The following is a 56,824-nucleotide window of genomic DNA, read 5'->3' as shown; positions in this document are numbered from 1 at the left end:
AGACCAGCAACGCGATAACTTTCAATCAACGCGTCATAGAGAGAAATATCCGAGCGACTCCTGGCAATGAGCTGAGCGCCAGCAACGGCGGCGTAGATGGCGCGGGCACGCCGTTCGCTATCCTCGGAGCTGACAACGGCCGCGGCGGACAGCACCTTGCTCAGCCACGCAACATTCACATCAGCAAAAGTCTGGACCTCTTTCGTCACCGTTTCCGGCAGGTCATCGGATTCGGCAGCCATGAAGCTACACAGACATATGCGATTACCACTCTCAAGCGCCTTGCGAAACGTTTCGGGATAGTGGTGCAGGCAGTCGATCGGATCCGCGGATTCGGCCAAAAGCGCATCCAGAGTAGCTGCTGAGTCCTCCCAATAACGCCTCGCCACCGCTGCGCCAAGATCGGCCTTGCTTTCGAAGTGGTGGTAGATGCTCGCAGCCTTGATGCCTACAGCTTCAGCGAGATCACGAAAATTCAAGCCGCTATAACCGTGCGCCTGCGCAATCTTTGTGGCAGCCACCAGGATTCGCTCCCTGGAGCTTAGGCCTGAATCGTTCTTCACTGCTACCGCCTTTCCGCGACTGTTGACAGGGAGAATTATACCATCTACTGTAAACCTACCTAACGTTAGGTAGATTGGTGGGGAATAGCTCCCCGTCGCGTCCGACCCCGTGTAACAGACCGCATAGAGAGGCAAGATGATTTCCAGCACCATCAATTTCGACGTAACCAAACTCCCGATCATGACGATTTACGATTTCCCCGAAGGACCTTATCCGACACGCGTCCGTATCGCCTTGGCCGAGAAAGATCTGCAATCGCGCGTCGAGTTCGTGATGGTCGACCTCTACAAAGGGGAGCACAAAAGTCCCAAGTTCATCTCCGAGAAAAACTACTCGGGAACGCTGCCGGTCCTCGAACTCAACGATGGAACCTGCATCGCCGAATGCACCGCCATTACCGAATACCTCGATACGCTCGATGGCGCACCCAAGCTGACCGGCAGGACACCACTCGAAAAGGGCGTGATCCACATGATGAGCAAGCGCGCCGAGCTGGAGTTGCTCGACGCAATCAGTGTCTATTTCCACCATGCCACGCCAGGGCTCGGGCCCACCGTCGAGCTCTATCAGAACTCCGAATGGGGGTTTCGTCAGCGCGACAAAGCCCTGAGAGGCATGCACTACTTCAATGACGTTCTGAAAAAGCAGCCGTTTGTCGCCGGGGATGCCTTCTCCATGGCCGACATCACCGTCATCGGCGGCCTGGTCTTTGCGTCGATCGTGAAGCTACCCGTGCCTGCGGAGTGCGAAGCACTTCTAGCTTGGTACGCGAGAATGCGGGAACGACCGAGTGTCCAGAACCAGCCGGCGTTCGCCTGAAATCCGCTGGTGATCATCGGCGTACCCGGATATCAGGGCCACGGGGATCTCCTCACAGCGCCGCGCTGAGCAGACCGTCGTCTATTGGGAGACGACGATACCGTTTCGCGCCGGCGGGCCTGGCCATCCTAAGCGCCCCGCGCCCAGCAATCACCCGCCTCTTGAATGTCAGAAAAATATAGGTTATTTTCTGACAGATGAGGGCGACCATCCCATCCGTTCCTGATCGAATCATGAGGCGCGCCCGCGCTACCGGGCGCGGCGGAGTCTTCACGTCGAGTGATTTCCTGGACATGGCAGCCCGTGCGGCGGTCGACCAGGCGCTTTCCAGGCTGGTCAAGAATGGCAAGCTGCGTCGTCTGGCCCGCGGCCTTTACGATTTCCCCAAGGTCCATCCGAAGCTCGGCCCGCTTTCGCCGACGCCAGACAACGTCGCGCAGGCGTTGGCGCGTGAGACCGGGTCGCAGGTTCAGATCTCTGGCGCTCGCGCCGCAAACGCCCTCGGGCTCACGACTCAGGTGCCGGCAAGAAGTACCTATCTGACCAATGGTCCATCGCGGCGCGTTGTGTTGGGAAAGCGCGTCGTCGATCTTCGCCACGCCTCGCCCAAGCACTTGATCGCGCCCGGCAGTGCCGCCGGTACGGTCGTGCAGGCTCTCCGCCATGTCGGCCCCGTGCGGGCGGCCGACGTCGTGAAGGTTGCAGCGCGTCGGCTTTCGGCCAACGATAAGAAGACCCTGGCCTCGACCGCCGTTCAGGCCCCTGCCTGGATGCGGCCGACACTCGTCTCGATCGCCAATGCAGCGGTAGCGGATATCGATGGATAAGGTTGCCCGTCTCCCCGCCGGTGATCGCGCCGCCTGTTCGGAGAGACGGGCGCCGGCCGGGGTGTCGCCGACACGATCGTTGAAAAGGACTTCTGGGTCTGTTGGAGCCTGAAGCGCCTTTTCGGTCTGCCGAAGGGAACCACTGCAACCCTGGTCTTCAAAGGCGGCACATCACTCTCCAAGGCGTTCGGTGCCATCCGCCGCTTCTCCGAGGACATTGACCTTTCGTTCGACCGCGCAGAACTCGGATATACCGGCGACCGCGATCCCGAGAAGGAAGCGATCAGCAAGAAGCAGGCGGCTCGCCTGATCGAGGAGCTGGTCGGCGACGTCACGCGCCACATCGCTGAGAAGCTTGTCCCGGCGCTGCGCGCCGCGATCGTCGAACAGCTTGGCGAGCCGGTCAGGCGAGTGGTCGCTGGAGATCGACGCTAGCGACGCCCAGACAGTCAACTTCCACTATCCCTCGGCGCTGCCCGCAGCCGAATATGAGGGCATGGCCTACATTACGCCGCGCGTGAAGCTCGAACTCGGCGCGCGGGGAGATCCCTGGCCAACCGAGGTGAAGATCATCCGCCCTTACTCGGCCGACGACTATTCCAACTTCTTCGAGGATCCCGACACCAGCGTGATCGTCCTGTCAGCGCGGCGCACCTTTTGGGAGAAGGCCACCGCGCTCCATGCGGAAGCGCATCGCCCGGCCGAGTCGCAAACGCCGCAATATTTCTGGCGACACTATTACGATCTCGCGATGCTGCTCGACACCGAAGAAGGCAACGCCGCGGCGACGGATTTTGATCTGCTCGCTCAGGTCGCCCAGCACAAGACGACATTCTTTCGCTCCGGTTGGGCGAGCTATGACACCGCGAAGCCGGGCAGCCTGCGGCTGATGCCGGACGAAGCTCGGATCAAGGACTTGCGCGCGGATTATCGGGCTATGGCGCCTATGATGTTCGACGAGAACCCGCCTTCGTTCGACAACCTACTTGCGAAGATCGCGGCGCTCCAAGAAGCCATCAATAGATAGATTGCGGTCCGTCGGGGAAGACAGATTATTAGCTCGATACGGTCTATCGACCTACGCCTTGTAGATGACCTCGGTGACGTCGTCCGAGGCCCTGGGTTCGTGCTCGACTTTTCCGACAGAGGAGCTTCGCGGATTTTTTCGCCTCGGAGCACGAACTTGGAGCCGCCCGCGCAGGTGTGCAGCGCCACCAAGTTGTCTACCGCCTCGCGCGACAGATAGACCACATGCGGATTGCGCCCCTTCATCCGCTGCTTCGGGATCGTCCAGGTCGCATTCTCGAAATCGACCTCATCCCAGGTGGCCTGGATCAACTCGCTTTTGCGCACCAGCGTCAGCAGGATCATGCGCAGCGCCAGCCGGATGGTCGGATAGGTCGCCACCGACTCCATCTGGCGGGACATCAGCCGGATCTCCAGCGGAGACAAGGCACGATCTAGTTCGGGTTACTTCGCTCCCAACCCCTCCCGGATCAATTTCGGAGCCGATGGCCTTACCGCTAAAGACAGCGAGATATCGATTGCGGTCATCCTTTGATAGTCTTTCCGGCTGGCGCTTCAGTGCTTGCGCACCACCACTTCCAGGTACTCGCTCGGCACCACCAGCGACTTGTCGCCGCCACGATTCAGGCCGTTCAGCAACGTGATGAGATCGGCCTCCAATGCCGACGCCCGGTCAGCCGGCAACGCACCGAACGCCTTGTGCACCGGCCCGTACCACGTACGGAAGACCTCGATGAAATGCGCGGCCGAGCGATAGCGGAAATTGAACTGCCGTGCCGTCACCGCGATGTCCACGCCGTGGGGGTCGAACATCGCATGGAGATGTTCTTCCACGCCCCAGCGCGACGGCGGCAAGACGCCGGCAGGCGGCGGCACGTACGCGCCGAGTGTCTTGAACAACTGCCCGATAAAACCTTGCGGCGTCCAGTTGGCCATGCCGATACGCCCGCCGGGGCGGCACACGCGCGCCATCTCCGCTGCCGCCTTCGCCTGGTCGGGTGCGAACATCACGCCGAAGGTGGACAGCACCGCGTCGAAGGTGGCATCGCCAAACGGCAGCGCCTCGGCATCGGCCTCCTGGAACGTTACGTTCAGGCCCTCGGCCTGTGCACGCTGCGCGCCGCGCTCCAGCAACGCGCCCACGTAGTCCGTCGACGTCACCATGCAGCCACGGCGCGCCGCCGCCAGCGTGGCATTGCCATTGCCGGCGGCCACGTCCAGCACGCGCTCGTCCCATCGCAAGTCGCAGGCCTCGGCCAGTTGTTCGCCAACGATCTGCAGCGTGGTGCCGATCACGGCATAGTCGCCGCTGGCCCATGCCGCTTGCTGGCGGCCCTTGAGGGCGACGAGGTCAACTGGGGTATCGCCGGCAGCAGGCGTTGCGGGGGTCGATGTCATGATGCGTGTCTCCTTTGGTGTTGTTGTTGGCCGGGCACCACGGCAGCGCGGACCGGCGTGTTGGCCGCTTGCGGGCCGGTGCTAGGCGCGCGGCCGGTCGAAGCCGGCCTCGCGCGCCAGCACGATGGCCTGCGAGCGGTTTTCCACTTCGAGCTTGGAAAAAATGCTGGTGATGTGGTTGCGCACCGTTTTCTCACACAGCCCGAGGTGCGCGGCGATCTGCGCGTTGTCGCGCCCCTGCGCAATCAGCAAAACGATGTCCCGCTCCCGGCGCGTGAGCGTGGTGAACGCCGGATCGGCGCTTGGCGCAGGCGCGGGCAGGAAGGCGCGGATCTCTTCCAGCCAGCGGTCCCAGGCCGGCTCCATCTCCAGGAGCAGGTGGTTGCCGCTCTCCAGCGGCACGAAGCGCGCATTTGGGATCATGCTGGCGATCAGGCGCCCCTCGTCGAACGGCACGCGTGCATCGCGCACGGCATGCAGCACCAGCGTCGGACAGGTGACCTGCGGCAGCAGGTCCACCACATCGATATTGTTGAAGATGCGCATGAAGCGCGCCGCATTGGCGGGCGACGTGGAGACGCGTTCAAGTTCGTTGAACCAGCGGTGCTGCTCCGCCGTGCCGCCGGGTATGAACTGCGTGGTGAAGAACTGGCGAAACGCGGGGTTCTCCTGCCCCCAGCCCAGTTCCGCAAGCCGCGCCATCAGTTCGGCCTCTTCGCGCATCTCCGGGCCGAGATTGCGCTTGAGCCGGCCGCGTGCGTAGCCGCCGTGCAGGATCAGGTGGCTGACGCGCTCGGGGTGCGCCACGGCATAGGCCACCGCGATCGAGGCGCCTTGCGAGATACCGAGCAACGGAAAATGATCGACACCGGTGGCATCGACGATGGTCTCCAGGTCGCGCAGCCATGCCTCGAAGGACAGGTCCTCGACATGGCGGTCGGACAGGCCGCAGCCGCGTTCGTCGTAGCGCACCAGCGTGTGGTTTTCCGACAGCGCGCACAGCATGTGGCTCCAGACCGGACTGCCGACGTCGAACTCCAGATGGCTCATCCAGTTGGCGGCTTTCACCAGCGGCGGCCCGCCACCCGTGACCGCGTACGCCAGGCGCACGCGGTCGCGGCTGGTACAAAGGCGAATCTGCTGCTTCAGCATCGGCATGGTGGGGTCGCGCGCGGGGCAGGGTACGGCCGATGCGGTGTGCCGGGGCATAGGCTCACCGCGTCCGGTCGAACCGGGCGACTCCCCTATCTTAGTCAACGAGCCCCGGCGCGATGGCAATACATAGGCCACCCGGCCCCGCAAAGTGCGGAAGGCCAGACGTGGCGCGTATCGCGCGCGCCGCATGAGGAACACCACCGAAGGCGCCTTTTTCGTGGAAGCGACGACGTGTCGCTGCGTGCCCGGCCCCAACCGCGGACCGGGCGTCCGATTCACCCCTTACGCATGCCGCGACGGACAGTTGCCGGCGCCGTGATAGCCATCGCTGTAGCCGTCTCGCGGACCGACGCGGTTGCCGCCGTCACTGAAGGCGTCACGCGAGCTGACGCGGTTGCCTCCATCGCTGAAGGCATCGCGCGGCCCCATGCGCGCACCGTCCGTATAGGGATCGACGCGCCCCGAGCGCAGCCCGTCCTGGTACGGATCAAAGCTGCCCTGCTTGCACACGACGCGTCCCGTCTGCACGGAGACTGCCAGCAGAGCGGCCTCTGACGGCATGGCACGGGCGCCGTCGGTAAAGGGGTCGCGCGAGCCGGTGTGCGCCGGTGCGACTTGGGAACTGTGTGCTGCGCTCCCGGTGCCGGCGACAGCCAGCTGGCACAGGCCGACGGCCAGTGCGGAAGCGGTAAGCAGGGTTTTGGCAAGATTCGTACGCATCTCAAACTCCAACTCCAGCAGAGGACGGGGCGGCTTGGCCGCCACAGCATGGCCTCGGTACAGGCGATCTCGTTCAAGGTGGAGGGCGGCACGGGATCGCCTTGGCCGTGCCCGGCCCGTCCGCGCTGCCCCGGCCATCCCATCCTTGGCCACGGCGTCGCGCACGACTTCCTGGATTCGTATCGATGTTGCCGGCCTGGCAGGACCGGTCCGCCTATCTGCGCTGGCCCGGACTGCCTGCGCTGGCCGGACTACCGGAGTTGCGCGAGCTGCCCGAACTACCCGGCTGCCGTCAGCGCAGCCAGTCGAGCAACACCGCCAGCGGCAGCAACGGCACCAGCTGGGTCGCCATGCTGGAATGCATGCGAGGCCGCAGGCTGGCGTGTCGGATGGCGTTCGCCAGACGGGTCAGCAAGTCCTGACACGCGAGCCGCAGGACGGCCAGCCAGCCGTCGGTGCTGATCTCGTGACGGCAGCGCAGTCCGCGCGCCAGCGACACCGCACGGCCGAGATCGCGCGCGGGGGCGCCGTCGTCGGGCTGCAGGTCACGCATGGCGGCAAGCCACGGATACCAGATGGCGTGCGTGCGACACAGCGCCAGGCACAGCAGCAGCGCCACGCCGGCATGCACCAGTCGGCGGCACAGCACGCGAACGTGCTGGCCATCGACGGTGATCGGCTGGGACGGTTGCTGCGGCTGGCACATGACACACGCTCCTCGTTGGTGGGCTCGTTGAATGAGCTCGTTGACTGTCTCGTTGATGAGCCCGTGGAGGCGCTCGTTGGCGAGGGGATCGCCGGAGCGATCCCATGACAAGATTGAGGGGTCCATTGTCGGCATCGCGAGCGGGCGCGACATGAGGCGTGTGTCCCGGTTCCGGACCGGGTGGCGGGTATGAGGGACTCGGAAACGTGGGACGACTGTCCCGGATGGGGGGCCCGTACGGGTTAGTACCGACGGGACTTTTGCGGGTGGGCGGCCGCCCTGCCGCGATGGCATTGGGCGTCGCGGCACGGGTCATCGCGCGGTCGCGAGGCCGCATCGCATGCGAGCGTCCCCAGTCACCACGATGCCGGATGCTCGTTCTCCGCACAACGGGACTGCTGTCCCGGCTATCGCCACGCCTGGGACGCCATAACGGGCGATTTCCGGGACTCCCGCCTCAGGCTTGCGCGCGCAATCGCTGGAATGATCCCGGCACGTCCCATCGACCTATCCAGACCTATCGATATATCGACGTTTCAAGGGACGCCATTCATCAGACAGGAGTTCCGCAATGCAAGCCGTATCCATGCACGCCGACACGCAACGCTATGCCCGCTGTATCGCCGCCTCCAAGCGGATCCGCTGGGATATTGACCGTGACGTCATCCGCGATCGCAGTTTCGATCTGGGTCACAAGTTCCTGCCGGACGGGTTGTCGCTAGTCGACGAGCTACCGTTCCTGACCCCGTCGGAGCAACGATTTCTTAGCCAGGTGCAGGGCCGCACCTACGCCAACATGTTCGGCCTGGTGGAGCGCTTCATTGGCGCCAAGGTGCTGGAGCTCAGCCGCGACCACTGGTTTGGCGACCAGGTGGCGCTGGAGGCGCTGGTGCGGTTTTCCGACGAGGAACTGAAGCACCAGGAACTGTTCCGCCGCATCGAACGCCTGGCCGCGTACGGCATGCCCGACGGCTATCACTTCGACGTGCAGCCCAACGACGTGGCCGCGTTCGTGCTGAGCAAGCGCACCTGGGCCGTGCTGGCGCTGACCTGCCATCTGGAGCTGTTCACGCAGGCGCACTATCGCGCGAGCATCGGCACGGCGCCGGACCTGTCCGAGCTATTCAAGGACGTGTTCCTGTTCCACTGGCGCGAGGAGTCGCAACACGCGATCGTCGACGAACTGGAATGGATCCGCGAGAACGCCAAGATCAGCGCGATGGAACGCGACGCCGCCGTGGACGACCTGATCGCCCTGGTGGGCGGTGTGGACGAGATCCTGCAGGGCCGGGCCAAGGCCGATACCGCCTACTTCATGCGCGTCATCCGTGGCACGCAGGATGCGCCGCGCGCCATGGAGGTGGAAGCCGCCGTGCTCAAGGCGTATCGCTGGACCTACATCGTGTCCGGCGTGCTGGAACCGCGCTTCCGCAAGTTGCTCGGGGAGATGGTCGACGCCACCCAGATGGCGCGTATCGAAGCCGCGATGGCGCCACTGCTGTACGCGATGCCCGCCAGCGGCGCGCCCGTGCCCGCCATGGCGGCCTGAGCCCGCGTCACAAAGCAGCCTGGCCGCCATGCCATGGGACTCCGTATCGGGCTTGGATGAAGGCGGCCAGACACCGGCATACGGCATCGACCGGTTGAACCTACAGTCGGCAGCTGCCGTTCGCGAAGGCCATGATGAGGCCGGTGGCGAACGTTGATCACCTGCGCTCGCCAGGCTTCACGCCATCCACTTCGGTCATGCCTGTCGGGCCGGCCGTGGCTGGATCGAGCTGTCCACTGCGCAGGTAAGCCGCGATCGGGGCCCAGAAACGGGCGGCCTGGTCGCCTTCGATGGCGGCGTTGTGAACCAGGCCGTTGTAGGCGACCAGCCGATGCGGCCCCGCGGCGGCGCCGGCAAGCCGCTCTGCATTGTCAAAGGGGATGAGTTCGTCGGAACGGCTGTGCACCAGCAGCAGCGGCAGCGTGAGCTTGCGCACCTGCGCTTCGTTGTCCCATGGCTCGGGCAGCAGAGGGGCAAGCCAGGAGGGCACGACGCCTGTGGCAACCGCGGCGGCGCGCGCCGTGGCGAAGCCGGCGCCGATCACGACACCGGACGGTGCTGGAGACAGGGAGCCGACGATATCGAGCAGTACCCCCGAACCGAGCGAATAACCGAGGACGTAGCGCCGTACCGCTAGCGGCGTATTTGCGACAAAGCGGCGGTAGGCTTCCAGGCTATCCCCGCGCAGATTGCTGATGCTGGGCCGGCCGCTGCTGGCGCCATAGCCGCTGTAGTCGAACACGAAGGAGGATATGCCCTCGTGGTAGAGCAGAGCCTGCACCATGGCCCAGTCCGAGAGGTTTTCCTCGTCGCCGTGGCAAATCATCAAGGCCGGCGCAGCCGGGTTGGCCGCCTGCACGTAAGAAGCGCGTAGCGTGCGTTGCGAACTGGCAAAGACGAATTGTCGTGACGGTGTGCCGAAACTCTCGGGCGTGAAGGTGCCGGCGGGCTTGGGCACGAACGCTTCGCGCTCTAGCGCGGCGAACAATGCAAGCCGGCCGAGTCCGACCATCACGGCCACGCAGACGGCCCCTGCCAGCCAGCGGCCGAGGGAATGATTGCGCTTGCGATCCATGCCTGCCATGACGAATCAACGTGTCTCGTTGGCGATCAATTGCCTGTCGCCAGCGCACGCAGGGCCGGACTCGACACGATCAGATGAGGCTTCGACTTGCGGCTGGCCAGGCGCTTGCCAATTCCCGCAGCGTCGTGCCGACCGCGATCATTCAGGGGGCGCTTCCGGTCGGGCAAGGACGGGTCATCGCGACTCGATTTGGCATGCAGAACGAGAAACAGGGTCTTCATAGTCCATCCTGGTCCGTGGGGATTTTCTCGATATCCGCGCGTCGGCGGGTCAGCGGACGGCGGCTGCCTTCAACCATGATATCCACTTCCAGCCAAACCAGAAAACCCTCAGTCCACGCCAAGCGCGCTTAGCGGAAGCGGTACGTCACGGCCGCCATCGTCGTCCACTGCTGACGTCGTTCGGTGATCGGGCTCGACGCCGCATCACCGCGCAACCGGGCAAAGGTCACCTGTGCCAATGCCTGCCAGTGCGACGAAATGTTGTACGTCACAAAGGCATTGGCGTGCCACTCGCGCAGGCCGGACCCTACCGCATGGACGGGCAGGCCCGACCGGCTGCTCTGGGCCTGCGTAACACCAAAGAACGTATCCATATAGCGCTGGTCCGTCCACGTGGTACCGGGCCCCATCGTGAACATCCAGCGCCCCACTGGCAGGCTGAAGAACAGATCGCCATTGGCCACCAGACCCTGGCCCTGCCCTGCGATATCCTGCGCGATGTCCGCCGACAGCGTCACGAAATACCATGTCGCCTGCGCAAACGCCCGTCCACGCAAGGTAGGATGCACATCGCCCAGCCCGTTCAGCCGCGCGTTGTCCTTGGCGCGGCGCCATGTGGGATCCAACTGGAAATCCGCGCCCACCTGCCACGTGTCGTCGTTGACCAGATAGGCGCCGAGCAGGTCGAACCCACGCGAGAAGAAACGGCGCTTGTACTCGATATCCTGGTACACGAGGGGATAGACCAGGGAAGAGCGCGCGCCGGGATAGTCGGGGGCAACGTAGAGCGCGGGACCCGCCGCAACCGACCAGTCCCCTTTCCGCGCACCGGCCTCGGCCGCCGGGGGGGTGTCGGACGGAGCGGGCTCCGCCAACGCATGGCCAATGCCGCTGCCGATGAACAGGCAGGCCAGGCACCGCCAGAGAATCGATGTACCCATGAGAGAATCTGGAAAATTGCGGCCGGACAGTCGGCGCGTACACAAAGTCGCCAATTCTACGCGTGGCGACTCCAACCGCCACCCTAGTCCGTGCCGTCGTCGTAAATACGAGCCAACGCGTTTGATACCTGCCGCCCCGGGTCCTGTCTGCCTCCGGGCCCGTCATTCCTCTTGCCGATCCCACCGAGATGCCCCGATCCACCCCCGGCCCGCGTCACTGGCTGCCGTTGATTTGCTTGTCGCTCCTGCTCCTCGCCCAACTCGCCCATGCGGAATGCGCCCCGGCCGAGACGGCTGGCGCACATCGACCCCGTATCGGTCTGGTGCTCTCGGGCGGCGGCGCACGCGGTTACGCCCATATCGGCGTGCTGCGGGCGCTGGAGGCCATGCACATCCCCATCGACTGCATCGCGGCCACCAGCATGGGGGCGGTCGTCGGAGGGCTCTATGCGAGCGGGCTGCCCGCCCGTGAGCTGGATGAGCGGTTATCGAACACAAACCTCAGCGACATCGTGTTCGACCGCAATGAACGTGCGCAACTGCCCCAGAGCCTGCGCGAGGACGACTTCCAGTACCCGATTGGCATTTCGGCCGGCATTGGGGATGGCAAGGTCAAACTGCCTGTGGGGCTAATACAAGGCAACAAGCTGCTCGCGCTGCTGCAGAACTGGACGTCGCAATGGTCCGGGCAAACCGATTTCGACAAGCTGCCGATCCCGTTTCGCACCGTTGCCACGGACCTCGGCACCGGTGCGCCTGTGATACAGAAGAGCGGATCGCTGCCGCGCGCCATCCGGGCCAGCGTAGCGGTGCCGGGTCTGTTCGCACCATTCAGGGTAGACGGCCGTACGCTGGTGGATGGCGGACTGGTCAGCAACCTCCCCGTGCAGATGGCGCGCGACATGGGCGCCGACATCATCATTGCGGTCAATGTGGCCTCGCCCCTCGACGATCCGGCCAGCCTGGACTCGCCCGCTGCCGTCACACAGCAGATGGTGACCATCCTCACCAACCAGAACATCGCCGCGCAGAAGGCCTTGCTGGGTCCGCGCGATATCCTGCTGGAGCCCGACCTCGGCACGCTCTCCTTCACCGACTTCTCGCACGCCAGAGGCGGGGTGCAGCGCGGCTTTGCGGCCACCGAGGCTGCCGCACCGAAACTGGCCGCACTGTCGCTGCCGCCCGAAGCGTGGGAGCAGTACCTGGCCTCGCGCGCCACGCGCGTTGCGTCCCCCAGCCCCACGCGCATCGACGCCCTCGAGATCCACACATCCGGGCGCATTCCGGCCGATTTCGTGCGCAAGTACCTGCGCACGCGCGAGGGCGGGCACTACGACACCGCCACGGTCAATCATGATCTTGCCCAGCTCGCCACCACGGGAGATTTCGAAAGCGTGACCCATGAGCTGGTCCGCGAGGACGACCGCGCCGTACTCAGGGTCGACGCCCAGGAGAAATCCTGGGGACCGCAGTTCCTCTTGTTTGGCTTTGGTATGTCCACCACTTTCGACGGCAAGGGCGCGTTCAACCTGCAGGTTGGCCACCGCTATCCCTGGCTGACACAGAGTGGACTGGAGTGGCGCAACGACATCGTGCTGGGCAGCAACCAGGCTCGCTGGCATACCGAGTTGCGCCAGCCCGTGTTCGATCGCCTCGGCTTCTACCTGGCACCCTATGCCGAATACGGCCGCAAGCACGTGGACGTGTTTCCCGATAACGCCCCCGATCGCACCACGGTGCCGCTCACGGCGGTACGTGTCGACACCGGCATTGTGGGCCTGGACCTCGGCATGCCGCTGGGCCGACTTGGCGAGTTCCGGCTGGGTACCAACTATCAGCAGGTCCGCTATCGGTCCGACTACACCATCACGGGCACCCGGCGCGGGCTGTTCGACAACGTGTATATCCGGCAACCGACCGTGCGCGCCCAGCTGACCATCGACCAGCTCGACGATCCCCTGTTCCCGCGCAAGGGCTACTACCTGTTCGCGCTGAACCAGCTGTCGCTGGGCAACCGGGACCAGAGCTATAACGACTTCCACGCCAAGGCCCTGTGGGCCAGCAGTCTGGGCCGCCATACGCTGAACCTGGCCGCCGAGGCGGCCGTCACGTACAACGACCACCGCAACGACCGCAGCGTCATTGGCGGGCTGGGCTTTACGCTGGGCGGCTTCCAGCACCTGTCGGCCTATGCGCCGGACCAGTTCTCCGGCAACTACCTGCTGTATAGCCGGCTTACCTACCTGAACGACCTGCGCGAGTTCATCCTGCCAGGGCTGCGGTCCACCGTGTTCGGGGCGAGCATGGAAGTGGGCGATGTATGGCTCACGCGCAGGAACTTCGGCAATGGACCGTACAAGACGAGCGCCAGCGTGTTCATCGGCGGCAACAGCGTGATCGGGCCGCTCTATCTTGGTCTTGCGGTGGCGCCACAGGGCACGTGGAATGTCTACCTGCAGCTGGGACGGGTGTTCTAGCCGGTCATCGCTTCGGGGGCCGCCACGGTGACCGCCGGGCGGTACTCCACGCTGTGGATGCGGCCGTTGCTCAATTGCAGGGCCTGGGTGCCGCGGCCCTCCATGGAAGGGCCGTCGGCCTGATGGTAGACCACCGCGATGTCAAGTTCCACGGACTGCCCGTCAATGCGCGGCGTGCCAACCACGTCGATTTGCAGCGAATCGCCCGCCATCTGTCCCAGGCGCTCGAACAGGCCAATCACCGCGTCGCGATCGTTGTAGCTGCCAGCCAGCGGATGCTCGCCGAGATGCCGCCACTGGATACCCGGCGCCAGCAGCGGGAACAGCGCTTCGTAGTGCCGGGTGGTCAGTGCCAGCAGATACTCGCCCACCAGCGTGGTCACGGCCTCGGCGGTCATCAGTCCTTCCACGGTCCGCCTGGCGCGCCCGCGCCCCGCCACGCCATCCAGTTCCAGGAAGTCCAGCACGCTGGCAATCACCTGCTCACGATCGTTGTCCACGCAGATCATGTGATAGCTGTTTTCCACCACAACGCTTTGCACCTGCGGGATCGCGGTCGTCAGGAAATCCAGGGAACGCAGCGTGGTGAGCTCATCCTCGCGCGCGTTGATCACCAGCGTGCGGCACGCAATGCGATGCACCCCGGCCAGGACCCAGCGCCGCAGGCGGTCCACCTGCCGGATGCAAGCCAGCGGTACCCAGCGATAGTGGAAATTGTCCCCGCGCTCGAACTTGGCCTTGACGATGGCGCGCACCAGATCGTTCTTGATGCCGAACGGCTCGTTCTCCTCGACCTTGATCCGCGCAGGCAATCCGGGCATGTGATAGACCAGATGCCGCAACCAGCGATAGGAAGGCGTGGACCAGCCGTCGATATAGACCGGCGCAGCCAGCGCCACCAGTTGGCCCTTGCGATGCTGGCGGCGCTCGCAAAGTACCAGCGCCAGCAGCGCACCCATGCACATGCCGACGACGTGGAACGTGTCATAGCGGTCCACCAGTTCGTCATAGGCCTTTGTCACGGTCGCCAGCCATTGCTCGGCGCGGACCGGCAGGAGGTCCTCCGGCACGCCACCGTGACCGGGCAACGTGACGGCGTGGGTCTCCACACCCGCACGCCGCAAGACCTTGTGCATCGGTCCCAGGTCGTACTGCGTACCGCCCAGCCCGTGGATCAGCAAAGCCCCGACACGCGGAGCCTGTTGCGTTGTCATGCCGCGCGCCGCCCCTCGGAATGCTCGCCCCTGCCTTCGGACAGGCGCCAGGCGCCGGCGATCAGCGCGACGGATTCGTCGCCGTCCAGCAGCGGACCGCTCATATCCACGACTGTCGTTGTGGCGCCGGCCGGCAACAGCAGGCGGAACGTCAGCTCGCCGCCAATTTCGCCATCACTTTCGCGCAGCCAGCGGCGGCGCACCTCGGCGCGGTCGTCGGGATGTACGCAGGCCAGGACTTCATCGAGCGTGGCGAAGGACGATTCCGGAATGCCCAGGACCCTCTCCAGGCTGCCACACCAGCGCAGCCTGCCGGTGTGCGGATCGAGGTTGTAGACCAACTGCATGCTGGCGGCCAGGGCCAGCTCCACATCGTTCTGGCGTCGGGCCGCCAGCTCGTGCAGTTGCTCGCGGCTGGTGCGTAGCGTGCTGATCAGCAACGTAAGCAGCGCGGCCACGGCCAGGTACAACTGCGCGACCAGCAGGGAATATCCGGGATGGAGGGCGGTTTGCGCGAACGGCCCGTCGCCCTGCGCCGTGTTGATCAGGACGAGTGCCGAAAGCAATGCCACGGCCACCGAACCACCGCGCCCGCCCAGCAGCAGGGCGACGATCGCGACAAAGAAGAGCGGGATATAGGTCAGCGCATAGGCCACACCGAGCGAGAGCAGCGAGAGCCGCGTGCCGTCGAACACCACGCCGGCCGTCAGCAGGACGCCCGCCAGTGCCGCCAGGCCAAAGAGGAGTTCGCCGCGCCGCCGGCCGCCGGAACGCACCGCACGGAACCGCGCCCAGCCAGCGAAAACCGGCGTCACGATCAGCACGCCCACGAAATCGGCCGCGGCCCAGATCTTTGCCGTCTGCCAGAACGGTACATCCAGAAACAGCCAGAACCAGCCGGCACCCAACAATGCGCCGCCAATACTGCTGATAGCCCCCGCCAGCAGCAGGCCGCGCAGGAACGCCAGGCCCTCCAGCGAGAACTGGGTCAAATGCACCAGCGCCACTGCCACGGCGGCAAAGCCGATTTCATCGAGCGAGAACAACAATGTTCGGAAGGCATCGCGGCCCTCCACCCAGCCCAGCAGCATCTGGACCGCCAGGAAAGCCAGGCCCAGGCTTAGCCAGCGCCGCACCGGAGCCAGCATGAAGGCAGCCACGGTCACGCCGGCCGGCAGCCAGATATAACCCGTGGCCGAGAACGGTCCGTTGATCTGGTGCGAGACGTACCCAAAACAAAAGTACAAGGCTGCCCAAAGCAGCAGGGTAACGACTCGGTTCGATGGGTTCACAATAACGGGTCCTTGTCTGGGCATGGCAGGCGCCCCTACTGAACGCGACGCCAGCTTCCGCCGTTGACTGCGAGCGCGCCGCGCCGGTGGGCCACTCGCCATTTTTGAGCCCAATAAAGCACTTTATGGATGTGGATCTCCGAATGACCGCAATGGGTCAAGAAGAGGGCGCGTTCTGGCTGAGGGACGAGCGGCAGCGTTGGGGTGTTCCGAGACGGTCCCTCAACCCGCAAATCGGCGAATCGTCGCTTTTGTCCGCCGCCCCCGCCGATGCAAGGGCACCGGGACGGGCCGATTCCCGCATTGGCCCGCATGCGCCCAACCCTGCGCAATCTGGCGTCAGGCCGGCCCAATCCTTACGCTCTCCACCGGCCCGCATCCTCCCGGCCCGAACGCCTCCCGCTTCAGCCCTCCTCCTCCCCCGCCCTTCCCCACTGATACCTGGCAGCTATCGCCAGGGAAAACACGCCATCTTTTGATGCTCGCCCCGAGCCAGTAGGCTTTCCCTCGGGGTGCCAGCACGGGTTGCGTTTTGCGCCGATTGCGCGCTGCAGCAACCTCGCCCGCAATGCCCCGGCCCATGGCCCCCCCGCCCTATACAAACAGAGAGACAGGAATTCCCAATGCGTTACGTCCGCTTTATCTTCGAAGGCAACAAATACCTGGGCGCCCGTGAAGGCGACAAGATCCGCATCCTCGGCGAGGCATCGATCGAGCACCTGCTGGGCGCCGGCGTGGACCTGGAAACCTACGCCAATACGCAGCCCGGCGATCAGTTGGTGGATGAGGCCGACATCACGTTCCTGCCGGTCGTCGAGCATCCCGCCAAGATCTTCTGCATTGGCCTGAACTACGCCGACCACACCCGGGAAAGCCAGTACGAGCAGCCCGCCTACCCCACCATCTTTCCGCGCTATGACACCAGCCTGGTGGGCCACGGCCAGCCGATCGTCCGCCCGCGCGTGTCGGACACGCTGGACTACGAGGGCGAACTGGCCGTGGTGCTGAAGAAGGGGGGCCGCCACATCCGCAAGGAAGATGCGCTGGATTGCATCGCGGGCTATGCGCTGTTCAACGACGGGTCCGTGCGTGAGTACCAGTTCATCACGCCGCAATGGACCGTGGGCAAGAACTTCGATGCCACCGGCGCCTTCGGCCCGGAACTGCTCACCGCCAGCGAAGTGCCGCGCGGCGCCCGGGGGCTGCGGCTGGAAACGCGCCTCAACGGCGAGGTCGTGCAATCGGCCAGCACTGACACGATGGTCTTCGACATCGCCACGCTGATCGCCGTGATCAGCGAAGCCATCACGCTGGAGCCCAGCGACATCATCGTGACCGGTACGCCGTCCGGCATCGGCTGGGCCCGCGAGCCCCGGCTGCTGATGCGCCCCGGCGATGTCTGTGAGGTATCGGTGACGGGCTTCGCCCCGCTGCGTAACACAATCGCCGACGAGGAGGTTGCCGCCAGCGCCGACGAGGCTAGCCCCGCCAAGCGCGCCGCCTGACCGCCATCGCCAGGGGGGAGACCGATGACAACACAAGCGGAGAATGGCGGCGCGGGGGATCGCCCGGCGTCGGGGCATTCAAATGGCGGCGCCGAAGCTCACCCGGCGTCAGTGCATTCGATTGGCCACTACGCGTTGACGGTGCCGGACATGGATCGCGCCGCGCACTTTCATCGCGCGTTTGGCCTGAGCGTGGTGCCCGATGGCGATGGCCTGGCGCTGCTGGCACAGGACGAACACATCTGCGCGCGGCTGTTGCCGGGCGAGCGCAAGGCGCTGGCGTGGCTCAGCTTCCACTGCTTCGCCGGCGATTTCGAGGCGATCCGCCAACAGCTCATTGCCGCCGGCGTCGTCTTTGCCGGTGACTCGCCCCACGCCACGCAGGAGGGCCTCTGGTTCTACGATATCGACGGCAACCTTGTGCAGGTGAAGGTCGGCCCTAAGACCGCGCCGAGTGCCAAGAGCCCGTTGCGCGATATCCATGCGCGCGCGGACCAGCGCGGCGCCCGCGTGCGCAGCCAGGTCACCACGGTGCGCCCGCGGCGGCTATCGCATGTGCTGCTGTTTACGCCCGACGTGTGGCGCGCGCTGGCGTTCTACGAGAGCGCGCTGGGGCTGCGCCTCTCCGATCGCTCGGGAGACGGCATCGCGTTCACGCACGCGCCGCACGGCTGCGATCACCACCTCGTGGCATTCGCCAGGAGCACCGCGCGGGGCTGGCATCACGCCGCCTGGGACGTGGCGAGCATCGACGAGGTGGGCCAGGGCGCCGCGCAGATGGCGGAGGCCGGCTATACGGAAGGCTGGGGCACGGGCCGGCACGTCCTGGGCTCAAACTTCTTCCACTACGTGCGCGACCCGTGGGGTTCGTTCTGCGAATATTCCGCCGACATCGACTACATCTCCGCCGGACAGCCCTGGCCCGCCGGCGACTACCCGGCAGAAGACGCGCTGTATCAGTGGGGCCCGGAAGTACCGCCCTACTTTGTTCACAACACGGAGGCGTGAACGACTGGATAGCGGCCGGGGGCGTTTGCAAGCTTACAAACCCAAAGAGTAAAGGCTCATCGCCGATTTCCGGGGAAGGTCGCCTGGATTGGGAGCATCGGACTGGGATCGGCCAATCTCTGCCATTGCTAAGTTGTCTCCGACCGTCCGTTGTCCAGTCGGAGACAGCCATTGGCTGTGGAGACGTATCATCGGTTTGGAATAGTCTTCGCGTAAGAACTTTCCGCTGCGAGCTTTGATATGGGAGCGCAATACTGGCCCACGAGCGAACTAAAAATCCATTCTGACTATGGAAGGTCGTGACATACCCCCTCGCAACGAAAGTAAAGCTCGGTCTGAGACTAGTCTTGCAAAACGGCTTCTTGGCTCTCTCCGCGCAACAGTGCTTTCATGTCTCTCACAAACCGTCCCAGAGCTTCATATGTTGTAGGAAATTGAGCTGCGGCTGATAAAAGTACTGGTCCACCTGTGGTGCCGTCAGGAACTGCAACACGTACCACGAAGCTGAGTTGACCAGTTGTTCCAACGGGACGAACGGAGAAAAACAGGTGTTCCTGTATTAAGCGACTCTCCTGGGCCGACGAATCCCAGAACCCTCCCCTTATCTCTGGTGCGCCCGCTGACGAAATTGGAAACTCGGCGAAATTCTCCAATTGGCGCAACAATTCATCGGCATTAAAGTAGGCACGTCCCCAGCCAGAGAACTTATCTACCTCGAAGCGCAGCCTCAACTCACCACTGCCATCACCTTCCGCAACGAAATTAAACTTAACATTGTTCACGATATCACCTTATCGGCTATTAAATTTAAGCTCAACATTTAAACCGCGTCGATTACTAAAATAGTGGATCTCTAAACGTCGCCCATCAAAACATTGGTGATTATGAGCCATTTTTACCCACGGACCTGGACCATAATGCGAAACCAAGCGGGGCTCATCTCCCAAGTTCTTCATAATTTCTATCCCTGCTCTGCGGCCTGAGATGGGCCAATGCAGAATATTAATTGCAGAAAAAATAGAAAAAGTACAAGACAATATCGTCGACCCACCTTCCCACTCCCCGAATTTGTTATTGCTAACCAAGCATTCTTCTCTAGCTGGTGCGGCGTACTGCCCGGCAGAAGTCTACGGCGAGGACGACTTCGACATGTACTGAGATGCTCACATCTGATATCAATATGGGTAACATCAGCCACGCTCTATAAGCGTCAGGCAATCTTCCCTCCGTCAGGATGGAAACGCTCGCGAGCGAGCCCCCGTACAGACCTAGGCGCCTGCGGCCAGTTTCGGTTCTGACTTAACCTGAAACGCGTCCGAATGGCCGGACGATATTGCATAACTGCCGTTGACATGGGTTGGCTGAACGGCTCAGAAGGGTCGGCAACCGACGATGACTGCGGTCTGGCCCTCAAACGGCCAGTCGACGGCAGAGTCCAATATCAGCTGTTCGCGAGCACTGCAGTGGCGACATCCAAATGACTCTGCGGGCCAACAAGCAGTCATTCGATTCAAGCGCAAAGACGTCACAGTGCAAGCATTGACATGAGGTAGCGTGTAATCCAAGAGCCGGGCAACGGACTATCGCGCCGGAAGGGAAGCATGGCGCGCTGACTGCCTTTAGGCTTTCCACAATGCGGTAATAAAGTGGTCAACTCAACGGCGTCGCGTCAAATACTCCGGGCAAAATGCGAAAATTTTGGACCACATTCGACCGATAGTCCAGAAACCAGCCTGTCGTTGGGTCGGCCCTTCTGGGGCGCCGCTTGTCACCTAAAATATTGTCAAAGTGCTACGTAAGCCGGCCACGCCGCCAACGCGAACTTTTGGAAGCCGTTAGAACCACGTCTCAATAACTGACGGGTGGTCTATAGTGCTATCTCTTCGCTATTTGGGAGTCTTGGGAATCTGCGCTTTGTTCACTGCTTGCGGACAGATTCCGTCCAAGCATGCTGCGTGCAGAGCTGATTCCTGTCGCCCTCGGCACGAGCACGAGATGTTGCAATCCGGCGAGGCGTCATGGTATTCGGCAACGCTCCAGGGGCATCTGACCGCAAACGGAGAACGCTACGATCGCGGCGCCTTGACTGCCGCCCATCGAACATTACCGCTCGGCAGCTATGTGCGCGTCAGATCGTTGGCTACCGGAAAGTCGGTTGTCGTTCGCATCAACGATCGCGGACCATACGTCAAAGGCCGGATTATCGATCTCTCTTACGCTGCGGCGGAAGCCTTGGGTTTGCCAGACGCGCGGTCGATGCGCGTGCAGATTGAACGTTGATCGCCTGCTTCGGGACGTCTTCTGCCCTACGCGGACCGGCCCAGGAAGAACGCTCGGTTGTGCTCGGCGTCGGGCCGCACCCGGTCATAAGCTGTCATCGCTCGCAAACTCTTCGTATGACCGCCATCCATGAGAGCGGTCATTCCTGGGGCTTCGTCTGAGATGAGTCGATAACGCTGCGCCACAGTGGGCGCAGAGCGCGGCCCGCTGACTATCGGAGCGTGATCCACACGCCGTACGCAACTGCGATCCATACACATACAACTGATATGTATTGACCCTGTCAAGTGCTCGGTGCCTGTTTATGCTGGTTGAACTTGCAGTGTGTTTGGGCCAGGGCCAGCGGTTCTTCGACGGTTGATCATTCTGATATGCGCGGGTTGGGTATCGCATGACAAACGATTCGTCGAGGAGCTGCCTCCGTCTAGTTCGAGGGTTATGCCGTTTCCGGTTGCCTCCTAGTTGTGCGCGAGGATTCTCCACCGCCGCCGGCCCTGGCCCAAACACATTGCGCTGCGTCTCGATCAATGCGGTCTGGCCTCTACCTGCTGGCCGATTGCCCAAATAAATCCCGTCAATTCGCGCGCTATCGCGGTGCAAACTTGCACTGGTAGCTTCCCATGCATTGTCAGGTGACGGAAGCGTTGACATAAGCGCTTCTGTGCACTCCATGCGATCTCCTGTGTCTGGGCAGTGGTGCGCTCGGCGCGCCGTTGCAGCGTTGCTGTCTTGCGGGCCGGGTGTCGATAGGTCCAGGCCGCCTCGACCAACACCCGCCGCACATGGCTGTTGCCAGCCTTGGTAATACCGCCGCGTCGTTCACGCTTGCCACTGGAATGCTCACTCGGCACCAGGCCCAGATACGCCATCAACTGTGGGGCATCAGCGAAGCGCTGCAGATCGCCAAGCTCGGCGACCACGGTCACCGCGGCGATCAGGCTAATCCCGCGTAGCGCCATCAACGCTTCGATTACCGGCCAGACCGGGCAGTCCTGCACCGCGCGTTCGATCTCCTGCTCCAGGCTAGCCACACGTTGGCTGCAAGCCCGGACGGTGTCGATGTATTCCTGCAGCACGATCTGCTGCACTGGGTAGGCAAACTTGATCCCGTCGAGCCAGCGCCAGTGCGCTTGGGTCCAGCGGGATTTACCGCTATAGCGGTGGCCATGGCGTGACAGAAACGACAACAATCTTTGCTTGGCCTGCCGCTGCAGATGCTTCATGTCCTCGCGTGCACGGGTGAGGTCGCGCACGGCCTCCTGGGCTTCGCCGGGGACCCAGACCGCGGTCAGTTCGCCGGCCCGGTGCAGCCGGGCCAGGCTCAGGCTGTCGCGGCGGTCGGTCTTGACGCGTTCGCCGGGCTTGCGTGGAATCAGCGAAGGGGCGACCACCTGACAGTCCTGCTTCAGATCACGCAGTTGCCGATACAGCACGTAGCCACCCGGGCCCGCTTCGTAGCAAAACGAGAGTCGGGCTCCGGCACGTTTGAGTTGCGTAACCAGCTTCCTGATCGCCTCCGGCGTATTCCCGATCTCGCCCATATACCTGACGTCGCCACCTGTGTCCGCGACCGCCACGGCAATGGTTTCTTGGTGGACATCCAGGCCCACATACTTGCTAAACTTGTCCATGACCTGCCCCCTCAATTGTGGCTCTGGGCCGTTGGTTTAACCCACCTCAAGCCTAATCCACGCCGCTTGAGGTGCGGCAGGTCAATACATTCTGTCTAGGGCTACTCCCCAGGAGCTCGTTGGTCGCTGCCCTCGAGTCCCTCAGGAAATTCATTTAGATCACCATGCATTCTCAGGAAAACAGCCTGGTTGTGGTTAATAGACGTGTTCGCTTATCAATCAACTGCGCACCGGTACGATGCTGAACCGGGAGACGCCCTCGGTTGCAGCCATCTCGGCCGCCAGCCCTGCCGGCGATAGCGCGCGCGCCTTGTCCGGTGCGACCAGGCCGACTCGCCACACGGCCTGGTTGTCGGCATACGTGATCATCAGGCTGTCGTGCAGCACGCAATAGCCGCGTGACTTTGCCCTGTCGATCAGCAAGTCGAAGTCCGGCGCTTCGCCGGGTTGGAACGTCAGCGACACATCAAGCGTCATGCGCCCCGGAAGCCTGGACTCCAGCCGATGCAATAGGGACATCGAGCCCACGCACAGCACGGCGAGCAGCAATGCGGCAGCATAAAAACCAACGCCGAGCAACACGCCTATGGCCGAGGCGGCCCAGATGGATGCGGCGGTCGTGAGGCCGCGGATGCTCATGCCGTCTTTCATGATGACCCCGGCGCAAAGGAAGCCGACGCCGGTGACCACGCCCTGGATGGTATGGGTCGGGTCTGCCTGGATGTTCGCTGTGGCACCTCCGTACCACAGCGTCGGGTAGCCGACGAACACAGTCAATGCCGTGGACGCCATGCAGACGAGCCCATAAGTGCGCATGCCGGCGGCGCGACCGTTGTATGAGCGCTCGTAGCCAACCAGCATGCCGAGCAGGAGCGCGCCGGCCATGTTCAGCCCGATGAACGCGTTGGCAGCGAGAAATGCGCCGCTCCAATAGTGCTGCAGATCTCCTGGCATAGGATCTCGCGATCAGGCTGCGAGCCAGGCATTCAGCGAGCGCAAGGATTCCTCGCTCAATTCCCCCGCCGCGGCAGCAAGCCGCAGGCGGCCAAGGAGGTAGTCCAGGCGTGCCTGAACCAGGTCGAGCTCAGCGGTGAATACGCGCTGCTGCGCGTCGAGCACGTCGGGTTGCGTACGGGTACCGACATCCCGGCCAAGCGTCGTTGCGGCGAGCGCGCTACGCGCTGAAGTCAACGACTGTTCGAGTGCGGCGACGCGCGATACACCAGTTTTCACCGAGAGGTATCCGTCCTGCACCTTCAGGCGCACGTCTCGCCGGGCGGCGGCAATCTCTTGCTCCGCCTGGCTCTTCCTCGCAACGGATTCCCGCTCGCGCGAATCCAGTCCGCCACCCGCGTACAGCGGAATATTGAGCTGCAAGCCGATCGTCGCGGTTCGGGAATTGCTGGCTGCAATCCAGGGAGCCAGGTTTCCGGTTTGCCCTTGTGCGCCATAACGCGCCACTAGCGCAACGGTCGGGCGACTGCCCACGCGGTATTTGTCGATCTCCGCACCGGCAACGTCGAGCTCCGACTGCCGGGTCTTGACGAGGTAGCTCTGCTCTTCACCCTTTGCCTGCCACGCCGTGAGATTGTCCGGTTCCGGTGGCCGCGGCGCGAAACCGGGCGCTAGCCCGTTGAGCTGATCGGGCGGCGTGCCGACGATTTCCAGGAAACGAGTGCGTCGTTGTTCGAGCGCAGACTGTGCCGCGACTTCGCGGCTCTCCACGCCATCCAGGCGCGCCTGGGCTTCATGGAGGTCGGTGATCTTGCCCTGCCCGATGTCGAAGCGTGCCTTCGCGCGGTCGCGTTGTAGTCGCAGGGCCGCCTTCTCAGCCTGCACCACCCGAAGCGTCTCCTCGCCCAACACCACGCCGAAGTATGCCTCGGCCACTCGCAAGGCCAAATCCTGGCGAGACTGTTCGAACTGCGTTTGCGCCAGGTTCGATTGCTCGTGCAACTGCTTCCTCGTCGCCACCGCGGACTTGTCGTAAAGGGGCTGCACGAGCATCACACCGGCCTGCCGCGCCGTGCCCGAACTATCGGCGGAGACCAACGGCGCGACCTCGGCAGGCGGGTTGGCGGACGATCGATTGTTGATCCGGTCCAAGGCCGCTTGCAGGCTTACGCGGGGACGCAGCAGCGCGTCGCCCTGCACAGCCTTCTCGCGCCCAGCCGTGAGCGCATCATTGGCAGCGAGGCTCGTTGGATCATGCGCCAATGCCTGCTGATACGCCCCCACGAGGTCGATAGCGCCCGACTCTCCGGCGTTCAGGAAAAGCATGCAGCCCAAGGCCACCTGCCCGGCCCGCAAGGCCATATTCATTCTCTTCATCGAAATTACTCTCAACGTCACATTTGCGATCAGACGACCGCAGGGCGCTTGGCCCGGTACCAGGTCGCATACAGAGCGGGGAGGAAGACGAGCGTCAGCACCGTGGCAACGGCGAGCCCCCCCATGATTGCCCATGCCATGGGGCCCCAGAACACGGAATGGGTCAGCGGCACCATCGCGAGAATTGCCGCCAGGGCAGTCAACACGATCGGACGCAGCCGCCGCACCGCCGCCTCGACGATGGCCGTCCACAGCGCGACGCCTGCGCCGACGTCCTGATCAATCTGCACGACCAGGATCACCGAGTTGCGAATAATCATTCCCGCGAGTGCGATGACGCCCAACATCGCAACAAAGCCGAACGGAATCTGGAACGCGGCCAGGATCGCGCTCACACCGATCAGCCCGAGCGGCGCGGTCAGCAGCACCATCGCCATCTTCTTCATGTCCTGCAGCTGAATCATCAGCAGCACGAGCACCGCGATGATCGTCAAAGGCATCACCGCGAAAACCGAACGCTGGGCCTTCGCACTCGATTCGGAAGCGCCACCGATCTCGATGCCATAGCCGAGCGGAAGGTCCTTCGTCAGCGCATCGATCTTCGGCTGCAGCGCGCGCGTGACGTCAGGGGCCTGGGCCCCCACAATATCGGCACGAACGGTCAGCGTAGGCACGCGGTTGCGCCGCCACAGCTCGCTGTCCTCGCTGTCCAGCGCGAGCCGGGCCACCTGCGACACCGGCACAAATTTGCCGTCGCGCACATAGATTTTTGCGTCCTTCAAGTTGTTCAGGTCCGTTCGTTCCGCAGCGACGAGGCGCGAAACCACGTCGATACCCTGGTCGTCCTCGCGGTACTGCGTGATGGGCGTGCCCGACAGCGATGCCTCAAGCGCCTCCTTGATTTGCCCCGAGCTCACTCCCAACACACGGGCCTTGTCCTGGTCGACGTCAACCTGCACGCGCTTGATGCGCTCACCCCAGTCCTGATTGACCTGGCGCACGTGCGTTTCTTGACGCATGATGTCCGCCACCTGCTGGCCGATTGCGCGAACCTTGGCGTTGTCCTGCCCAAATACGCGAAACTGCACCGGGTAACCGACAGGCGGGCCGTTCTCCAGGCGATTGACGCGGCCACGCACGTTCGGGAGCTTTTCATCGAACAGCTTCTCGAGCTTCTCCCTCACCCGCTCCCGCGCCTCGCCGCCCTTCGTCATCACCAGCATCTCCCCCAAGTTCAGATTGGGCGTCTGCACATCGAGCGGCAGGTAGAAACGCGGCGCGCCGTTACCGACAAAGCTGGTCACTGCCGCAATGTCCGGATCGCCCTTGAGCAGGCCTTCCAGCTTCTGGACTTCGCGCTGACTCGCCTCGAACGTCGAGGCCTTCGGCATCCACAGGTCCACAATTAGTTCGGCCCGGTCCGATGCGGGAAAAAATTGCTGGGGTACTGCCTTGAACAGCATCAGTGCGCCCACGAACGCGGCGAGCGTGACGCCTATCACCCACACGCGATGCCGCAGGCAAAAATCGATGAAACGGCGGAACTTGACATAGAAGCCACGCTGGTAGACGGCATCCTCGTCATGCGACGCGTGCGCATGCTCCTTCAACAGCTTGTAGCCGATGTATGGCGTGAAGAGCACGGCCACGATCCACGACAGCACCAGCGAAATTCCCACTACCTGGAACAGCGAGTACACATACTCGCCCGTACCCGACTTCGCGAAGCCGACTGGAAGGAATCCCGCCGCAGTGATCAGCGTGCCGGTGAGCATCGGGAAAGCGGTGGCCGTGTAGGCATATGTGGCGGCACGGAACTTGTCCCAGCCCTGCTCGAGCTTCAGCGCCATCATTTCGACAGCAATGATGGCGTCGTCCACCAACAGCCCGAGCGCGATGATCAGCGCACCAAGCGAGATGCGCTGCAAGTCGATGCCCATCACGTACATCGCGAGGAACGTCATGGCGAGCACGAGTGGGATGCTAAGCGCAACGACTAATCCCGTCCGGAAGCCCAGCGACAGGAAGCTTACGATGAGCACGATGATCACCGCCTCGGCGAGGCTTTTCTTGAACTCAAACACGGAATGCTCGACGATGCGTGGCTGGTCGCTGACCGCGTGGATCTGCACGCCGACCGGCAGAGTGGACTCGATGCGCTTGACCGTTTCGTCCAACCTTGTGCCGAGCCGAATCACGTCACCGCCTTTGCGCATGCTCACCGCCAGTCCAATCGCCTCATTGCCGTTGAAGCGCATCCTCGAGGTGGCGGGCTCCACAAAGCCCCGGCGGACGTCGGCGATATCGCCAAGACGGAAGGTACGCTGGCCGGCACGGATGCCGATGGCGCGAATTTTCTCGACCGAGTCAAACTCGCCACTGACAGCCAACCGGACTTGTTCCGCGGTGGTTTGCACCGTCCCGCCCGATGTCACGGCATTGGTTTGTGCGAGCGTCGACGCGATCAGTGCCGGGTCGATCCCCAGCGAGGCCAGCTTGGCGGTTGAGACTTCCACGTAGATTTTCTGTTCCTGCTTGCCTACCAGGTCGACCTTGTTGACGTCGTCGACACGAAGGAACTCATTACGCGCGTCATCTGCAATCCGTCTCAGGTCGTCATAGTCGAAGCCATCGCCCGTGATGGCATAGAGGTTACCGAACGTGTCTCCGAACTCGTCATTGAAGAATGGGCCCTGTGTGCCCTGTGGCAAGGTATGCCGGATGTCCCCCATCTTCTTGCGGACCTGGTACCACACATCGGGCACCGCGCCGGGTGGTACATCCTCGCGCAGGTTGACCTTGACCTGCGTTTCGCCCGGCTTCACATAGGTGGACGTATAGTCGATCTCTGCCACCTCTTGCAACTTGCGCTCGATCTTGTCGGTGACCTGGTCGGCCATCTGCTGCGCGGAGCTTCCGGGCCAGTAGGCTTGCACGACCATGGTCTTGATCGTGAACTCGGGGTCTTCCTTCTGGCCCAGACTGCTGTAGGCCAGCACGCCCGCCACGGACAACAGCAGCAGCAGGAACGCGACCATCTGCTGGTGCTTCAGTGCCCATTCGGACAGGTTGATACCTTTCACTTCACACCTCCCGCCTTGGCGACAGTTACCGCCTCGGCCACTTTCACCTGCTGGCCAGCCTGCAGCATGTGCACGCCGGCACTCACCACGGTCTCTCCGCCCGCCAGTCCCCCAACCACAATCACGCTGTCGTTCTGCGCTGCGCCCAGCTTGACTTCACGCGCGATAACCCGCGACGTCTTCGGGTCGACCACCCATACCTGGCGGCCACGTTCATGATCAACGATGGCAGTCAGGGGCACGCGAACTACGCCGCTGCCGTCCACGTCGGGTGTGATCACCGACGCTGTCATGCCTAGTCGAAGCAGTTCGGGATCTGCCTCCTGAATGGAGATGCGCGCCGAGTACGTTCGGGTGACGCTGTCCGCATCCGGCGCAAGCTCTCGGAGCTTGCCCGTCCAGGACTTTTCCGGCTGCGCCCACACCGAAATCGTCAGCGTCGGCGCTTTACGCAGTTCGTCGACTCGCGACTCCGGAATGCTGATCGAAACCTCGCGTTCGCCGTCAGCCGCGACGGTGGCGACAGTCTGCCCGGCTGAAACCACTTGGCCCGCTTCCGCGTTGATGGCGCTGACCACGCCATCGCGGTCCGCTAGGAGCGTGGTAAATCCGCGCATGTTGGCATTCAGCTGCTGGCGCGCCAGTGCCGAACGCAGTTGTGCTTCCGCCTGGTTAAGCGCTAGCCGCTGCTGGTCCAGCTCAGCTTGCGAGGCAAAGTTCTGGGCGAGCAGTTGCTCGGTACGCTTAACGTCCACCCGCGCCTGGGCTACCCGGCTTTTTGCCGCATCCGCTTCCGCACCCGCTGCGGCTACCTGCAATGTTTCCTGCGTGGGATCGAGTTGGAACAACTGCTGGCCGCGCTTGACATGGCTCCCAACTTCCACCATGCGCGCGACGATCTTGCCGGCTGTGCGGAAGCCCAACTGACTTTCGTAACGCGCACGAATCTCGCCCGAGTAGGTCCCACCGACCGACCCATCGGTACGTCCGGCGACCACTGTCCGCACCGGCCTCACGTCTTTGCGTTCGGGTTCTGGACCCGGGGTGCACGCGGCCAGCAGGTGCACCGCGGTGATGGTAAGAGCTGCCGCTCGAAGGTTCCTGTTCAATTTCTACGCTCCACTAAGGTCTGTCGCTCGCCTGCAAGTCATTAGCGATCCACGCCACCGAGCCGCTCCAATCGGACACGTGCTGGCGTCATTGACGGCAGGCCTGGTAGGGGATTCACCCTTCCCGAAGCCCGAAATATACATCATAATGACTTCATCGTCATGATGACGTATAGCTTATTTTGCGTGTGCGAGCGAGGCAACTATTTCGTCCCGGACCGCATGAGACGAAGAAAGCGCGCGCCTGCAGGATGTGGTGCGCAACGATAATCGCGGAGTGATGTGAACGACATAGGCCGCAGGAAGACCGGCGGCGCGCGGCGTTGTCGACGCATTAACTATGAGGAGAGAACAGATCAATGGCCCGGATGCAGACGCGATTCGCAGCTCAAACAGAACCGTGGAAGACTAGCGACCATCGTCAGCGAGTTGCGGCAAAGCGGCGGCAGCGTATGCGCTCGCTGTTGCTGAACAGTGCGATGCGCTTGATGCTGGAGAACAGCGCCTCGACGCCGTCCATCGACGACATCATCTCGGCAGCAGGGGTTTCACGCGGAACGTTCTACAAGTACTTTCCGTCGTCTGACGCGATCGTGCGAGAGCTTGTCGGGAAGATTGCTGAACAGTGGGTGCGAGCGGCCGCCCCCATCGTGCGCGACCATGACGACCCGGCCGAGCACATCGCCAGGGGAATACGGCTGGCGTCGCTACTGACAGTACACCAGCCGGCTGTGGCTGGCATCCTTGGCCGGCTCGGATGGGCGGGCTACCAGGCACCGAATATGCTGGAATTTGTCCGCAGGGACATAGAGGAAGGCGTTCGTCGCAATCGCTTCAAGCGCATGCCAATCGCCCTGGGCTTCAATATCGTTGCTGGAGCCGCAATGAGCGCCATGCAGAGCATGCTTGAAACGCAATGTCGCGAAGATTTTTCGGAACTCGCCGCTGCCGTGGCATTGCGCGCCTTGGGCGTGGAGGAATCCGCGGCCGATGCGATATCGAGGTCGCCGCTGCATGCGAGCGAAGCGCTATTCGACGGCTTGCTCGCGGAAACGATCAGCGATGCGCCCTAGCACTAGCTTTGCTCGCTAGTTGGAGGGCTCGGCCTTGGCGACGAGCTTCTCCTGGGCTTTTTCGAGCAAAGATTCTGGCGGAGCCACCAGCTTTGGTAAAGGCGCGGAGGTCAACCGTACCGCACTCGATGCAGGCACACCGAGCGACCGCAACACCGCCCGGACAATCCGTTCGGGATAATCCTTGGTTGTCCTTCCCTTGGCCATGCGGTGAACGGCGATTAGCCCGGCGCCGGCCACCATGTCCAATGCAACGTCGGCCGAAGCCTCGTCAAACGTGCCCCTCTTCAGGCCTTCCTTGACATCCGAGGGCAGGTATTCGTAGACGGCAGCACTCTTGTTGCCGACCAAAAGCAGGCCCGTACCGGAAAGAAATTGCGCCACGACGGGATAGGATCGCGCAAGGTGCAGGTATAAGCGAATACCCGTTGCAACACGTAACGCCGGGTCTTCGATATCGCCGACCACGCCCTCAATCATTTGCACCATGTCGTGACTGAGCGCGTCGCCGACAGCCGCCAGCAGATCCTCGTTAGTACGGAAGTAGTTGTAGAAGGAGCCTTGCGAGACGCCAGCTGACGCAATGACTTCCGGGATCACGCTGGCTCCGACACCCCTTTGCGCAAAAACGATCATCGCGCTTTCAATGAGACGCTGGCGCATCCGTGCACGCCGTTCTGCGGCAACGCGAGGGCGATGGTCTTTGGGATCAGGAACGGCAGGCATCTTCAATTAGAGGACCTTATGTGACGAGGCAATTATATCAATTTGCCGCTACAACGCCGCCAACATGGCGTATGCCATGAACGCCCTGGCTGCAGCGGCGTCAGTGCGCTTCTTATAACATACACAATGTCATGATGACAATAAAATCATTATGTGAAAGAATGCGGAACTCAGGAAGAGTTCCGGTGCGCTCACGCGCCGCTTGCCTCACGCAACGAGGCCGATAATTTCCCCCAAGGAGACGTCGTGTATCAGAACCACTCCTCGCTGCCAGTTCCCATGCAGGATCCGGACAGGCTGATGGCATGCGAGCATTGCGACGCACTCCATGCGCGCGTGGCGCTGAAACCGGACGAATGTGCCACGTGCCTGAGGTGCGGCGGTGCGCTCTATCGCGACAGCTCGCGTGCCTATCGCCGCCTACTTCCTTTCGTGGTGACCGCACTGGTCCTGTTTCTGATCTCGAATGCGTACCCAATTGTTGTTATGGAACTCAAGGGCTCCCGCATGGAGACCACGCTATGGGGCGCCGTACAGACACTCTACGTGGACGACATGGCGCTGGTGGCGATGCTCGTGTTTGCCACGACGATCCTGCTTCCGCTGGCCGAATTGCTCATGATGTGCTACCTGCTCGTGCCAATGGCGCAACATCACATGCCACCGGGGTTCGACCGCATCGTGCGCGGCATTCGCCAGACGCGGCCGTGGGGCATGATCGAAGTGTTCATGATCGGCGTGTTGGTCACGGTGGTGAAGCTGTCCACCATCGCGCAGGTGCTGCCTGGCGCCGCCCTCTGGTCGTTCGGTGCACTTGTGGTCGTACTTGCCGCCATTCTGTCCTTCGATCCGCGCGAACTGTGGCACCACCTCGACGCGCACGTTACAGATGACGTACCGCCCTGCTCGCCGGATGCCGCATCATGACCGCGGCTCAATCGCCCTGCGCTACCGCCACTTCGCGCGGACTGCTGTCGTGCCACGTTTGCGACCTGCTCAGTCCGATGACGCTCGAGGCCGAACCGTGTCCGCGCTGCGGTACCGTGCTGCATCATCGCAAGCCGGCCAGCGTGGCGCGCGCCTGGGCCTTCCTGTTGGCCGCCTACCTTTTGTATATTCCGGCCAATCTGCTGCCGGTAATGGTGACGCAGTCAATTTTCGGCACGCAGCACGACACCATCATGTCTGGCGTGATCTATCTGTGGTTGTCCGGCTCATACATGCTGGCAATCGTGGTGCTGATCGCCAGCATCATCGTCCCGTTGCTGAAGATGATGATCCTGACATTGCTGCTGCTATCGGTGCGCCGCGGATCGACCTGGCGCCTCCGCGAGCAGACCAGGCTCTACACCCTGGTCGAAGTCATCGGTCGGTGGTCCATGCTCGATATCTTCGTCGTCGCACTGCTGGCCTCGCTGGTGCAGGCCGGAGCGCTGGCCACGATCACGCCCGGGGCCGGGGCCCTGGCCTTTGCCTCGGTTGTCGTACTGACCATGCTCGCGTCACTGAGCTTTGATCCCCGTCTGCTGTGGGATGCGCTCGAGACGTCGCCTTCCTCCATCGAATTGCAGCACTCCGATCATGCCCGAACACGTTAATCATCCCCCGCCTCATGGTATACCGCAGCCGGGGCGCAAGCCTCGCGCGCGCTGGCTACCCTCGCTCGTCTGGCTGATCCCCATCGTTGCGGCGGTGGTCGGACTTTCACTGCTGATCAACACGCTAGCATCACGCGGGCCCGAGATCACCGTCACTTTCCGCACCGCCGAAGGCCTGACACCAGGCAAGACCCCTGTGCGCTACAAGGACGTCGATATTGGGCTGGTCAAGACGGCACGGCTGGCAGAGGACCGTTCCCATGTGGTAGCGACGATTGCCCTGACCAAGGATGCCAAGAGCTTCGCCGTGTCCGACACGCGCTTCTGGGTGGTACGGCCGCGCTTTGCCCTCAGTGGTGTATCGGGGCTCGAGACGCTGCTATCGGGGGCATATATCGGCGTGGATGCGGGCAAGTCAGGCGAGACGACGCGCAGCTTCACCGGGCTCGAAGTCCCGCCGACTGTCACTGCCGATGCCTCAGGCAGGCAGTTCGTACTGCGTGCGCAAGACCTGGGCTCGCTCGACATCGGCTCACCGGTCTACTATCGTCGCGTGCAGGTCGGCCACGTGGTGGCGTATCAACTCGAACCGAACGGACGCGACATCACGCTGCGGGTCTTCGTCAACAAGCCATATGACAAGCTAGTTTCCGCCGATACGCGCTTTTGGCACGCCAGCGGCGTCGACCTGAAGCTCGACGCGAACGGGCTGAAGCTCTCCACGCAGTCGCTGGTCACCGTGATGCTTGGCGGCCTGGCCTTCCAGGCCCCGGAGCACTCGACCGCGCACGCCGCGGCCGCCGAGAACACCGAGTTCCTGCTGGCGGCGGACCAGTCCGAAGCCATGAAGGAACCGGATGAGCTCGCCCCCGCGCTGGCAGTGCTCAACTTCGATCAGTCCGTGCGCGGCCTGTCGCCGGGTGCGCCAGTCGATTTCCGCGGTGTGACCGTTGGGCAGGTGCGTTCGATCGGTATCGAATACCAGCGTGACAAGAAGGCCTTCCGCATGCCCGTGGTGGTCGAGCTCTATCCGTCTCGCATGGGTCTGCGCGAGAAGGACGTGGCCGACGACATGCGCAAGCGCGCCATCGTGCATGGCCTGGTACAGCGCGGCATGCGCGCGCAGTTGCGCACCGGCAACCTGCTGACCGGTCAGATGTATGTGGCACTCGATTTCTTTCCGAAAGCGTCCTTGCCGGTTGATCTGGACCTGAGCGCGTCGGTGCCTGAGCTCCCCACCACACCAGGCACCTTCGACGAGCTACAAGCCAAGCTTGGCGACATCGTGACCAAGATCGGCAAGGTGCCGTTCGACCAGATCGGGCAGGACGCGCGCACGGCGATGGTGTCGATGAACAAGATGCTCGTCAACGCGGACAAGCTCGTGGCACGGGTCAATGGCGACGTGGCACCGCAGGTGCTCGCCGCACTGCAGGATGTGCGCCGCACACTCGCCACGGCCAATGGCGCGCTGGCGCCCGACGCAGCACTGCAACAGGATACGCGCCGGATGATGCAGGAACTCACGCAAACAGCCGTCTCGCTGCGCATGCTCACCGAATATCTCGAGCGGCATCCCGAAGCGCTCCTGCAAGGCAAGAGGGAAGAGAAATGATGAAACGTCTGACGATGCTTGTTACGCTGGCCGTCGCGGTCATGACCACGATGAACGGCTGCGCGTCGCCCGACGCGCGCTACTACACGTTAGCTGCCAGTCGCTCCGACGCCGCGCCGGCCGTGACGGGGCGAGCCAGCCGCAGCGGTAACCCGTCATGGATCGAGGTCACGCCGGTGCGCGTGCCCGAGCGGCTGAACCGCATTCAGTTGGTGGTGCGTGACGGTACCGGCGGGGGCGTCAAGCTGTCCGACACATCGCGCTGGACGTCACCGTTGCCCAACGAATTGCGCGATGCGCTGTCGCAGCAACTGCAATCGAGCCTTGATGCGGTGGATGTCTACCATCACGGCCTGTCGGCGACGCAGCCGGCCTTCCGCGTAACGACCGAGGTGGTAAACCTCGACGCCAATGTGGGCGAGTGGGCAGCGGCGACCATCGCCTGGACCGTGCAGCGACTGCCAGACGGGAAAGCTCTGAGCGGCCGCATCGAAACAGAGGTGCCGGCGCCCGGGCAGATGGAGGGCGTGGTGAATGCGTATCGGGAGATCCTCGCGGCAACCGCGGCCGATATAGCAGCTGGCGTGCAATCGCTTAACCGGTAGACGCGCGAGAATGCGCAAGGCATGGGTGCCGCCAGCCTGTTCGATATGTGCTGTCGGCGATGGGATCGTCGGGAGGCCGCAGGCACCTCCAAGCGATACGGTTTTCCGAGCTATCAGAATCAAGTGAAAGGAAATAGCATGAGCTACTTCACATTAACATCGCCGGAACTCAAGGATCAGGATCCGTTGCAACTGGTGCATGAGTTCGATGGCTACGACGGCACCGGCCGGAACCGTTCGCCCGCGCTGAAATGGCAGGGCGCGCCGGAAGGCACCAAGGGTTTTGCGCTGACGCTGTACGACCCGGACGCGCCCACCGGCAGCGGCTTCTGGCACTGGATCCTGTTCGACATCGATTCGTCCGTCACCCAGCTCGCCGCAGGCCTGGGCTCAAGCGACGGCGCCGATCTGGGCGCCAGCGGCACTCAGGCCGCCAACGACTACGGCGCCATCGGCTACGGCGGACCCTGCCCGCCCAAGGGCTTGCCCGCGCACCGCTACATCTTCACCGTGCACGCGCTGGGCGTGCCCGAGCTCGGGTTGCCGCCAAACCCGACCAACGCTGTGGTGCGTTTCTTAATCTACCAGAACACACTCGCCACGGCCACCCTGACCGGCCTCTACAAACGCTAGATTTCGCGGCTGCGCGAGGACAACAAGCAAGAAGCCTTGTCGCGAACTTCGGAAACAGACAAGCCAAACCTACTGCCACCGTGCCACATCTGGACGCTACCGGTTCCATCCCACCGACGGTGGGGGCCTGCTAGCCAAGGAGCCTACCCGTTCTTCTGGTGCATACTCCAATGTTCTGAATGTCAGGCAACTGGAATGGCGGACGATCGAACTATTGGGATTGAACGGCCGGAGCTGCCGGCTGAACGGGGCGTTGCGCAATATCAGCGGCTGGCTTCGTTGCTGAGGTACCGGATCGCAAAGGGCGAGTATCCGCTAGGCATGCTGCTGCCGCCGATCACGCAGCTCGCGGCTGACCTCGGCGTGGCCGTCGTCAGCGTCCGGCAGGCGTATGAGTTGCTTTCTAAAGAAGGGCTGATTCGTAGCCAGCGGGGCATCGGGACCCACGTGGCTGCCCTGCCCGCCGCCACTGGCGACATCGAATTGGCGATCAACGATCCGTTCGCCGCGCCTGAGGCGCTCGCCTTTGAGCTACTCGAAGTCCGGCGCCGCACTGGGGTGCCGCAGGAACTGCTTGGACCGGGGGACCAGTCGGACGGCGAGTATGTCTGTGTCCGCAAGCTGCACACCTATTCCGGCGAGCCGTTCTGCTACGCGGAGATCTATGTGTTGGCCCCGGTCTTCGACGCCTTGCCCAAGGACACCGCCAAGAAGAAAAAGCTTCTCGCCGCGGTGCTCGATGAACTGGGCTCGCGGAGCAAACGTGTGCGACAACGCATGACCGTGATGCCGGCGGATTTTCCTCTGTGCGATATGCTGAAGATCCCGTTCGCCTCACCCGTCGCGAAGATGTCGCGGCGTCTTCTTGACGGCAAAGGCAGCGTGCTGTACGCAGGCGTCACTTGGTATCGGGGTGATCGGTACGTCTCAGAGATCGACATCCCCGCGTCCGCATTGAAAACGGTGCCCGCCATCACCGAACCCCAACGCCGGGCAGCTCGTAACACTAGCGAGCGCAAGCAAGGCTAAAGGCGTCCTCGTTCAGACCATAGGGTAAACAAGGGGCAGAAAAAACCTTCCGCAGCCTCTAACATTCCAACATTAGAACTTTAGGAGTATCACGTGACATGCAGGCCTGGCAGCGGTTAGCCAGGCTGCACCGTTGCGCTGGACGCTTCTATTCCTCCGGCGCGTTGCCGCCGCAGCTCTGATTTCCCGCCGGACCGGCGTGCCTCGTCCGTCTCATCAAAGGGCGGCTTTCTTCCACTGTTTCACAGCCTCTACTAAATGGAGACAACTCATGACTGCAAGGATTCTCACGCAGCCCACCACGTCCACTGGCGCCCTGCTGCCGCTGCCCGCCCTGCCGCAGGACAAGCTGCTGACCGTCAACATCGAGCAGATCCCGCTGATCAAGGATGTCTTTCCGGGCATCCACATCAAGCCGCTGCGCCTCGACCCGGAGCGCGGAGAGTGGGTCTTCATGGCCATCGTGGAACCTGGTTGTTCCCTGCCGATTCACTACCACACCGGTACGGCGCAGGTGTGGACGATCCAGGGCTGCTGGAAGTATCGCGAGTACCCCGACCAGCCGCAGACGGCGGGCTCCTACCTGTACGAGCCCGGCGGCTCGGTGCACACCTTCTACACCCCCGAGGACAACACCGAGGACACGATCACCATCGCCTGGATCGAAGGCGCGCAAGTGAGCTTCAACGAGGACGGCACGTTCCACTCGCTCAATGACGCGCTCTCGATCCAGTACGCGATCCAGACTCTCGCGGCGGCGCGCGGCATTGGTCCAGTGCCCTACGTCCGCGGCAACGGCAACGACGTTACCGAGGGATAAAACGCGACTTACACCATGGCAGGCCGCTCGTCGGCCTGCGCGGTGCCCGTTCCTCTGCTCCTTATAGAGCAGCGTGCACGACACCGATCAGATCAATCAGTGACGACCCATCAATCCGCGAGATTGAGCGAGTGCAACATGAGAATGATCCAAGCCAAGAGGATGCCGATACTGCCCGTGCTGATTTTGCTGGTGTTGCTGGCGACGCCGCTAGCCGCAGGAGCCTGGGAGCGCGGCAAGGTTGAGACATTCGCCACTTTGCCCCCGGGTGAGGCGCATCCCGAGGGGATCACCGTGGACCGCGAGGGCAACGTCTACGTGGTCACGGTGGCGGCGAATAAGCCCAGGACGAGCGAGGGGACGCTTCTTGTGTTCGACCCGCAGGGCAAGCACCTGCGCACTGTCAGCATCAAGGGCTCAAGCAGATTGTTACTTGACCTCGGCTTCCAGCCTCGGACGGGCCAGTTGCTCGTTGTCGACTACCTGGGCGCGAAGGTCCTGAGCGTCGACCCGCGGACGGGTGCCTCTTCCATATTCATGACGGTCACCGGCAAGAACCCCGGCCTCGACGGGATGACGTTCGACCCCGCCGGAAACGTCTATGTGACCGACGCCCACCAGGGAATCATCTGGAAAGTCGGACCCGACGGCGGCGAAGCGTCTGCATGGGTCACCAGCGCGCTGCTGAAGCCCACGCGGATACCACCGACCATCGGCGCCAATGGACTGGCGTTCAATAACAAGAGGACGGCCTTGTTCGTCGCCAATACGGCGAACGATATTGTTGTCAGGATACCGGTGACCGGCTCGACGCTCGAGCCCGGCACACCTGAAGTCTTCGTCAACCGGATTGGCGGCGGACCCGACGGTCTGATCATCGACGAGCACGACAACCTCTGGATCGCGTGCAACCAGTCCAACGAGATTCTGGTGATCGAGCCGAAGCAGGGACAAGTGATTGCCAAGCTCGGCGACTTCGGCGGCATCGATCGCAAGGGGGCACCCATCGGCTTTCTTTGGTCGAACAGCCTCGTCTTCCATGGCGGCGACGTTCTTGTCACCAACCTCTCGCTCGATGTCGAGACGTCCATTGCGCAGCTCAGTGACGAGCTTGGCCTCGCGCATCTCATGGACAAAAATCTGCGCACCATCGATGGGCCGTGGGCGCGCGGTGTGAAGCTCCACACCATCTCGAAAATCAAGAAGCGGATACCAGAGCTAGCCAGACCGGAGACCGACCGATGATCGATGTCTTGTTGCAAGCGCGATGTGGCGGCCAATCGGCAGGCAACGGTAGCCTTCGGGCCAGCCGTCATACATTGCCCCACCGGGATGAAACGGATATGAAGAAAGAGCAGGCAACAGGGCCGCTGGCCGGCGTGAAAGTCGTTGACATCACGTCAGTATTCATGGGGCCCTCTGCCACCCAGATGCTGGCTGACCTTGGCGCCGATGTGATCAAGGTCGAGTCTCCGACTGGAGACAGTACGCGCGGCATCGGTCCCTGCGGCGATGAAAAGCTGGGGCCACTCTTCCTGGGCCTGAACCGCAACAAGCGCAGCATCGTGCTTGACCTGAAAGCGCCCGAGGGGCGGGAGGCCCTGCTTTGCCTGGTACGGGATGCTGACGTGCTGGCCTACAACGTGCGCCCGCAGGCCATGCAGCGGCTGGGGCTGGACTATGAAACGCTGTCGACCATCAATCCGCGCCTGGTCTATGTCGGCATGTTCGGCTTTTCGCAGCGGGGACGCTACGCGCCGCAGGCTGCCTTTGATGACCTGATCCAGGCCGCAACCGGCCTGCCGCTGGCCGTTTCCCTGGGCAGCGGCGACGGTCCCCGATACCTGCCGATCACCATCGCGGATCGCTCGGTGGGACTCTATGCTTTCGGCGTGATCTGTGCCGCCCTGTATTCGCGCACGAGCACCGGCAAGGGCCAGCGCGTTGATGTCCCCATGTTCGAGACCATGGTTCCCTATGTGATGGGAGACCACCTGTACGGAGAGACCTTCGTCCCGCCAAAGGGCGGCTTCGGCTATCCGCGCCTGCTTTCGCCTGAGCGGCGCCCGTACCTGACGAAGGACGGACATGTCTGCTGCCTGATCTATCACGATCATCATTGGCGGTCCTTCCTCCAGGTCATTGGTAAGCCGGAGTTGTACGACACCGATCCGCGCTTCGCCAACATCAACACCCGCACCGCCAACATCACCGACCTGTATGCGATGGTTAGCGACGAAATGGCCAAGCGCACCACCGAGGAATGGAGCACCCTGCTCAAGCAGGCCGATGTTCCGGTCTTTCCGATGCACACGTTCGAGTCGCTGCTTGACGATCCCCATCTGCGCGACATCGGTTTCTTCAGCGAATCGGACCACCCGGCCGTCGGGCGGATCCGGGAGATGGCCGTGCCCAGCGAATGGCATGGCACCCCACCGGCCCGCCGTCGCCATGCACCCGGCCTGGGTGAGCATAGCCGTGAGGTACTGCGTGAGGCCGGCTACGACGACGACGCCATCGATGCGCTGTTCGCGTCAGGCACCTCCAGGGATGGGTCAAGAGCGCAACGAACCGAAAGAGAAGGCCCCCATGAATGATGAATTGCTGAGCGAGGTCCGGGACGCAGCACTCTACCTGACCATCAACCGGCCGGAGCGCCGCAATGCCATCACGCCGGGGGTGGTGCAGGGACTTCGCGACGGCATCCTGCGCGCCGATCGCGATGCCGACATCCGCGCTGTGGTCATTACCGGAACGGGCGAGCAGGCGTTCTGCGCCGGCGCCGATCTGCAGACCGGCAAATCCTTTGCCTTCGATTACGCGGATCCCTACCAAGGGATGGCCGACCTGTTCCGCTGCGCCAGGCAGTCGACGGTGCCGCTGATCGCCCGTGTCAACGGCGCCTGCATGGCGGGCGGCATGGGGCTGATGGCGATGTGCGATCTGGCGATAGCTAGCGAAGGCGCCCGCTTCGGCCTGCCGGAGGTCAAGCTGGGCTTGTTCCCGGCGCAGGTCCTGAGCGTGCTGCAGCACTTGGTGCCACGCCGCAGGCTCACCGAATTGTGCCTGTGCGGCGAGCCACTGTCCGCGAGGGAAGCGCTGGCCGCAGGACTCGTCAACGATGTCAGCGACGATATCGACGGCAGGCTGGATTTGCTGCTGACCCGCCTGCTGAACAATTCGCCCGCCGCCATCCGTCGAGGCCTGTACACGCTCAAGCATATGGAAACCATGTCGTTCGAGCAGTCCATGGCGTTCACGGAAAGCCAGATAGGGCTGTTTGCACTGACCGAGGATGCGCGCGAAGGCCAGCTGGCATTCGGCGAGAAGCGCCAGCCGATGTGGACTGGCAGATAGGGAGATGGGAATGGACACGAAAACGGTACGCATTGGCGGCGCTTCCGGCTTCTGGGGCGACAGCAGCGTCGGCGCACCGCAGCTTGTGCGCCACGGCGATATCGATTACCTGGTGTTCGACTACCTGGCCGAATTGACCATGTCGATTCTCGCCGCTGCGCGATTGCGCAAGCCGGAACTGGGTTACGCCACCGATTTCGTAACGGTGACAATGAAAGCCCTGCTCGGAGAGATCGCCGCGCACGGGATCCGCGTGGTCAGCAACGCCGGTGGCATGAACCCGCACGGGTGTGCGCAGGCCATAGCCGCGCTGGCGGCGGAACAGGGCCTGACGCTGCGCATTGCCGTGATTGAAGGCGATGACGTGATGCCCCTGCTTCCACAGCTGCGCGAAGCCGGTGTGCAGGACATGCAGAAAAGCCGCCCCCTGCCGGAGAAGGTGGTCAGCGCCAACGCGTACCTGGGGGCGTTGCCCATCAAACAGGCGCTGGACCAGGGCGCCCAGATCGTCATCACCGGACGTTGCGTGGACAGTGCCGTGACGCTCGGCGTGCTGATGCACGAGTTCGGTTGGCAGGCGAACGACTATGACCGCCTGTCCCAAGGCAGTCTGGCCGGCCACATCATCGAGTGCGGGTGCCAGGCCACGGGCGGCTTGCATACCGACTGGGAAAGCGTCCCGGACTGGCACGACATCGGCTATCCCGTGGTCGAGTGCCGTGCCGACGGCACCTTCCTTGTTGGCAAGCCGCCCGCCACCGGGGGACTGGTCAATACCGCCACGGTCGGCGAGCAGGTGCTTTACGAGATCGGCGATCCGGCCACCTACCTGCTACCAGACGTGACCTGCGATTTCACGAAGGTAACCCTTCGGCAGGCCGCACCGGACCTGGTGGAAGTAAGCGGCGCACGCGGGCGGGCCCCGGGCCATGCCTACAAAGTCTGTGCCACCTATGTCGATGGCTTTCGCTGCAACGCGCAGCTTTCCATCGTCGGCGTCGACGCCGTCGCCAAGGCGGAACGCACGGCGGAGGCGATCCTTGCCCGCACGCGCCAGCTTTTCGCGGAGAACGGGTGGGGAGACTACAGTCGCACCCGGATCGAGGTGCTGGGAGCAGAGTCCTGCTTTGGACCACATGCTACCGTCCGACACACCCGCGAGGCGGTGATGCGGCTGGCGGTCATGCATCCCGAGAAGGCGGCGCTGGACCTGTTCGCACGGGAAATTGCCGCGGCGGGGACAAGCTGGGCGCCGGGCACGACAGGCTCTACTGGTGGACGCTCCAGTCCCTCGCCCTCGATTCGCCAGTATGCATTCCTGCTCGACAAGGTCGCCCTGGCCCCGACGGTGGTAATTGATGGCGTACGCACCGGCGTGGCCGTTCCTTCGGGCGATCAGGCGGTACCGGTCGCGCCGGTGGCGCCTGCACTCGCGGAAGCGCCGGGCACGGGCCCGGCAGAACGCGATACCGTCGAAGTTCCGCTGATCCGGCTTGCCTATGGCCGCAGCGGCGACAAGGGGGATACCTCAAACATCGGGCTGATCGCACGCAAGTCGGCGTATTTGCCGGTGCTGCGGGCCCAAGTGACGGCGGCCCGAGTGGCCGACTGGCTCGGGCATCTTGTAAAGGGGCCGGTGACCCGCTACGACTTGCCCGGCTTCGAGGCCATGAACTTTGTTTGCGATGCGGCACTGGATGGCGGTGGCATGGCGTCGCTGCGAAATGATCCGCTCGGCAAGGGCATGGCGCAGATCCTGCTCACCATGCCGGTGCGCGTGCCGCGAGAGCTGTTGTCATGACGAGGAATGCGCCCAACGCAGCTGCCGACGACGGCGTCATCCTCGCTGACGACGGCACTGGCGGCGTGACGCGATATCGACAACTGGCGAGCGTCATCCGGCACAAGATCGTTTCGGGCGAGTACCCGGTGGGCATGCAGTTGCCAACCGTTGACAGCCTCGCGCAAACCTATGGGATCGCCAAGGTCACCGTGCGCCAGGCCTTTGCCGCGCTGACGGAAGAGGGGCTGGTCAGCAGCCAGCGCGGTCGTGGCACGCATGTCACTAGGCAGCCATCAGAACCCGGACAAGGGCTGCGCTCCGCCATCAATGACGAATCGGCCCATGGCAGCGATTTGGAAATCCGCATCCTGGAAATGCGCGAGGGCGTGGCGCTGCGGCCGGGCCTGATCCGGCGCGGCACGCCGCTGGACAGCTATGTGATGGTGCGAAAACTGCATATGCATGGCGGCACGCCATTCTGCTTGATCGAGATGTATGTGGCCTCGTCGGTCTTTGCCCACTTTCCCCCTGGTGGTGAAAAACACCACAAGCTCGGTCATCTGCTGCGCCAGGTCGAAGGCGACCGCCTAGGCATGATGCAGCAGACCATGACGGTTGAGCCGGCCGACTACATCCTGGCACGCGACCTCGCCTATGGCTTCGGCGCGCCAATCGCCAAGATCATCCGATCGACGCTGGACGTCGACGGCAATGTGCTCCTGGCAGGGCAGTTCTGGTATCGCGGCGACCGTTTCATCCTGGAGGTGGAGATGCCAGCCAAGCTGACCGAGCACTACCCGGCGCTGGCCATCCCCGACAGCCGGCGCTGAACGCGACAGACCACCATTCGAGAGAGGAGACATCGGAATGACATCACCCTTTGTACGGAGGGCCACCGACGTGGCCGCGTACGCACCGGCCAACCACACGGGAACGGCGAACCAGCGCATCATCGGCAAGGAGACTGTTGGCGCGCGCCGGCTTGAGGTCCTGCTGGGCACGATTTCCCGGGGCCACGGCGCGTTGCCGCATGCACACCCGGACCTCGAGCAGGCGTCGTTCCTACTCGCCGGCGAGGGTATCGGCGAATTACCCGGAAAGCAGCGCATCTTGCGCGCAGGGGACTGGAGCTTCAACGCGGCCGGTGTCTTCCATCGCTTCGAGGTCATCAGCGACGAACCGGTGCAGGTGATGGTGGTCTACGCTCCGCCGTACAGCGAAAACCCGAACGCAGCTGTGACCGCGACCGGCCCGGACGACCCGCGCCTTCAGGCCGGTGCCGCCGATGTCCGCGACGTTCCAGCCAGCACCGAAGCAATCGCGCTGCCGCACTACCATGGCGCGCTCGCCAGGCCGGTTATCACACGCCAGACCGTCGATTCCCGTTTTCTCGACATCTACATGGTCGATTTTGATCCAGATGGTGGCGCCGAGCCGCACAGGCTTGGCGAGACCGAGCAGGTACTCTTCGTGCGTAGCGGCACGATCCAAGGGCGCATCGAAGGGGAGCGCTTCGCCGCTGGGACTGGGGAATGGGTCTACGTTCCCGACGGTGCGGAGCTCAGCCTCGAACCCGCACCCGGGACGCGCGAGCTGATTGTCATTCGCGCACACGATCCGCTGGCCTGACGCAAGCTCCACTAAATAGATCAATCAGATCCCGAGATGCGGGAGGAGACAAGATGTTCCAGCGATTTCCCCGGCGACGCATGCTCGCCGTGCTATCCGGACTAACCGCTGCTTGCTCGGCGCCGCAACTGGTGTGGGCAGCTAGCCCGAACGAGTATCCGGGCAAACCGGTCCGTGTCGTGGTGCCATTCCCCGCAGGCAGTGGCACAGACAACACCGCGCGCTACATCGCGCGAACCATCACTGCCCAGACCGGCCAGTCCGTCGTCGTGGAAAACCGTCCCGGTGCCAACGGATTCATCGCGGCCACGGCCGTCGCGAGAGCGCCCGGAGATGGCTACACGATGCTCATCACGACAAATACCACTCACGCGGCCAATGCGTCCCTGTTCAGGAACCTGCCCTATGATCCCATCAAGGACTACGCGCCGGTGTCGTTGATCGCCAAGAGCGGATTGGTCTTGGTAGTGCCATCGGACAGCCCGGTGCAGACGATGGCAGACCTGACCACACTGGCGAAAAACCGGCAGGGCAAGATAACCTTCGCCAGCGGCAGTTCCTCCACCCGAGTCGCCAGTGAGCTCTACAAGATGACGAGCGGCGCACCGGCACTGCATGTGCCTTACAAGGGCGTGCCGCAGGCTCTGACCGACTTGATGGGCCACCAGGTCGACTTCATGATTTCCGATATCAATCCAGCTCTGCCCCTGATCCAGAACGGCAAGCTGCGCGCAGTCGCCGTGACCACATCCAAGCGTAATCCTCTACTCGGCAATGTTCCGACCATGGCGGAAAGCGGCCTGCCAGGCTACGAGATGACGGCTTGGGTTGCTGCCTTCTTCCCTGCCACCACGCCAAAATCGATCGTCGCGCGTATGAGCCAGCTGATTCGACAGGGGCTAACGAGCCCGGCGGCTACCGAACACTTCAGCCAGACGGGAGGCCAACCCTCCCCATCGACGCCGGAAGAGCTGGCGGCGTTCGCGCGCAGTGAAACCGCGAAATGGGCAGAGGTAATCAAAGCCGCCGGCATCCAGCCGGAATAGCCCGCGCCTTCGGCGGCCCGAGAATACTAGGCCGGACAGTCCTGGCAGTGCTGGTATTGCATGGATCAAGACGTCGAAGATCACCAGATCCAGTTGATTGGCACCTGTCACGGCCAGCGCCAGAGGCGCACCGTGCAAACCTGCGATGAGATGACACTGGTTGCGCACGCGCATGTCTTCGGTCATGCGCCGACGTAATGCCGTCATGATGGTCTCCTCTCGAAGTGACGACGGCAGCAGGAACTGCGCTGCCATCGTCCCACTCGAGGGAAACCGGTCTCCAACGTGATATCGGCGCTGCCGGCGCCGGCTGACGACCCCTACCGCGTCAGCGGTTTAGTTCAAGACCGCTTATCGCAATAGCTTCCTTCTTTCGATCACCCGAACACTCGGGCACTTACATCGGGTGCACATCGGTACAGGCCTGCACCCAGGCTCAGCTTGGCGTAAGGGATAGGTACGCCGCTTCGGCATGGCCACCCTGTGGCAAAAGTCAAAAGCGACTCGGACCAATGCCGGGAGTCGGAGCTTTCGGTGCTCAGCGTCGAACCGTATCAAAAAATATGGCGGACTCCTGCGGCAACGCCGATCATCGATGTCTGCCCGACCCCTGGAGCGTAACTGTTATTCAGAAAAAGGCTTGCCCCGTAGCCCGACGCTGATGATTCGAGCATCAATCCGGCGTTCCGCGCATAGGCTGTGGACAGATATAGATCCGTTCTCTTGCTCAAACTATATCTCGCCATAAAAATCAGTTGCCAAGGATTCGCGACGGCAGCGTTGCCGTTCAGACGCCGGACGTTCTCGTAGTCATACTCAAGCGTCAGCTCGACCACGGGAGTCAATTGGTAATTCGCGCCCAACCAGTAGTAGTCATCGCGCAGGACTGTTAAGCCATTCTGATCCTTGTTTTGCCCCCAACGATAGCCACCCATTACCTTAGCGTTGCCATCGAACGTATAGCTCGCGGCGACCGCTGCGCGCTTATTGCTACCACTGCCCTGAGCGATTGACGGATTGTACTGATCGTAGTCCACTGTGAAGCCGAACGCGCCAGGCATATAGATCAGTGCAGCACCATACCCAGTGTCAGCGCGGAACCGCCCCGGCATCTCGCCATTGCCGCCGACCATGACTTGCTGTGCAAACGGACTGGTAGGCGGCAAAGATACGCCGACACCAAAGGACCAATGGGCAATTGCTGTCACAGGCCCTGCTGCGGCCGCATACTGGACTGTATTGTTCTCCCGGAAATTCTGACCGGCTATCACTGCGATCGGTTCATACTGAACTGCGTAGCTCGCAGGCATGAAATTGGCCAATCCCAAAAAGAGAGACGTGTACTGGCGCCCGAAGGTCAGTTGGCCGAAACTATTGCTGCGCAGCCCAACGTACGCCTGTCGATCAAAGAGTGTGCCCGGCATCTCCAAGGCGCCGGTATCGGCCTGGAACCCGCCCTCCAATACGAAAAGCGACTTCATCCCCGCCCCCAGATCCTCCTCTCCCCGTAGACCCCAACGTGAGCCAGCAACGCCACCGGAGTTCATGCGTACTACGCTATGTCCTTGCCCTGAGTTGTAAAGGTTCGTCGGCAACGGGACCGATCCGACCCGATTGACATATTCGACGTTGGTATCAACTACGCCGTATAGCGTAACACTGGACTGCGCCGATGCAGGCACTGCACCTAGCGTGAATACTGTGGACATGATTGAACGAATTTTCACCGTCTTGTCTCCCGTTGTAATAGTTGTCGCGCGTTGATAGCCGGAGCCCGCGTGCTCAGGCAAGCCGATGTCAGCCGAAGGCCCGTAACGCGGGAGGCAAGCCTTCCAGCAGCGGGCCGCCCACTCCCAGCATTGCAAGCGACTCTCGGACGATGTCGTCGACGGCTTCGAGCGGGCCGTCGTGCAGCACCGTGCGGTCGGGACGCACGACGGCGATCCAGCCGACGGGTGCGGCGCCCGGGATAAGCTGGTCCGACATGTCCTCCCAGGAATCTCCGTCCTGCCGTTCGTGCGCCTGCTGCGGCCCATGCTCGCCTTGCCCGCAATGGCGCATCTGCAGGATGGCGCCGCCCGCCTCTCGCCATGCCGCCAGAAGGCTACGGTCCAGCAGCGGCGCGGGATCGCAGCCGAATCCCGCCAGCACAAGCCGCGCCCCGAGCGCATCGTCGCTCGGCACGATGGGTGCGCCCGGCCCGCGTCGCACAAGCCCTTGCGGCAGCAGCCCGCCGCGCACCAGCCTCGCGCGCGTCTTGCCGCGTTGAAACAGGCCGCGCCTGAAACGCGCGGGAGGCTTGATCTTCAGGTCCTCGAAGAAGGCTCGTGCCCACGGCATGCGCTGCATCAGCGCCATCGCACCATGGACAGCGAATGCCGCCAGCCTGTTGCGCGGCATTACCAGCCGGCCCATCAGGAGCGCCAGATTGATGATGGAGCGGGCGTGCGGGCGCCGCTCGGTATCGTAGGTTTCAAGAATCGCGGGCGTCGCCCTGCCCTGCACGACCCATGCGAGCTTCCAGCACAGGTTGGCCACGTCGCGCAGCCCGGCCACGAGCCCCTGGCCGACGAATGGCGGCGTGATATGCGCGGCGTCGCCCACCAGGAAGGCCCGGCCCTTGGAGAACCGATCGACGATGCGCGCGTGGAAGCGGTAGACTGCGGTGCGCTCGATCGTGAGGTCCTCCGGTTTGCACCATGGGACGAGCAGTTCGCGGATCTTTTCCGGCGATTCCATCTGTTCGCGCGTCTCGCCAGGCTGCAACATGAACTCCCAGCGTTGCCTGCCGCCTGGGGCAACCATGTGCGGCGTAGGCCGGCGCGGGTCACACAAGAATTCGACATGGTCGATCGGATTGGGCACATTCAGGGCGTCGATGATCAGCCAGTCCTGCGTGAAAGTCTTGCCTTCGAAGGCAAGACCGGCGTGCCGCCGCACGAAAGAGTTGGCACCATCCGCGCCCACGATATAGCGCGCGCGCACGGTGGCCGTGTCACCGCCGGGAAGACACACCGTGCACCGCACCGCTTCGCCGTCGTCGTCGAAACCGGTGAGATCGGCGCCCAGAGCGATGCTCACGCAGGGATAGAGGCTCAAGCGGGCACGCAAGGCGCGTTCGAGATCTGGCTGATAGAACGTGACCAGTTGCGGGTGACCGTCAATGGTGCCTGCTGTGTTGGCACGCGCGTATTTCCCGAACAGCGGTGAATGCATCTGCACCTTGGCAATGGCCAGCGTATCAAACGCACCTTCCTCGACCCCTGCCATCTGCAGGATGCGCAATGCTTCGTTGTCGAGCACGATGGCCCTGGGCGCGGTGAAAATGTCTGCGGCCTTGTCGATGGCCAAGGTGCGGACGCCGTAGCGTCCCAACAGGTTGGCCGCGGTGGCGCCGACCGGACCCAGGCCCACCAGAAGGACGTCGACCTGCTCGGGCATTGTCGTGTTCATAAGCGGGTTCCTCTATGGGAAGGGGTACTGCGCATCACGCCGTGCCGCTGAAGTCGAGGGAGAACGGGAATTGTCCAAGCAGATCCTGCACGCGCTCCACGTCCGCGGCAGTGCATTGGACGAAGGCAACTGTGCCGCACCGGATATCCGGCCCCACGCGCACGCTGGCCGCCGTGCCGGCCTGCGCCAGGATCTCTCGGAAGACTTGCTCGGCAGCGCGCATACGAAGCTCGGCCCGCGCCACCTTGCCGACGGAGGTCAGTGGCATTTCCTGCAGGATGTCGATGCGTACTGGCACTGCAGCGCGTTCTGGCACGAGGTTGCGCGCGCCCGCCAGCAGTTCGTAGGCAGTCGCGGTGAAGCCTGGCTTGAGCGTGACGTAGGCGACTGGCAATTCCCCGGTGTGCGCATCCGGCTGGCCGACCGCGGCCGCCATTGCCACGGCCGGATGCTGCTGCAGCGCGTCTTCGATCATCGCCGGATCGATGTTGTGGCCGCCGCGGATGATCAGCTCCTTGGCACGGCCGCTCAGATGCAGATAGCCATCGGAATCGAGATAGCCGAGGTCGCCGGTATTGAGCCATCCCGGATTGAGCCAGATTCCGCGATTGTCTTGCTCGCGCAAATAGCCGGGAAACACATTCGGGCCGTTGATGCCGATGACGCCGGCTTCGCCGGGCGCGCACGGCTCGGTGGCGTGGCCGGAGCCGTCGACCTTCCAGACGCCGATTGCCTGGTGCGGAAGGCGCAGGCCGACCGTGCCGAGGCGACGTTCGCCCTGCGGCAGATTGAGGGCCGAGACGCACGCGCCTTCGGTCAGACCGTAGCCCTCATACAGCGGAATGCCGGCGGCGGTTTCGAAGCGCCGCGCGACCTCGGCCGGCAGCGGCGCGGCGCCGCAAAAGGCGAAGCGCAACGAGGCAATGTCGGCGCCTTCCCGCGGAAGATCGGCTAGCGCGGCGTAGATCGTCGGCACGCCGCTGAAGCTGGTGGCGCGGAACCGTTCGACCAGCTTCCAGAAGTTCGGCATCACGGCGTGGCCCCGATAGCCTGCGGGCGTAAGCATCACGACCTCCCAGCCGCCGTGGAACGCGGCAAGGCCGGTGATCATCGCACCGTTCACATGGAACAGCGGGAGGCCGCACAAGATCGTGTTTGGCGACGGGATCAGCGCCTTGAGCATCGACGCGACGAAGGCCTCGTTGAGATGCGTGTGCGTCGCGACTTTGGGCAGGCCGGTAGTGCCGCCGGTATGGAAATACGAGCAGATGTCAGTCGCCAGGATGCGGCGCTTCGAGATCAGTGAGTCCGACGGTTCGACCGCCAGCGCTTTGTCGAAGTCGACCATCTTGAGGTCCGCGCGGCATGGCCTTGACGCGGTGGCGAAGGCCGCGTCAGCACGCGCACGCTCCGCGGCAGGAAGATAAGGTGCAGTGCTGACGACGAACAAGGTCCGTACTGAGGGGCAACGGTCGGCCACGGCGACAGCTTTGTCCCAGAGCGCGCTGTCAGAGACAGGGGCGCAGGCGACCAGCGCTTGTGCCCCTGTCTCGTCGACGATGGCCGCGATATAGTCGACCTCCAGCATCGGGTTGATTGGGCTGGCGATGCCGGCAGCTTGCGCGCCGAGCAAGGCGTAGTGGGTCTGTGGCAGATTGGGCAGCAGCAACGTCACCGCCGTACCGGTTGTAATGCCGGCGCGGTGGAAGGCGTTGGCGGCTTGCGTCACGCGCGCCTTGAGGGTTGTGTAATCGACGACAAACTCTGGCGCGTCAACATCCCCGGTCGTGACAAAGCGCAGCGCAGTTTTGTCCGGATGACAGTCGCAGCCGCGGCACAGCAGTTCGTAAGTGTTCTGCGCGGGCACCTTGTCCCGCCAGGGCGTGCGTTCGAAGTCGTCGATATCGGCCTGAGTCCGGATGCCGCCGGTACGTGTCCCGCGGCCCTGTGTGGTATCGGGCATGCTTGTCTCCTTGTTGTGGCACTGTTTTCTTAAAGTTGGCCTGGCAGCAGGACGGCCCTCCGGGGCTGGCCTTGCTCGACGTGCAGGTACGCCTGCCCGGCCTGGCTGAGCGTAAAAGTCTTCACTGCAGGCGGGGCGAGCGCCGCCGCGCAATCGGCCAGCGCCTGCAAGGCCGAAGGGTTCGGGCGGAAGGTCGTCCACCCATAGCGCACACAATTCGGTATCAGGCCGCGTTTGCCACGCTTGCCAATCAGTGTGGCAGCGCCGCCTCTGAGCAGTCCCAGCCGGTCGAAGTTGCCGAGCAATGGATGCACCGTCGTCGCGTGGCCGGCCGCGTCGGGCGTCAGCAGTTGCAGCAGCTCCGCTTCGTCGTCCCATGTAGCGAAATTCAGGGTGGCGGCGAAATGCCGGGGTAGACTCGCCAGCGATTGGCGGTGGCGATCGACGACTTCGGCGGCGCCAGCGACAAGGCAGGCATCAAGCCCTTTACTTCCGCCGACGGCGGTAACGCTCGCTCCCAGCCTGTGCAGCAACCAGACCGCGATCTGGCCCAGGCCACCGGTCGCGCCGTGCACAAGCACGGGACGCCCATTCACGGTCTCGCGGCAGATCCCGGCGTCGGCGAACGCCTGCGTCACAGTCAAGAAGTTGTACGGTAGCGTCGCCAGAGCGGCGGCCGGGACGGACGACGGCCTCAGGCGAGCGTGCTCGGCGCGCATGGTGACATGGGTGGCATGCGTGCCTGCACTCGATGGCGGCTTGGCGCCGAACACGGCATCGCCTTCGCGCAGCCCGGTCACACCTCGACCCACCGCGAAAACCGTCCCGACAAAATCGTTACCGAGCACGAGCGGCATGCGCGCTGCGCCCATGAGCGAGAAAAGTCTGCGGCCGTAACCGCCGCGACGGCGCACATCGATGGGATTGACCGCAGCCGCGTTCACTTGCACCGCGATCTCGCCTTGGCCCGGCTGCGGGCAGGACGCCGGACGCAGCCGCAACGCGAATGCATCGCCAAAGCCGTCGATGGCCGCGACATAGCTCTGGCTCATGACGCCACCACCCGATTGCGCTGCTCGCCCAGATCGATGGCGCCGTCGTCGGTGCGGATCGAAGCGGTCATGATGTCGCCCGGTCGCAGATAAGCCGGGTTCGACAGGCCCTTCTTGATGAAGACGCGCCACTTCGCGCTCTCGGACAGCACGTGCCGGAACACCCACATCGCCAACTTGCCAGGCGCACGCGCGGCGCAGCCAGCCGGCGTGCCGGTGGCGATCAGATCGCCTGCTTGCAGGTCGTGCAGGGCGGACAGCTCGGTAAGCGTCTGGTGCGGCTTGAATATCATGTCGCCGCAATAGGCATCCTGGCGGGGCTGCCCATTAACGTGCAGCTGCATATGGAACTCGGGCCAGCGGCGCCATTCCTCGGCGTTCAGCAGCACCAGGAAGGGCCCGACCGGGCCGAAGCCGCGGTAGCTCTTGCCCTTGTAGAACTGGGCCTGCGGCAGCTGGACGTCGCGCGCCGATATGTCGTTGACGATGGTCACGCCAGCGAGGAACTCGTGCAGCTGGTCCGGCCCGATGTGGACCGCTCCGCTCAGCGGCTTCCGCACCACCAGACCGAGCTCGATTTCGTAGTCGAGCAGGCGCACATGCGCCGGCCGCACCACGTCGGCGTCGGCGGGGGCAAGGCATGACGGGGCCTTGGTGAACAGGGTGTTGAAGCCGATCTTGTCGGGGTCCATGCCTGACTCACGCACATGGCTGGCGTAGTTGATGCCCTGGCACAGGAACTGGCGGTCAGACGTGACCGGCGGCAGCAGCGTGACGGCGTCGAGCGGCAGCGCGGCCTGGTCGGGGGTGCTGCGCCATGCGGCTTCGAGGCCGTTCGCGACGAAGTCGGCGGTGCTGGTAGAGCCGCAAGACAGGGGTGCGATGCGGCGGTCGTGGACCACGCCCCAGCCTGGCTCGCCGCCGTGGATATATCGGACGACTTTGACGGACATTTGCTTTCCTTGACGTGAGGGGGATCGTACTGAAGCGCTAGCGCAGGCTCAGAGCCAGGGCCGCGCCTGGGTCATCGCGCGGCCAAGCAGCTTCAGCCGCGCGGCCGAGAGCCGACCGGTGCGCAGCAGTCGCGCAACCGTGAACACCGTGGCGAGATTGCGCTTGACGCCCATGCTGGCGGGGACATCGTCGCCCCACGCCCAGATGCCGGACATTTCCAGCGGCGCGTAGTGGGTTTCCCGGTCGGCGGTGAAGACATCGCCGTCGGCGTAGTGCTCGAATTCCATGCCGTCTGGATCGAACCAGTAATCGAACAGCTGGCTGCCGAGCACATGGCGCCCAATACCCCACATATGGCGGTGGCCGTTCGCGCGCAGTACGTTGTGGCCCTGGCCGAGCGCGTCGAGGTCGAGCACCTCGTATGCGCTGTGCTCGTATTTCTCCTCGATGCCGCCGGCGAGCACGAAGGCGTGATGGTCCGCTGGCGTGCCGCCGAGGTCCAGGCGGAAGAAGCAAAGATTGGGCGACCCGTCCTCCAGATACTGGACATCGGTCGGGATCAGGCCGAGATGACGCATATACCATCGCGCCATGCCGGGAAAGTCGACTGTCTGGAGCACGACGTGGCCGAGCTTGACCACGGCTGCGGGCTCCAGCGGCGGCCGGACCGTAGCGTTCACCCGCCGAAGCTGTCCCGGGTCGTTGGTGATCGAATGCAGCGGCTCCCGCAATGGCAGCGGATCGCACGGCTGCTGGCCGGTTACCAGCCACAGCAAGTTCCCAGCGGGGTCTGTCAGTTCAACGCCGGCGCCGCCACCCGGAATCTCGTCGGCCGGGAGGCGGCGTGCATTCGCGTTGGCCTCGAGGCGGGCCAGGTCGGCCTCGCTGCGCACCGAAAAGGCCGCACCGAGATAGCGCGAGCGGCGGCCCTGCGTCGCCAGCAACTGGCATGGTTGGGGGCCGGCGCCGCGCATCAACAGCCGGCTGGCGGTGCGCGACACGCGGCGCATGCCGAAATCCGTGAGGAACGTCTCCGTCGCGCGCAGGTCGCGCTTCTCGAACATCAGGAAGGCGAGCGCCTGGGCCTTGACCAGAGCTTCGGGCCGGTCGAGCTTCTGGACGAAGGCAGGCAGCGCGCTTTCGGGAAAAGCCGGCGGTGTGCGCAGCACGCAGCGGGGCGAGCGGGTCATGACGTCTCCTATATGGCCGGCGCCGCTGTAGGTGGCGTCCGTTGTTTTCACGACATTATCGTCATCATGACTTATTAGTCAATATGAAAAGAACGAGCCGGCGCTCGTTCGCACCGGTTTGCGACGCGTACGTCATTCGACGAGATTCGCTTCGGCCCACGTGGGGCGCTCCTGTTCATGTCAAGTGCCACTACTCCTTCATGCACGAGAACCTGAAGGACATCACCAGTTCCTACACCGGGAGGCAGATGCGCGCGCGCTCGCTGGGCCGCCGTCGCGGCGTGGACTGGGTGGAAGTGGACTACACGTTCGCACGCACGGAAGGCAAGCAACCTGTGGGCGAGGGCTGGTGTTTGGCGCCAGCAAGAAGAACGGCGATCCGCCTGCTTCCAATCCGCAAGCCCGGCATGCCGTTTGCACTGGACCTGGCATGGCCGCTGCTGGTCTGGTTCACAGAACGCATCTTCAAGGAGGACCGCTGGATCGTCGCGCGCGAGCAAGAGGCCCACGACAAGTACGGGCAGACTGGAATCACGAGGTATTTCCGGTCATCAACGAATTGCGAGACCTGCCGCGCAACTGCGGCGGCCGCGCCGTGCCCCCGATCCGCGAGGTGGGCGACACGACCTGACGGCGAGGCCAACGGGGACTAGGGTGTCGAGATTGCGGTTGCACTTTGGAAGCAGCCGCCCGGCTTCCCCCGGGGAGGCATGGAAAACCCGGAAAGCCAGATAGCTCTCCGGGTTTTTTTACTGCCTGGCGTCGGTAGGCCAGCCCAGCGATAGAGATGCCGGCACCACCCGTCACGCCGAATCCTCGTCCCCATGCCGCCGGAGATGCCCCCGGGAGGAGCACCAGGGCTCCTGACGTCAAAGCGCTCAACTCAGGCGCACGTACCCCGCAAACGCACGCCGTCGCGCCGCGACATCACCACACAAGACTTCGGATTCCCTGCGCTCCGTCCCTCGCGGCGGGTGCCCCCGCCTGTCACGTGATCGGAGTACTTCAGCCAGCCGTTCAGGCCACGGCAGCCCGCAACAGGCGCTGCCGAACCCATGCCGCCTAGCTCGCAAGGACGTTCACCGCGTCTTCCAACGCCTGGGCCTGCTGCTTCAGCCCCATTGCCGCCGCGGCAGACTCTTCGACCAGTGCTGCGTTCATCTGCGTGATCTGCGTGATCTGCTCGATTGCCGTGCTGGTCTGCTCGATCTCAACGCTCTGCCCCCTGCTGGCATTGGCAATCGCCGAGATCGTCCGTGTCAGCGCTGAGACGGATTGCTCGACACGGTCCATTTCGCTGCCGGCACTGACCGCAGCCTCGGTGCTGGCCTCCACCACTTCGAGCGAGTTCTCGATCAGCGCCTTGATCTGCCTGGCAGCCGCCGCGGCCCGCTGGGCCAGCGTGCGCACCTCGCCCGCCACCACCGCGAAGCCGCGCCCGTGCTGGCCGGCGCGCGCCGCCTCCACCGCGGCGTTCAGGGCCAGCAGGTTGGTCTGGATGGCGATGTCGTCGATGACCGAGGTGATCTCGGCAATCTTGCGCGACTGGGTGCTCAGTTGCTCCATCATCGTGGCCGAGCGGCGCACCCCGCCGGCGGCAGCGCAAGCTGACTCGGCGGTACGGCGCCCTTCCTGGTGGGCCTGTTCGGCATCGCTCGCATTCTGCCGGGCGGTTTCCGTGATCTGCGCGAGCGTGGCGGTGGTTTCTTCGATGGCGCTGGCCTGCTGCTCGGTCCGCTCGGACAGGTCGGCATTGCCGCTTGCCAGTCCGACGGAAGACTGCCACACGCCGGCAATCGACGTCCGCGTATCCAGCAGCACGCCCACCAGGCGCGCATTCATCTGGTTCAGGAAGCGGCCAAGCAGACGCGTCTGTGCGTCCCCGCACTCGGGAAACCGGTGCTGCAACTGCCCGGACAGCACGGCCAGCGCGCTCCGGTTCAGGCCCATCAGCGGCCGGAGCAAGTTCAGCACGAGATAGCAAGCGGCCGCGCCGCACATTGCCGTGGCCGCCCCGGCCAGCGCCCAGGTGACGGCAGGCGGAGCCGACCAGAGCGTCGCACCCGAAGCCGCCATCAGGATCAACGCGATCTGCGCGAACTGGACCGCCAGCAGGCGCGCCACCACGGGCAGCCGCAGCATGTGCTGGATGACACCCGCGGCGCCCTTGCGGAAAGCCTCGCCGCCAGACAAACGCCAGCGGGAGCGCGCCCCGCGTTGCAGGTCGGCGTAAAGGCGGGTTGCGGCGGCAATCTGTGCCCGGGCGGGCTTGATCCGCACCGACAGGTAGCCCGAGGGCTTGCCGTCCTGGAAGATCGGCGTGACATTGGCCAGCACCCAGTAAAAGCCGCCGTCCTTGCGGCGGTTCTTCACCACGCCGGTCCACGGTGTGCCGGCACGGATGGCTGCCCACATATCGGCAAACGCGGCCGCCGGCATGTCGGGGTGACGGACGATGTTCTGCGGCTGGCCCATGATCTCGGCACGGTCGTAGCCGCTGCTGCGGAAGAACGCTTGATTGGCGTATTCGATATTGCCCCGCACATCGGTCCTGGTGATGATGACCTCGCCCGATGGCAGTTCGTACTCTTTGTCTGTGACCGGCAGATTCACTCTCATGGCTCGTTGTCTGTCCTGATGCAACCTCGGCTCCAACTTTGCTTGGAAATTCGCACTTGATTTCCGGCCCGGCCTCGCATCCCAGGACCGCGCGGCAGTATTCCCGATGGGTCACGCCACGCGGAGGTGGTCCGCGGCGAACATCGCTTCAACTTGACCGGGCGCAAATGCAATGCATCCCACCCCTTCGGACGGGTTGCATTCAGGCAGGCGGCGGCCCGCCTTGATGGCCGGCACGCTGCAAGCCAAAAGCCCCGCAGGCCTGGGGCCTGCGGGGCTTTGCCCTGTCTGCGGCAACCAACACCGGAGCTGTGGCGCCGGCTATCCGAGTGGTCGTTCATTCGGGACGGGCAGATCCAACGCGTGCCAGTGGGCAGCCGTGTTCTCAATAGTTCTGAGTTGGCGGTGCCCGCTGCGATTGACGGAGTCGGAATAACCTACACCGTCGATGCACATGCGCAGGTATTTCTGCGCTCAGGGCTATTGGTGAAGGTACTGGAGGAATTCTCGCCTTCGTCCAAAGGACTTTGGGTCGGGTACGCGAGTCGCCCGGGCATACATCGGCGCTGCGCGCATTAGTCCCCGGGATACTGACCAGAGTGCGCGGCAAGCCTCGGCCTTCAGGCCGGGGAAGGATAGCGCGGACGCCGCAGGCGTCCTTTGGGGCGGTCAGTGTGGCGTTTGCTGTTGCTCAATGTACTGGCGGATGATTTCAATGGGTGCACCACCACAGCTACCG

48 protein-coding genes and 3 pseudogenes are annotated in these 56,824 nt (G+C 63.5%); 25 read left to right on the top strand and 26 right to left on the bottom strand.

Annotated elements, in window-relative coordinates:
* A partial coding sequence (locus tag AC1DOX_RS27015) for a TetR/AcrR family transcriptional regulator (protein ID WP_477101584.1) occupies positions 1-563 on the bottom strand: 563 nt, incomplete at its 3' end.
* 136 nt (positions 564-699) lie between these two features.
* Here AC1DOX_RS27015 and AC1DOX_RS27010 point away from each other — a divergent pair.
* From AC1DOX_RS27010 to AC1DOX_RS26995, 4 genes are all read left to right on the top strand, one after another.
* The gene (locus tag AC1DOX_RS27010) at positions 700-1,383 is read left to right on the top strand and encodes a glutathione S-transferase (RefSeq protein ID WP_441622873.1); all 684 of its coding nucleotides are present in this window, start codon (positions 700-702) and stop codon (positions 1,381-1,383) included.
* Positions 1,384-1,616: 233 nt separating this feature from the next.
* Positions 1,617-2,210: a DUF6088 family protein gene (locus AC1DOX_RS27005; RefSeq protein WP_441622871.1), complete on the top strand. Its 594-nt coding sequence runs from the start codon at positions 1,617-1,619 to the stop codon at positions 2,208-2,210.
* A 33-nt stretch (positions 2,211-2,243) separates the two neighbouring features.
* Positions 2,244-2,645: a nucleotidyl transferase AbiEii/AbiGii toxin family protein gene (locus AC1DOX_RS27000; protein WP_441622883.1), complete on the top strand. Its 402-nt coding sequence runs from the start codon at positions 2,244-2,246 to the stop codon at positions 2,643-2,645.
* A complete protein-coding gene (locus tag AC1DOX_RS26995; RefSeq protein ID WP_441622869.1) occupies positions 2,566-3,237 on the top strand; it encodes a nucleotidyl transferase AbiEii/AbiGii toxin family protein in 672 nt (223 codons plus the stop codon). The genes AC1DOX_RS27000 and AC1DOX_RS26995 overlap by 80 nt, the downstream gene beginning before the upstream one ends.
* 146 nt (positions 3,238-3,383) lie before the next feature.
* Here the strand turns inward: AC1DOX_RS26995 and AC1DOX_RS26990 are convergent.
* The 5 genes and pseudogenes from AC1DOX_RS26990 to AC1DOX_RS26970 form a co-directional block, all read right to left on the bottom strand.
* Positions 3,384-3,671, bottom strand: a pseudogene (locus AC1DOX_RS26990) (tyrosine-type recombinase/integrase); the annotation flags it as partial.
* 120 nt (positions 3,672-3,791) lie between these two features.
* A complete protein-coding gene (locus AC1DOX_RS26985; RefSeq protein WP_441622867.1) occupies positions 3,792-4,634 on the bottom strand; it encodes a class I SAM-dependent methyltransferase in 843 nt (280 codons plus the stop codon).
* 81 nt (positions 4,635-4,715) lie between these two features.
* A complete protein-coding gene (locus AC1DOX_RS26980; protein WP_441622865.1) occupies positions 4,716-5,843 on the bottom strand; it encodes an alpha/beta fold hydrolase in 1,128 nt (375 codons plus the stop codon).
* 228 nt (positions 5,844-6,071) lie between these two features.
* A complete protein-coding gene (locus AC1DOX_RS26975) occupies positions 6,072-6,509 on the bottom strand; it encodes a hypothetical protein (protein WP_441622863.1) in 438 nt (145 codons plus the stop codon).
* Between the two features lie 292 nt (positions 6,510-6,801).
* Positions 6,802-7,215 carry a hypothetical protein gene (locus tag AC1DOX_RS26970; RefSeq protein ID WP_441622861.1) on the bottom strand — a complete coding sequence of 138 codons (414 nt, stop codon included), beginning with the start codon at positions 7,213-7,215 and terminating at the stop codon, positions 6,802-6,804.
* A 571-nt stretch (positions 7,216-7,786) separates the two neighbouring features.
* Here AC1DOX_RS26970 and AC1DOX_RS26965 point away from each other — a divergent pair.
* Entirely contained in the window at positions 7,787-8,764 is a 978-nt protein-coding gene (locus AC1DOX_RS26965; protein WP_441622859.1) for a hypothetical protein, read from the top strand.
* A 157-nt stretch (positions 8,765-8,921) separates the two neighbouring features.
* Here AC1DOX_RS26965 and AC1DOX_RS26960 read toward each other — a convergent pair whose 3' ends face one another.
* The 3 genes from AC1DOX_RS26960 to AC1DOX_RS26950 all read right to left on the bottom strand — a co-directional run bounded on the left by AC1DOX_RS26960 (position 8,922) and on the right by AC1DOX_RS26950 (position 11,010).
* On the bottom strand, positions 8,922-9,839 hold the full coding sequence (locus tag AC1DOX_RS26960) for an alpha/beta hydrolase (RefSeq protein ID WP_441622857.1): 918 nt from the start codon (positions 9,837-9,839) through the stop codon (positions 8,922-8,924).
* A 35-nt stretch (positions 9,840-9,874) separates the two neighbouring features.
* Entirely contained in the window at positions 9,875-10,069 is a 195-nt protein-coding gene (locus AC1DOX_RS26955) for a SixA phosphatase family protein (RefSeq protein WP_441622855.1), read from the bottom strand.
* A gap of 128 nt (positions 10,070-10,197) precedes the next feature.
* Complete coding sequence (locus tag AC1DOX_RS26950) at positions 10,198-11,010, bottom strand: MipA/OmpV family protein (protein ID WP_441622853.1); 813 nt, start codon at positions 11,008-11,010, stop codon at positions 10,198-10,200.
* 188 nt (positions 11,011-11,198) lie between these two features.
* Between AC1DOX_RS26950 and AC1DOX_RS26945 the strand changes: the two genes are divergently transcribed.
* The gene (locus AC1DOX_RS26945; protein ID WP_441622851.1) at positions 11,199-13,487 is read left to right on the top strand and encodes a patatin-like phospholipase family protein; all 2,289 of its coding nucleotides are present in this window, start codon (positions 11,199-11,201) and stop codon (positions 13,485-13,487) included.
* Here AC1DOX_RS26945 and AC1DOX_RS26940 read toward each other — a convergent pair.
* On the bottom strand, positions 13,484-14,701 hold the full coding sequence (locus AC1DOX_RS26940; protein ID WP_441622849.1) for an alpha/beta fold hydrolase: 1,218 nt from the start codon (positions 14,699-14,701) through the stop codon (positions 13,484-13,486). The genes AC1DOX_RS26945 and AC1DOX_RS26940 overlap by 4 nt on opposite strands.
* Positions 14,698-15,993, bottom strand: a complete 1,296-nt coding sequence (locus tag AC1DOX_RS26935; protein WP_441622847.1) for an MASE1 domain-containing protein — start codon at positions 15,991-15,993, stop codon at positions 14,698-14,700. The genes AC1DOX_RS26940 and AC1DOX_RS26935 overlap by 4 nt, the downstream gene beginning before the upstream one ends.
* Before the next feature lie 623 nt (positions 15,994-16,616).
* Between AC1DOX_RS26935 and AC1DOX_RS26930 the strand changes: the two genes are divergently transcribed.
* Together AC1DOX_RS26930 and AC1DOX_RS26925 are read left to right on the top strand one after the other, a co-directional pair.
* Positions 16,617-17,498: a fumarylacetoacetate hydrolase family protein gene (locus AC1DOX_RS26930; protein ID WP_441622845.1), complete on the top strand. Its 882-nt coding sequence runs from the start codon at positions 16,617-16,619 to the stop codon at positions 17,496-17,498.
* A gap of 24 nt (positions 17,499-17,522) precedes the next feature.
* Positions 17,523-18,506: a VOC family protein gene (locus AC1DOX_RS26925; RefSeq protein ID WP_441622843.1), complete on the top strand. Its 984-nt coding sequence runs from the start codon at positions 17,523-17,525 to the stop codon at positions 18,504-18,506.
* Positions 18,507-18,847: 341 nt separating this feature from the next.
* Here the strand turns inward: AC1DOX_RS26925 and AC1DOX_RS26920 are convergent, their stop codons facing one another.
* Positions 18,848-19,288: a hypothetical protein gene (locus AC1DOX_RS26920; protein ID WP_441622841.1), complete on the bottom strand. Its 441-nt coding sequence runs from the start codon at positions 19,286-19,288 to the stop codon at positions 18,848-18,850.
* Between the two features lie 1,213 nt (positions 19,289-20,501).
* On the opposite strand from AC1DOX_RS26920, the gene AC1DOX_RS26915 reads away from it, so the two are divergent.
* Entirely contained in the window at positions 20,502-20,786 is a 285-nt protein-coding gene (locus AC1DOX_RS26915) for a septal ring lytic transglycosylase RlpA family protein (RefSeq protein WP_441622839.1), read from the top strand.
* Between the two features lie 524 nt (positions 20,787-21,310).
* On the opposite strand, the gene AC1DOX_RS26910 is transcribed toward AC1DOX_RS26915, so the two are convergent.
* The 5 genes from AC1DOX_RS26910 to AC1DOX_RS26890 all read right to left on the bottom strand — a co-directional run bounded on the left by AC1DOX_RS26910 (position 21,311) and on the right by AC1DOX_RS26890 (position 28,940).
* The gene (locus AC1DOX_RS26910; RefSeq protein WP_441622837.1) at positions 21,311-22,417 is read right to left on the bottom strand and encodes an IS110 family RNA-guided transposase; all 1,107 of its coding nucleotides are present in this window, start codon (positions 22,415-22,417) and stop codon (positions 21,311-21,313) included.
* Positions 22,418-22,636: 219 nt separating this feature from the next.
* A complete protein-coding gene (locus tag AC1DOX_RS26905) occupies positions 22,637-23,371 on the bottom strand; it encodes an MgtC/SapB family protein (protein ID WP_441622835.1) in 735 nt (244 codons plus the stop codon).
* Positions 23,372-23,383: 12 nt separating this feature from the next.
* Complete coding sequence (locus tag AC1DOX_RS26900; protein ID WP_441622833.1) at positions 23,384-24,739, bottom strand: TolC family outer membrane protein; 1,356 nt, start codon at positions 24,737-24,739, stop codon at positions 23,384-23,386.
* A gap of 38 nt (positions 24,740-24,777) precedes the next feature.
* The gene (locus AC1DOX_RS26895) at positions 24,778-27,831 is read right to left on the bottom strand and encodes an efflux RND transporter permease subunit (protein ID WP_441622831.1); all 3,054 of its coding nucleotides are present in this window, start codon (positions 27,829-27,831) and stop codon (positions 24,778-24,780) included.
* Positions 27,828-28,940: an efflux RND transporter periplasmic adaptor subunit gene (locus tag AC1DOX_RS26890; protein ID WP_441622829.1), complete on the bottom strand. Its 1,113-nt coding sequence runs from the start codon at positions 28,938-28,940 to the stop codon at positions 27,828-27,830. Before AC1DOX_RS26890 ends, AC1DOX_RS26895 begins: the two co-directional genes overlap by 4 nt.
* A gap of 452 nt (positions 28,941-29,392) precedes the next feature.
* On the opposite strand from AC1DOX_RS26890, the gene AC1DOX_RS26885 reads away from it, so the two are divergent.
* Entirely contained in the window at positions 29,393-30,013 is a 621-nt protein-coding gene (locus tag AC1DOX_RS26885; protein WP_441622827.1) for a TetR/AcrR family transcriptional regulator, read from the top strand.
* A gap of 15 nt (positions 30,014-30,028) precedes the next feature.
* On the opposite strand, the gene AC1DOX_RS26880 is transcribed toward AC1DOX_RS26885, so the two are convergent.
* Complete coding sequence (locus tag AC1DOX_RS26880) at positions 30,029-30,676, bottom strand: TetR/AcrR family transcriptional regulator (RefSeq protein WP_441622825.1); 648 nt, start codon at positions 30,674-30,676, stop codon at positions 30,029-30,031.
* Positions 30,677-31,018: 342 nt separating this feature from the next.
* On the opposite strand from AC1DOX_RS26880, the gene AC1DOX_RS26875 reads away from it, so the two are divergent.
* The 14 genes from AC1DOX_RS26875 to AC1DOX_RS26810 all read left to right on the top strand — a co-directional run bounded on the left by AC1DOX_RS26875 (position 31,019) and on the right by AC1DOX_RS26810 (position 44,854).
* Positions 31,019-31,666 carry a paraquat-inducible protein A gene (locus AC1DOX_RS26875; protein ID WP_441622881.1) on the top strand — a complete coding sequence of 216 codons (648 nt, stop codon included), beginning with the start codon at positions 31,019-31,021 and terminating at the stop codon, positions 31,664-31,666.
* Complete coding sequence (locus tag AC1DOX_RS26870; RefSeq protein ID WP_441622823.1) at positions 31,663-32,337, top strand: paraquat-inducible protein A; 675 nt, start codon at positions 31,663-31,665, stop codon at positions 32,335-32,337. The genes AC1DOX_RS26875 and AC1DOX_RS26870 overlap by 4 nt, the downstream gene beginning before the upstream one ends.
* Positions 32,321-33,952: a PqiB family protein gene (locus AC1DOX_RS26865; RefSeq protein ID WP_441622821.1), complete on the top strand. Its 1,632-nt coding sequence runs from the start codon at positions 32,321-32,323 to the stop codon at positions 33,950-33,952. Before AC1DOX_RS26870 ends, AC1DOX_RS26865 begins: the two co-directional genes overlap by 17 nt.
* Positions 33,949-34,557 carry a PqiC family protein gene (locus AC1DOX_RS26860; RefSeq protein WP_441622819.1) on the top strand — a complete coding sequence of 203 codons (609 nt, stop codon included), beginning with the start codon at positions 33,949-33,951 and terminating at the stop codon, positions 34,555-34,557. Before AC1DOX_RS26865 ends, AC1DOX_RS26860 begins: the two co-directional genes overlap by 4 nt.
* Before the next feature lie 138 nt (positions 34,558-34,695).
* Positions 34,696-35,190: a YbhB/YbcL family Raf kinase inhibitor-like protein gene (locus tag AC1DOX_RS26855; protein ID WP_441622817.1), complete on the top strand. Its 495-nt coding sequence runs from the start codon at positions 34,696-34,698 to the stop codon at positions 35,188-35,190.
* Between the two features lie 195 nt (positions 35,191-35,385).
* Positions 35,386-36,219 (top strand): GntR family transcriptional regulator, encoded by an 834-nt coding sequence (locus AC1DOX_RS26850; RefSeq protein WP_441622815.1) that lies wholly within the window; start codon positions 35,386-35,388, stop codon positions 36,217-36,219.
* Between the two features lie 271 nt (positions 36,220-36,490).
* A complete protein-coding gene (locus AC1DOX_RS26845; RefSeq protein WP_441622813.1) occupies positions 36,491-37,039 on the top strand; it encodes a 2,4'-dihydroxyacetophenone dioxygenase family protein in 549 nt (182 codons plus the stop codon).
* A 144-nt stretch (positions 37,040-37,183) separates the two neighbouring features.
* Positions 37,184-38,284, top strand: a complete 1,101-nt coding sequence (locus tag AC1DOX_RS26840; protein ID WP_477101581.1) for an SMP-30/gluconolactonase/LRE family protein — start codon at positions 37,184-37,186, stop codon at positions 38,282-38,284.
* 98 nt (positions 38,285-38,382) lie between these two features.
* Positions 38,383-39,636 carry a CaiB/BaiF CoA transferase family protein gene (locus tag AC1DOX_RS26835; RefSeq protein WP_477101585.1) on the top strand — a complete coding sequence of 418 codons (1,254 nt, stop codon included), beginning with the start codon at positions 38,383-38,385 and terminating at the stop codon, positions 39,634-39,636.
* Positions 39,629-40,396: an enoyl-CoA hydratase/isomerase family protein gene (locus tag AC1DOX_RS26830; protein ID WP_441622809.1), complete on the top strand. Its 768-nt coding sequence runs from the start codon at positions 39,629-39,631 to the stop codon at positions 40,394-40,396. The genes AC1DOX_RS26835 and AC1DOX_RS26830 overlap by 8 nt, the downstream gene beginning before the upstream one ends.
* Before the next feature lie 10 nt (positions 40,397-40,406).
* On the top strand, positions 40,407-42,197 hold the full coding sequence (locus AC1DOX_RS26825; RefSeq protein ID WP_441622807.1) for an acyclic terpene utilization AtuA family protein: 1,791 nt from the start codon (positions 40,407-40,409) through the stop codon (positions 42,195-42,197).
* Entirely contained in the window at positions 42,194-43,009 is an 816-nt protein-coding gene (locus tag AC1DOX_RS26820; RefSeq protein WP_441622805.1) for a GntR family transcriptional regulator, read from the top strand. The genes AC1DOX_RS26825 and AC1DOX_RS26820 overlap by 4 nt, the downstream gene beginning before the upstream one ends.
* A 37-nt stretch (positions 43,010-43,046) precedes the next feature.
* The gene (locus AC1DOX_RS26815; protein WP_441622803.1) at positions 43,047-43,808 is read left to right on the top strand and encodes a cupin domain-containing protein; all 762 of its coding nucleotides are present in this window, start codon (positions 43,047-43,049) and stop codon (positions 43,806-43,808) included.
* Positions 43,809-43,861: 53 nt separating this feature from the next.
* The gene (locus AC1DOX_RS26810) at positions 43,862-44,854 is read left to right on the top strand and encodes a Bug family tripartite tricarboxylate transporter substrate binding protein (protein ID WP_441622801.1); all 993 of its coding nucleotides are present in this window, start codon (positions 43,862-43,864) and stop codon (positions 44,852-44,854) included.
* 554 nt (positions 44,855-45,408) lie between these two features.
* Here the strand turns inward: AC1DOX_RS26810 and AC1DOX_RS26805 are convergent.
* The 6 genes from AC1DOX_RS26805 to AC1DOX_RS26780 all read right to left on the bottom strand — a co-directional run bounded on the left by AC1DOX_RS26805 (position 45,409) and on the right by AC1DOX_RS26780 (position 53,466).
* Positions 45,409-46,581 (bottom strand): porin, encoded by a 1,173-nt coding sequence (locus AC1DOX_RS26805; RefSeq protein WP_441622799.1) that lies wholly within the window; start codon positions 46,579-46,581, stop codon positions 45,409-45,411.
* Between the two features lie 70 nt (positions 46,582-46,651).
* Positions 46,652-48,307: a bifunctional 3-(3-hydroxy-phenyl)propionate/3-hydroxycinnamic acid hydroxylase gene (locus AC1DOX_RS26800; RefSeq protein ID WP_441622797.1), complete on the bottom strand. Its 1,656-nt coding sequence runs from the start codon at positions 48,305-48,307 to the stop codon at positions 46,652-46,654.
* Positions 48,308-48,341: 34 nt separating this feature from the next.
* A complete protein-coding gene (locus AC1DOX_RS26795; RefSeq protein ID WP_441622877.1) occupies positions 48,342-50,270 on the bottom strand; it encodes an acyl-CoA synthetase in 1,929 nt (642 codons plus the stop codon).
* A gap of 29 nt (positions 50,271-50,299) precedes the next feature.
* On the bottom strand, positions 50,300-51,322 hold the full coding sequence (locus AC1DOX_RS26790; protein ID WP_441622795.1) for an alcohol dehydrogenase catalytic domain-containing protein: 1,023 nt from the start codon (positions 51,320-51,322) through the stop codon (positions 50,300-50,302).
* The gene (locus tag AC1DOX_RS26785) at positions 51,319-52,275 is read right to left on the bottom strand and encodes a fumarylacetoacetate hydrolase family protein (RefSeq protein ID WP_441622793.1); all 957 of its coding nucleotides are present in this window, start codon (positions 52,273-52,275) and stop codon (positions 51,319-51,321) included. Before AC1DOX_RS26785 ends, AC1DOX_RS26790 begins: the two co-directional genes overlap by 4 nt.
* A 48-nt stretch (positions 52,276-52,323) precedes the next feature.
* Positions 52,324-53,466 carry a VOC family protein gene (locus AC1DOX_RS26780; protein ID WP_441622791.1) on the bottom strand — a complete coding sequence of 381 codons (1,143 nt, stop codon included), beginning with the start codon at positions 53,464-53,466 and terminating at the stop codon, positions 52,324-52,326.
* 179 nt (positions 53,467-53,645) lie between these two features.
* Between AC1DOX_RS26780 and AC1DOX_RS26775 the strand changes: the two are divergent.
* Positions 53,646-54,097, top strand: a pseudogene (locus AC1DOX_RS26775) (aromatic ring-hydroxylating dioxygenase subunit alpha); the annotation flags it as partial.
* A gap of 431 nt (positions 54,098-54,528) precedes the next feature.
* Here AC1DOX_RS26775 and AC1DOX_RS26770 read toward each other — a convergent pair.
* Positions 54,529-56,085, bottom strand: coding sequence for a methyl-accepting chemotaxis protein (locus AC1DOX_RS26770; RefSeq protein ID WP_441622789.1), 1,557 nt, complete (start codon positions 56,083-56,085; stop codon positions 54,529-54,531).
* A gap of 669 nt (positions 56,086-56,754) precedes the next feature.
* Positions 56,755-56,824 (bottom strand): annotated as a pseudogene (locus tag AC1DOX_RS26765) (IS200/IS605 family transposase); the annotation flags it as partial.

The sequence above is a fragment of the Cupriavidus sp. 01L415 genome, from assembly GCF_056400065.1.
The sequence above is the reverse complement of the archived record's forward strand: the minus strand, read 5'-3'. Positions and strand labels throughout refer to the sequence as shown.

Excerpts from the sequence above, each read along its gene's own strand:
- AC1DOX_RS26945 (WP_441622851.1), top strand. The coding sequence starts at position 11,199 with ATGCCCCGATCCACCCCCGGCCCGCGTCACTGGCTGCCGTTGATTTGC.
- AC1DOX_RS26885 (WP_441622827.1), top strand. The coding sequence starts at position 29,393 with ATGCGCTCGCTGTTGCTGAACAGTGCGATGCGCTTGATGCTGGAGAAC.
- AC1DOX_RS26820 (WP_441622805.1), top strand. The coding sequence starts at position 42,194 with ATGACGAGGAATGCGCCCAACGCAGCTGCCGACGACGGCGTCATCCTC.
- AC1DOX_RS26925 (WP_441622843.1), top strand. The coding sequence starts at position 17,523 with ATGACAACACAAGCGGAGAATGGCGGCGCGGGGGATCGCCCGGCGTCG.
- AC1DOX_RS26860 (WP_441622819.1), top strand. The coding sequence starts at position 33,949 with ATGATGAAACGTCTGACGATGCTTGTTACGCTGGCCGTCGCGGTCATG.
- AC1DOX_RS26930 (WP_441622845.1), top strand. The coding sequence starts at position 16,617 with ATGCGTTACGTCCGCTTTATCTTCGAAGGCAACAAATACCTGGGCGCC.
- AC1DOX_RS26800 (WP_441622797.1), bottom strand. The coding sequence starts at position 48,307 with ATGAACACGACAATGCCCGAGCAGGTCGACGTCCTTCTGGTGGGCCTG.
- AC1DOX_RS26965 (WP_441622859.1), top strand. The coding sequence starts at position 7,787 with ATGCAAGCCGTATCCATGCACGCCGACACGCAACGCTATGCCCGCTGT.
- AC1DOX_RS26980 (WP_441622865.1), bottom strand. The coding sequence starts at position 5,843 with ATGCCCCGGCACACCGCATCGGCCGTACCCTGCCCCGCGCGCGACCCC.
- AC1DOX_RS26900 (WP_441622833.1), bottom strand. The coding sequence starts at position 24,739 with ATGAATATGGCCTTGCGGGCCGGGCAGGTGGCCTTGGGCTGCATGCTT.
- AC1DOX_RS26825 (WP_441622807.1), top strand. The coding sequence starts at position 40,407 with ATGGACACGAAAACGGTACGCATTGGCGGCGCTTCCGGCTTCTGGGGC.
- AC1DOX_RS26770 (WP_441622789.1), bottom strand. The coding sequence starts at position 56,085 with ATGAGAGTGAATCTGCCGGTCACAGACAAAGAGTACGAACTGCCATCG.
- AC1DOX_RS26835 (WP_477101585.1), top strand. The coding sequence starts at position 38,383 with ATGAAGAAAGAGCAGGCAACAGGGCCGCTGGCCGGCGTGAAAGTCGTT.
- AC1DOX_RS26785 (WP_441622793.1), bottom strand. The coding sequence starts at position 52,275 with ATGTCCGTCAAAGTCGTCCGATATATCCACGGCGGCGAGCCAGGCTGG.
- AC1DOX_RS26960 (WP_441622857.1), bottom strand. The coding sequence starts at position 9,839 with ATGGATCGCAAGCGCAATCATTCCCTCGGCCGCTGGCTGGCAGGGGCC.
- AC1DOX_RS26865 (WP_441622821.1), top strand. The coding sequence starts at position 32,321 with ATGCCCGAACACGTTAATCATCCCCCGCCTCATGGTATACCGCAGCCG.
- AC1DOX_RS27005 (WP_441622871.1), top strand. The coding sequence starts at position 1,617 with ATGAGGCGCGCCCGCGCTACCGGGCGCGGCGGAGTCTTCACGTCGAGT.
- AC1DOX_RS26815 (WP_441622803.1), top strand. The coding sequence starts at position 43,047 with ATGACATCACCCTTTGTACGGAGGGCCACCGACGTGGCCGCGTACGCA.
- AC1DOX_RS26905 (WP_441622835.1), bottom strand. The coding sequence starts at position 23,371 with ATGCCAGGAGATCTGCAGCACTATTGGAGCGGCGCATTTCTCGCTGCC.
- AC1DOX_RS26950 (WP_441622853.1), bottom strand. The coding sequence starts at position 11,010 with ATGGGTACATCGATTCTCTGGCGGTGCCTGGCCTGCCTGTTCATCGGC.
- AC1DOX_RS26940 (WP_441622849.1), bottom strand. The coding sequence starts at position 14,701 with ATGACAACGCAACAGGCTCCGCGTGTCGGGGCTTTGCTGATCCACGGG.
- AC1DOX_RS26875 (WP_441622881.1), top strand. The coding sequence starts at position 31,019 with ATGCAGGATCCGGACAGGCTGATGGCATGCGAGCATTGCGACGCACTC.
- AC1DOX_RS26880 (WP_441622825.1), bottom strand. The coding sequence starts at position 30,676 with ATGCGCCAGCGTCTCATTGAAAGCGCGATGATCGTTTTTGCGCAAAGG.
- AC1DOX_RS26975 (WP_441622863.1), bottom strand. The coding sequence starts at position 6,509 with ATGCGTACGAATCTTGCCAAAACCCTGCTTACCGCTTCCGCACTGGCC.
- AC1DOX_RS26955 (WP_441622855.1), bottom strand. The coding sequence starts at position 10,069 with ATGAAGACCCTGTTTCTCGTTCTGCATGCCAAATCGAGTCGCGATGAC.
- AC1DOX_RS26810 (WP_441622801.1), top strand. The coding sequence starts at position 43,862 with ATGTTCCAGCGATTTCCCCGGCGACGCATGCTCGCCGTGCTATCCGGA.
- AC1DOX_RS27010 (WP_441622873.1), top strand. The coding sequence starts at position 700 with ATGATTTCCAGCACCATCAATTTCGACGTAACCAAACTCCCGATCATG.
- AC1DOX_RS26830 (WP_441622809.1), top strand. The coding sequence starts at position 39,629 with ATGAATGATGAATTGCTGAGCGAGGTCCGGGACGCAGCACTCTACCTG.
- AC1DOX_RS26845 (WP_441622813.1), top strand. The coding sequence starts at position 36,491 with ATGACTGCAAGGATTCTCACGCAGCCCACCACGTCCACTGGCGCCCTG.
- AC1DOX_RS26790 (WP_441622795.1), bottom strand. The coding sequence starts at position 51,322 with ATGAGCCAGAGCTATGTCGCGGCCATCGACGGCTTTGGCGATGCATTC.
- AC1DOX_RS26850 (WP_441622815.1), top strand. The coding sequence starts at position 35,386 with ATGGCGGACGATCGAACTATTGGGATTGAACGGCCGGAGCTGCCGGCT.
- AC1DOX_RS26840 (WP_477101581.1), top strand. The coding sequence starts at position 37,184 with ATGATCCAAGCCAAGAGGATGCCGATACTGCCCGTGCTGATTTTGCTG.
- AC1DOX_RS26910 (WP_441622837.1), bottom strand. The coding sequence starts at position 22,417 with ATGGACAAGTTTAGCAAGTATGTGGGCCTGGATGTCCACCAAGAAACC.
- AC1DOX_RS26855 (WP_441622817.1), top strand. The coding sequence starts at position 34,696 with ATGAGCTACTTCACATTAACATCGCCGGAACTCAAGGATCAGGATCCG.
- AC1DOX_RS26795 (WP_441622877.1), bottom strand. The coding sequence starts at position 50,270 with ATGCCCGATACCACACAGGGCCGCGGGACACGTACCGGCGGCATCCGG.
- AC1DOX_RS26915 (WP_441622839.1), top strand. The coding sequence starts at position 20,502 with ATGTTGCAATCCGGCGAGGCGTCATGGTATTCGGCAACGCTCCAGGGG.
- AC1DOX_RS26870 (WP_441622823.1), top strand. The coding sequence starts at position 31,663 with ATGACCGCGGCTCAATCGCCCTGCGCTACCGCCACTTCGCGCGGACTG.
- AC1DOX_RS26985 (WP_441622867.1), bottom strand. The coding sequence starts at position 4,634 with ATGACATCGACCCCCGCAACGCCTGCTGCCGGCGATACCCCAGTTGAC.
- AC1DOX_RS26780 (WP_441622791.1), bottom strand. The coding sequence starts at position 53,466 with ATGACCCGCTCGCCCCGCTGCGTGCTGCGCACACCGCCGGCTTTTCCC.
- AC1DOX_RS26970 (WP_441622861.1), bottom strand. The coding sequence starts at position 7,215 with ATGTGCCAGCCGCAGCAACCGTCCCAGCCGATCACCGTCGATGGCCAG.